Annotated in this window: 60 protein-coding genes and 1 riboswitch (1 of these 61 only partly in view); of the genes, 18 read left to right on the plus strand and 42 right to left on the minus strand. The window is 42.9% G+C overall.

What is annotated here, in order from left to right:
• Positions 1-262: 262 nt before the first annotated feature.
• The 3 genes from mgtE to ACFVAD_RS05705 form a co-directional block, all read right to left on the minus strand.
• Positions 263-1,621: a magnesium transporter gene (gene mgtE / locus ACFVAD_RS05695; protein WP_386636996.1), complete on the minus strand. Its 1,359-nt coding sequence runs from the start codon at positions 1,619-1,621 to the stop codon at positions 263-265.
• 222 nt (positions 1,622-1,843) lie between these two features.
• Positions 1,844-2,008, minus strand: a riboswitch (M-box (ykoK) riboswitch).
• Positions 2,009-2,065: 57 nt separating this feature from the next.
• On the minus strand, positions 2,066-2,383 hold the full coding sequence (locus ACFVAD_RS05700; RefSeq protein ID WP_386636998.1) for a DUF3889 domain-containing protein: 318 nt from the start codon (positions 2,381-2,383) through the stop codon (positions 2,066-2,068).
• A gap of 31 nt (positions 2,384-2,414) precedes the next feature.
• Complete coding sequence (locus ACFVAD_RS05705; RefSeq protein ID WP_386637000.1) at positions 2,415-3,437, minus strand: M14 family zinc carboxypeptidase; 1,023 nt, start codon at positions 3,435-3,437, stop codon at positions 2,415-2,417.
• Positions 3,438-3,573: 136 nt separating this feature from the next.
• On the opposite strand from ACFVAD_RS05705, the gene ACFVAD_RS05710 reads away from it, so the two are divergent.
• Entirely contained in the window at positions 3,574-3,837 is a 264-nt protein-coding gene (locus ACFVAD_RS05710) for a YhdB family protein (protein ID WP_386637002.1), read from the plus strand.
• A gap of 270 nt (positions 3,838-4,107) precedes the next feature.
• Here ACFVAD_RS05710 and ACFVAD_RS05715 read toward each other — a convergent pair whose 3' ends face one another.
• The 8 genes from ACFVAD_RS05715 to ACFVAD_RS05750 all read right to left on the minus strand — a co-directional run bounded on the left by ACFVAD_RS05715 (position 4,108) and on the right by ACFVAD_RS05750 (position 13,967).
• On the minus strand, positions 4,108-4,647 hold the full coding sequence (locus ACFVAD_RS05715; RefSeq protein ID WP_386637004.1) for an NADPH-dependent FMN reductase: 540 nt from the start codon (positions 4,645-4,647) through the stop codon (positions 4,108-4,110).
• A 140-nt stretch (positions 4,648-4,787) separates the two neighbouring features.
• A complete protein-coding gene (locus ACFVAD_RS05720; protein WP_386637006.1) occupies positions 4,788-5,423 on the minus strand; it encodes a response regulator in 636 nt (211 codons plus the stop codon).
• Positions 5,420-6,556 (minus strand): GAF domain-containing sensor histidine kinase, encoded by a 1,137-nt coding sequence (locus ACFVAD_RS05725; RefSeq protein WP_386637008.1) that lies wholly within the window; start codon positions 6,554-6,556, stop codon positions 5,420-5,422. Before ACFVAD_RS05725 ends, ACFVAD_RS05720 begins: the two co-directional genes overlap by 4 nt.
• Before the next feature lie 180 nt (positions 6,557-6,736).
• Positions 6,737-7,459, minus strand: coding sequence for an SDR family oxidoreductase (locus ACFVAD_RS05730; protein ID WP_386637010.1), 723 nt, complete (start codon positions 7,457-7,459; stop codon positions 6,737-6,739).
• 78 nt (positions 7,460-7,537) lie between these two features.
• Positions 7,538-9,301, minus strand: coding sequence for a phospho-sugar mutase (locus ACFVAD_RS05735; protein ID WP_386637012.1), 1,764 nt, complete (start codon positions 9,299-9,301; stop codon positions 7,538-7,540).
• A 180-nt stretch (positions 9,302-9,481) separates the two neighbouring features.
• Entirely contained in the window at positions 9,482-11,155 is a 1,674-nt protein-coding gene (locus ACFVAD_RS05740) for a glycerol-3-phosphate dehydrogenase/oxidase (RefSeq protein ID WP_386637014.1), read from the minus strand.
• A gap of 316 nt (positions 11,156-11,471) precedes the next feature.
• Positions 11,472-12,962, minus strand: coding sequence for a glycerol kinase GlpK (gene glpK / locus ACFVAD_RS05745; RefSeq protein ID WP_386637016.1), 1,491 nt, complete (start codon positions 12,960-12,962; stop codon positions 11,472-11,474).
• A 102-nt stretch (positions 12,963-13,064) separates the two neighbouring features.
• Positions 13,065-13,967 (minus strand): AEC family transporter, encoded by a 903-nt coding sequence (locus tag ACFVAD_RS05750; protein WP_386637018.1) that lies wholly within the window; start codon positions 13,965-13,967, stop codon positions 13,065-13,067.
• Positions 13,968-14,153: 186 nt separating this feature from the next.
• Here ACFVAD_RS05750 and ACFVAD_RS05755 point away from each other — a divergent pair, with 186 nt between their 5' ends.
• On the plus strand, positions 14,154-14,582 hold the full coding sequence (locus ACFVAD_RS05755; protein WP_386637020.1) for a DUF4395 domain-containing protein: 429 nt from the start codon (positions 14,154-14,156) through the stop codon (positions 14,580-14,582).
• A 39-nt stretch (positions 14,583-14,621) separates the two neighbouring features.
• On the opposite strand, the gene ACFVAD_RS05760 is transcribed toward ACFVAD_RS05755, so the two are convergent.
• Complete coding sequence (locus ACFVAD_RS05760; protein ID WP_386637147.1) at positions 14,622-16,121, minus strand: GNAT family N-acetyltransferase; 1,500 nt, start codon at positions 16,119-16,121, stop codon at positions 14,622-14,624.
• Positions 16,122-16,557: 436 nt separating this feature from the next.
• Here ACFVAD_RS05760 and ACFVAD_RS05765 point away from each other — a divergent pair, with 436 nt between their 5' ends.
• Both ACFVAD_RS05765 and ACFVAD_RS05770 read left to right on the plus strand, forming a co-directional pair.
• The gene (locus ACFVAD_RS05765) at positions 16,558-16,992 is read left to right on the plus strand and encodes a disulfide oxidoreductase (protein ID WP_386637022.1); all 435 of its coding nucleotides are present in this window, start codon (positions 16,558-16,560) and stop codon (positions 16,990-16,992) included.
• Between the two features lie 2 nt (positions 16,993-16,994).
• Entirely contained in the window at positions 16,995-17,477 is a 483-nt protein-coding gene (locus ACFVAD_RS05770) for a thioredoxin family protein (protein WP_386637024.1), read from the plus strand.
• 202 nt (positions 17,478-17,679) lie between these two features.
• Here the strand turns inward: ACFVAD_RS05770 and ACFVAD_RS05775 are convergent, their stop codons facing one another.
• Positions 17,680-18,093 carry a DUF5365 family protein gene (locus ACFVAD_RS05775; protein WP_386637026.1) on the minus strand — a complete coding sequence of 138 codons (414 nt, stop codon included), beginning with the start codon at positions 18,091-18,093 and terminating at the stop codon, positions 17,680-17,682.
• Positions 18,094-18,238: 145 nt separating this feature from the next.
• Here ACFVAD_RS05775 and ACFVAD_RS05780 point away from each other — a divergent pair, with 145 nt between their 5' ends.
• Entirely contained in the window at positions 18,239-19,117 is an 879-nt protein-coding gene (locus ACFVAD_RS05780) for an RluA family pseudouridine synthase (protein WP_386637028.1), read from the plus strand.
• A gap of 298 nt (positions 19,118-19,415) precedes the next feature.
• Here ACFVAD_RS05780 and ACFVAD_RS05785 read toward each other — a convergent pair whose 3' ends face one another.
• On the minus strand, positions 19,416-19,835 hold the full coding sequence (locus tag ACFVAD_RS05785) for a GNAT family N-acetyltransferase (RefSeq protein ID WP_386637030.1): 420 nt from the start codon (positions 19,833-19,835) through the stop codon (positions 19,416-19,418).
• Between the two features lie 150 nt (positions 19,836-19,985).
• Between ACFVAD_RS05785 and ACFVAD_RS05790 the strand changes: the two genes are divergently transcribed.
• Entirely contained in the window at positions 19,986-20,804 is an 819-nt protein-coding gene (locus tag ACFVAD_RS05790; RefSeq protein ID WP_386637032.1) for a FixH family protein, read from the plus strand.
• A gap of 231 nt (positions 20,805-21,035) precedes the next feature.
• On the opposite strand, the gene ACFVAD_RS05795 is transcribed toward ACFVAD_RS05790, so the two are convergent.
• A complete protein-coding gene (locus ACFVAD_RS05795; protein WP_386637149.1) occupies positions 21,036-21,818 on the minus strand; it encodes an aldo/keto reductase in 783 nt (260 codons plus the stop codon).
• A gap of 170 nt (positions 21,819-21,988) precedes the next feature.
• On the opposite strand from ACFVAD_RS05795, the gene ACFVAD_RS05800 reads away from it, so the two are divergent.
• Positions 21,989-22,315, plus strand: coding sequence for a hypothetical protein (locus tag ACFVAD_RS05800; RefSeq protein WP_386637034.1), 327 nt, complete (start codon positions 21,989-21,991; stop codon positions 22,313-22,315).
• Between the two features lie 51 nt (positions 22,316-22,366).
• Here ACFVAD_RS05800 and wrbA read toward each other — a convergent pair whose 3' ends face one another.
• The 4 genes from wrbA to ACFVAD_RS05820 form a co-directional block, all read right to left on the minus strand.
• On the minus strand, positions 22,367-22,981 hold the full coding sequence (gene wrbA / locus ACFVAD_RS05805; RefSeq protein WP_386637036.1) for an NAD(P)H:quinone oxidoreductase: 615 nt from the start codon (positions 22,979-22,981) through the stop codon (positions 22,367-22,369).
• 132 nt (positions 22,982-23,113) lie between these two features.
• Positions 23,114-25,036, minus strand: coding sequence for a S8 family serine peptidase (locus ACFVAD_RS05810; protein ID WP_386637038.1), 1,923 nt, complete (start codon positions 25,034-25,036; stop codon positions 23,114-23,116).
• 200 nt (positions 25,037-25,236) lie between these two features.
• On the minus strand, positions 25,237-25,401 hold the full coding sequence (locus ACFVAD_RS05815) for a hypothetical protein (RefSeq protein WP_386637040.1): 165 nt from the start codon (positions 25,399-25,401) through the stop codon (positions 25,237-25,239).
• Between the two features lie 12 nt (positions 25,402-25,413).
• Positions 25,414-26,715, minus strand: coding sequence for a helix-turn-helix domain-containing protein (locus ACFVAD_RS05820; protein WP_386637042.1), 1,302 nt, complete (start codon positions 26,713-26,715; stop codon positions 25,414-25,416).
• A 289-nt stretch (positions 26,716-27,004) separates the two neighbouring features.
• Between ACFVAD_RS05820 and ACFVAD_RS05825 the strand changes: the two genes are divergently transcribed.
• Positions 27,005-27,517: a MerR family transcriptional regulator gene (locus ACFVAD_RS05825; protein WP_386637044.1), complete on the plus strand. Its 513-nt coding sequence runs from the start codon at positions 27,005-27,007 to the stop codon at positions 27,515-27,517.
• A 22-nt stretch (positions 27,518-27,539) separates the two neighbouring features.
• On the opposite strand, the gene ACFVAD_RS05830 is transcribed toward ACFVAD_RS05825, so the two are convergent.
• On the minus strand, positions 27,540-27,827 hold the full coding sequence (locus ACFVAD_RS05830; protein ID WP_386637046.1) for a hypothetical protein: 288 nt from the start codon (positions 27,825-27,827) through the stop codon (positions 27,540-27,542).
• Positions 27,828-27,943: 116 nt separating this feature from the next.
• On the opposite strand from ACFVAD_RS05830, the gene ACFVAD_RS05835 reads away from it, so the two are divergent.
• Complete coding sequence (locus ACFVAD_RS05835; protein ID WP_386637048.1) at positions 27,944-29,248, plus strand: LytS/YhcK type 5TM receptor domain-containing protein; 1,305 nt, start codon at positions 27,944-27,946, stop codon at positions 29,246-29,248.
• Between the two features lie 79 nt (positions 29,249-29,327).
• Here ACFVAD_RS05835 and crcB read toward each other — a convergent pair whose 3' ends face one another.
• The gene (gene crcB, locus ACFVAD_RS05840; RefSeq protein WP_386637050.1) at positions 29,328-29,717 is read right to left on the minus strand and encodes a fluoride efflux transporter CrcB; all 390 of its coding nucleotides are present in this window, start codon (positions 29,715-29,717) and stop codon (positions 29,328-29,330) included.
• The gene (locus tag ACFVAD_RS05845) at positions 29,714-30,121 is read right to left on the minus strand and encodes a fluoride efflux transporter FluC (RefSeq protein WP_386637052.1); all 408 of its coding nucleotides are present in this window, start codon (positions 30,119-30,121) and stop codon (positions 29,714-29,716) included. The genes crcB and ACFVAD_RS05845 overlap by 4 nt, the downstream gene beginning before the upstream one ends.
• 211 nt (positions 30,122-30,332) lie before the next feature.
• Here ACFVAD_RS05845 and ACFVAD_RS05850 point away from each other — a divergent pair, with 211 nt between their 5' ends.
• Positions 30,333-30,581: a hypothetical protein gene (locus ACFVAD_RS05850; protein WP_386637054.1), complete on the plus strand. Its 249-nt coding sequence runs from the start codon at positions 30,333-30,335 to the stop codon at positions 30,579-30,581.
• A gap of 94 nt (positions 30,582-30,675) precedes the next feature.
• Here ACFVAD_RS05850 and ACFVAD_RS05855 read toward each other — a convergent pair whose 3' ends face one another.
• Positions 30,676-31,740 carry an SDR family oxidoreductase gene (locus ACFVAD_RS05855; RefSeq protein WP_386637056.1) on the minus strand — a complete coding sequence of 355 codons (1,065 nt, stop codon included), beginning with the start codon at positions 31,738-31,740 and terminating at the stop codon, positions 30,676-30,678.
• 354 nt (positions 31,741-32,094) lie between these two features.
• Here ACFVAD_RS05855 and msrB point away from each other — a divergent pair, with 354 nt between their 5' ends.
• Positions 32,095-33,048 (plus strand): peptide-methionine (R)-S-oxide reductase MsrB, encoded by a 954-nt coding sequence (gene msrB, locus ACFVAD_RS05860; RefSeq protein WP_386637151.1) that lies wholly within the window; start codon positions 32,095-32,097, stop codon positions 33,046-33,048.
• A gap of 57 nt (positions 33,049-33,105) precedes the next feature.
• Here msrB and proC read toward each other — a convergent pair whose 3' ends face one another.
• Positions 33,106-33,918, minus strand: a complete 813-nt coding sequence (proC, locus tag ACFVAD_RS05865; RefSeq protein WP_386637153.1) for a pyrroline-5-carboxylate reductase — start codon at positions 33,916-33,918, stop codon at positions 33,106-33,108.
• 125 nt (positions 33,919-34,043) lie between these two features.
• Positions 34,044-35,312 (minus strand): hemolysin family protein, encoded by a 1,269-nt coding sequence (locus ACFVAD_RS05870; protein WP_386637057.1) that lies wholly within the window; start codon positions 35,310-35,312, stop codon positions 34,044-34,046.
• Positions 35,313-35,510: 198 nt separating this feature from the next.
• Here ACFVAD_RS05870 and ACFVAD_RS05875 point away from each other — a divergent pair, with 198 nt between their 5' ends.
• Positions 35,511-36,479, plus strand: a complete 969-nt coding sequence (locus ACFVAD_RS05875) for a ring-cleaving dioxygenase (RefSeq protein ID WP_386637059.1) — start codon at positions 35,511-35,513, stop codon at positions 36,477-36,479.
• A gap of 57 nt (positions 36,480-36,536) precedes the next feature.
• Here ACFVAD_RS05875 and ACFVAD_RS05880 read toward each other — a convergent pair whose 3' ends face one another.
• On the minus strand, positions 36,537-37,262 hold the full coding sequence (locus tag ACFVAD_RS05880) for a DUF1538 domain-containing protein (RefSeq protein WP_386637061.1): 726 nt from the start codon (positions 37,260-37,262) through the stop codon (positions 36,537-36,539).
• Positions 37,259-37,951, minus strand: a complete 693-nt coding sequence (locus ACFVAD_RS05885) for a DUF1538 domain-containing protein (RefSeq protein ID WP_386637063.1) — start codon at positions 37,949-37,951, stop codon at positions 37,259-37,261. The genes ACFVAD_RS05880 and ACFVAD_RS05885 overlap by 4 nt, the downstream gene beginning before the upstream one ends.
• 169 nt (positions 37,952-38,120) lie before the next feature.
• On the opposite strand from ACFVAD_RS05885, the gene ACFVAD_RS05890 reads away from it, so the two are divergent.
• Both ACFVAD_RS05890 and ACFVAD_RS05895 read left to right on the plus strand, forming a co-directional pair.
• Positions 38,121-38,300, plus strand: coding sequence for a hypothetical protein (locus tag ACFVAD_RS05890; RefSeq protein ID WP_386637065.1), 180 nt, complete (start codon positions 38,121-38,123; stop codon positions 38,298-38,300).
• Positions 38,301-38,407: 107 nt separating this feature from the next.
• On the plus strand, positions 38,408-39,289 hold the full coding sequence (locus ACFVAD_RS05895; RefSeq protein ID WP_386637067.1) for a GNAT family N-acetyltransferase: 882 nt from the start codon (positions 38,408-38,410) through the stop codon (positions 39,287-39,289).
• Between the two features lie 69 nt (positions 39,290-39,358).
• On the opposite strand, the gene ACFVAD_RS05900 is transcribed toward ACFVAD_RS05895, so the two are convergent.
• The 3 genes from ACFVAD_RS05900 to ACFVAD_RS05910 all read right to left on the minus strand — a co-directional run bounded on the left by ACFVAD_RS05900 (position 39,359) and on the right by ACFVAD_RS05910 (position 41,659).
• Positions 39,359-39,568, minus strand: coding sequence for a hypothetical protein (locus tag ACFVAD_RS05900; RefSeq protein WP_386637069.1), 210 nt, complete (start codon positions 39,566-39,568; stop codon positions 39,359-39,361).
• Between the two features lie 132 nt (positions 39,569-39,700).
• Positions 39,701-40,702 carry a DUF3231 family protein gene (locus ACFVAD_RS05905; protein ID WP_386637071.1) on the minus strand — a complete coding sequence of 334 codons (1,002 nt, stop codon included), beginning with the start codon at positions 40,700-40,702 and terminating at the stop codon, positions 39,701-39,703.
• Between the two features lie 99 nt (positions 40,703-40,801).
• A complete protein-coding gene (locus ACFVAD_RS05910) occupies positions 40,802-41,659 on the minus strand; it encodes a VOC family protein (RefSeq protein ID WP_386637073.1) in 858 nt (285 codons plus the stop codon).
• A gap of 210 nt (positions 41,660-41,869) precedes the next feature.
• Here ACFVAD_RS05910 and ACFVAD_RS05915 point away from each other — a divergent pair, with 210 nt between their 5' ends.
• Positions 41,870-42,193, plus strand: a complete 324-nt coding sequence (locus ACFVAD_RS05915; protein WP_386637075.1) for a winged helix-turn-helix transcriptional regulator — start codon at positions 41,870-41,872, stop codon at positions 42,191-42,193.
• A 70-nt stretch (positions 42,194-42,263) separates the two neighbouring features.
• On the opposite strand, the gene ACFVAD_RS05920 is transcribed toward ACFVAD_RS05915, so the two are convergent.
• From ACFVAD_RS05920 to ACFVAD_RS05935, 4 genes are all read right to left on the minus strand, one after another.
• Positions 42,264-42,755: a DinB family protein gene (locus tag ACFVAD_RS05920; RefSeq protein WP_386637077.1), complete on the minus strand. Its 492-nt coding sequence runs from the start codon at positions 42,753-42,755 to the stop codon at positions 42,264-42,266.
• A 31-nt stretch (positions 42,756-42,786) separates the two neighbouring features.
• Entirely contained in the window at positions 42,787-43,197 is a 411-nt protein-coding gene (locus ACFVAD_RS05925; RefSeq protein WP_386637079.1) for a DUF1761 domain-containing protein, read from the minus strand.
• Positions 43,198-43,279: 82 nt separating this feature from the next.
• Positions 43,280-44,143, minus strand: a complete 864-nt coding sequence (locus tag ACFVAD_RS05930) for an AraC family transcriptional regulator (protein WP_386637081.1) — start codon at positions 44,141-44,143, stop codon at positions 43,280-43,282.
• Between the two features lie 55 nt (positions 44,144-44,198).
• Positions 44,199-45,632, minus strand: a complete 1,434-nt coding sequence (locus ACFVAD_RS05935) for an alanine/glycine:cation symporter family protein (protein WP_386637083.1) — start codon at positions 45,630-45,632, stop codon at positions 44,199-44,201.
• A gap of 361 nt (positions 45,633-45,993) precedes the next feature.
• Here ACFVAD_RS05935 and ACFVAD_RS05940 point away from each other — a divergent pair, with 361 nt between their 5' ends.
• Together ACFVAD_RS05940 and ACFVAD_RS05945 are read left to right on the plus strand one after the other, a co-directional pair.
• A complete protein-coding gene (locus ACFVAD_RS05940; RefSeq protein ID WP_386637085.1) occupies positions 45,994-46,197 on the plus strand; it encodes a hypothetical protein in 204 nt (67 codons plus the stop codon).
• A 329-nt stretch (positions 46,198-46,526) separates the two neighbouring features.
• The gene (locus ACFVAD_RS05945) at positions 46,527-47,165 is read left to right on the plus strand and encodes a phosphatase PAP2 family protein (protein WP_386637087.1); all 639 of its coding nucleotides are present in this window, start codon (positions 46,527-46,529) and stop codon (positions 47,163-47,165) included.
• Positions 47,166-47,295: 130 nt separating this feature from the next.
• Here the strand turns inward: ACFVAD_RS05945 and ACFVAD_RS05950 are convergent, their stop codons facing one another.
• The 4 genes from ACFVAD_RS05950 to nikC are packed head-to-tail and all read right to left on the minus strand — an operon-like array spanning position 47,296 to position 51,192.
• The gene (locus ACFVAD_RS05950; RefSeq protein WP_386637089.1) at positions 47,296-48,309 is read right to left on the minus strand and encodes an ABC transporter ATP-binding protein; all 1,014 of its coding nucleotides are present in this window, start codon (positions 48,307-48,309) and stop codon (positions 47,296-47,298) included.
• Positions 48,302-49,327 carry an ABC transporter ATP-binding protein gene (locus ACFVAD_RS05955; RefSeq protein WP_386637091.1) on the minus strand — a complete coding sequence of 342 codons (1,026 nt, stop codon included), beginning with the start codon at positions 49,325-49,327 and terminating at the stop codon, positions 48,302-48,304. Before ACFVAD_RS05955 ends, ACFVAD_RS05950 begins: the two co-directional genes overlap by 8 nt.
• 15 nt (positions 49,328-49,342) lie before the next feature.
• Entirely contained in the window at positions 49,343-50,269 is a 927-nt protein-coding gene (locus ACFVAD_RS05960) for an ABC transporter permease (protein WP_386637092.1), read from the minus strand.
• A 17-nt stretch (positions 50,270-50,286) separates the two neighbouring features.
• Entirely contained in the window at positions 50,287-51,192 is a 906-nt protein-coding gene (nikC, locus tag ACFVAD_RS05965; RefSeq protein ID WP_386637094.1) for a nickel transporter permease, read from the minus strand.
• A gap of 364 nt (positions 51,193-51,556) precedes the next feature.
• On the opposite strand from nikC, the gene ACFVAD_RS05970 reads away from it, so the two are divergent.
• Positions 51,557-53,134, plus strand: a complete 1,578-nt coding sequence (locus tag ACFVAD_RS05970) for a glutathione ABC transporter substrate-binding protein (RefSeq protein ID WP_386637096.1) — start codon at positions 51,557-51,559, stop codon at positions 53,132-53,134.
• A 59-nt stretch (positions 53,135-53,193) separates the two neighbouring features.
• Here the strand turns inward: ACFVAD_RS05970 and ACFVAD_RS05975 are convergent, their stop codons facing one another.
• The 4 genes from ACFVAD_RS05975 to yhbH form a co-directional block, all read right to left on the minus strand.
• The gene (locus tag ACFVAD_RS05975; protein ID WP_386637098.1) at positions 53,194-53,793 is read right to left on the minus strand and encodes an SdpI family protein; all 600 of its coding nucleotides are present in this window, start codon (positions 53,791-53,793) and stop codon (positions 53,194-53,196) included.
• A complete protein-coding gene (locus ACFVAD_RS05980) occupies positions 53,790-54,068 on the minus strand; it encodes an autorepressor SdpR family transcription factor (RefSeq protein WP_386637156.1) in 279 nt (92 codons plus the stop codon). Before ACFVAD_RS05980 ends, ACFVAD_RS05975 begins: the two co-directional genes overlap by 4 nt.
• A gap of 147 nt (positions 54,069-54,215) precedes the next feature.
• Complete coding sequence (locus tag ACFVAD_RS05985) at positions 54,216-55,463, minus strand: ATP-binding protein (protein ID WP_386637100.1); 1,248 nt, start codon at positions 55,461-55,463, stop codon at positions 54,216-54,218.
• 124 nt (positions 55,464-55,587) lie between these two features.
• On the minus strand, positions 55,588-56,441 hold the 3' portion of the coding sequence (gene yhbH / locus ACFVAD_RS05990) for a sporulation protein YhbH (RefSeq protein ID WP_386637102.1). Its footprint extends 316 nt past the window's final position; the window shows 854 of its 1,170 coding nt (coding positions 317-1,170); the start codon falls outside the window, past its right edge; it ends in the stop codon at positions 55,588-55,590.

Here is a 56,441-nt window from a genome sequence, read left to right on the forward strand (position 1 = left end):
GTAAAAAAGCCCTTCATTCCTCTTATGATGAGCTTTTCTATCCTCTTTCCTTGGCAAAAAGCCCTTCATTCCTCTTATGATGAGCTTTTCTATCCTCTGTCCTTGGCAAAAAGCCCTTCATTCCTCTTATGATGAGCTTTTCTACAAGCTTTTCATGGCAAAAAGCCCTTCATCCCATTGTTTTCCCACCAACTATCCATTAATAGAAAAAAGGGCAGCCCCAAAGTGGTCTTCATTCACTTCGGAGCTGCCCTTTAATTTATCATGTAATATAAGACAAAAACGCAGTCGCAATCCCAAAGTAGATCAACAACGACAAAATGTCATTAACCGTTGTAATCAGCGGCCCTGAAGCGATGGCAGGGTCGATGTTCAATTTATAAAGGATAAGCGGAATAATGGTTCCGGCCATTGTCCCTATGATTAAAGTAATAAAGAGGGAAGCACCCACAACCATCCCCAATATCAAGTCCCCTTGCCAAACATAGGCAATGATTGAAATAAGGATCGCACATGTCACTCCAATAGTAATACCAACACCCAACTCACGTAAAACAACCTTTGTGACCACTTTTTTGTCCAAATCACGGGAAATGAGTCCACGTACGATTACTGCCAACGACTGAGTTCCGGTGTTACCGGTCATCCCAGCAATCATCGGCATAAAGAATGCCAAAGCCACGACGTCATCCAATGTACCTTCAAAACCACTAATAATACTTCCAGATATAAGTCCAATAAATAATAATAAGATCAACCACGGTAATCTTCTCGCGGACGCTACAAGCGCCGGTGTATCGAAATCGATGTCTTTACCTGATGCGGAAAGCTTTTCAATATCCTCGTTCGCTTCTTGGATCACGACGTCAATGACATCATCGACGGTAATGATCCCGATCAATGTCTTTTCATCATCCACTACAGGTACAGCTAAAAAATCATATCGTTCAATGATATGGGCCACTTCCTCTTGATCCGTATCCACATGAACGGAAATGACACGGGAGAACATGATGTCCATTATTTTTTCATGTGCATCCGCCAAAATTAGGTCTCTGTAAGAAACTACTCCCACCAACCGATTTGCTTCATCAATGACGTATAAGTAGTTGATTGTTTCCGCCAATTCCGCAAACGATTTCAGCTTATCCACAACCTCGCGAACGGTATATTCCTGAGGAATCCATACATATCGATTCGTCATCAATCGACCGGCAGTTTCGGACTCATACTTCATCAAGTCCTGTACTGCAGTGGATTCTGCTTTGTTCATTTTTGATAAAAAGGCTTCCTTAATCTCAGGTTCCATTTCATCAAACAAGGAAGCAAGATCGTCGTTATCCATGCGATCCATTACTTTTGCCGATTTGTCTACACCGATTTTCTGAAGCACCTCAAGCTGTTGCTCCTGATTCAACTCCTGAATAAGAGCTGTCAGCTGGTCGATTGTCAGGTACGTCAAAAAGCGGACACGGTGCTTTTCAGGCAGCTGCTGATAAATGATTGCTGTATCATATGGCTGTAATTCTTCAATAATTTCCTGGAAACCTTTACGCTTCCCGTCTTTTAAAAAGGTAATGATATTTAATATGATTTGATCCTCTGTCATGTTATGCACCATGCGCGCTACCTCCTCTGCCTGCTAGGAAGTACAAGGATTCATTCTATTTTTCCACCAAAGGAGTGGTAAGCAAAAATATATATGTATCCTGTACTGCCTTTGTGTTTGTCCTCGGACTCGGACTACTATCCATTTTCACTACCAGCTCCTTTTCATTTTCTCCATTAAAAAAGCACCTTTCATCCACTGAATGAAGGCGCATAAAGGCATAGTTACCCTTATAGATTCCCTCATTCGTAGAGCTTTAGCACTGTGTGGCATAGGAATGATCCAGCTGCATTAAAAACCACCTTATATCGATGGTTCCTGTTGACCCATTGGCGTCTTTGGACGTTTCTGGGCAGCAGCGTATCTCCAGCACAGGAGCCTCACCTAACGAAGGTTAGAGTGTTTTCACAACTACTACTCTACAAGGGAAAAACCGGCTATGTCAACCTTTTTCGGTTACTGTTTTTTCTCATCGATATTTACTGATTTAAGCTGCTTTGTTTTCGGATTGAATGTAAGCGCTACATAGATATCAATGCTCTTGTTATCTTGTTTGGCAGTGAAGTGAAAGGTATCCTTCGCTTCCGTTTCAGAGATCTCTTCACGTCCCTGATACTGGTAATCGGAAATTTCCGCTTCCGGATAATTCTCTTTGGCCAGCTGGATTGCGATTTTTCCCCATTTCTCATAATCGGTATTTTCTGCCTGTGCCACGCTGATTGCAGTGGTTAGCACTAATAAAACGCTTAACAAACCTAATACCCATTTTTTCATGCAAAATAACCTCCATTACATTTTTTCTTGGTTATTCTTCCTCAATCTGTACAGAATCATTACCTGATAAGAACAATTTATTTGATTCTGTGGCCAAAAACAGTCCCACCCTTTTATTACGCTGCCATTCCTCGCGAAAAACGGACAATGGAGGGTTTGTTTCTTCTACAGGATAGGAAATTTCCGGGGTGAAGGATGGCCTTTGAAACTCCGAAACAAACCAGTCAGAAAACCCGCCTCCCACAGCATGCTCCTCTGGATAATCCAATTTGTAGCCGGTTATATTGGATAGCTTTTTTGCAACAGCCAGATCTCGCTTTAAAATGGCTTGATCACTGGTAAAGTTCCAATATAGAACCCTTCCGGATGAATGATATGTAACAGCCATCAATGGAGCTATGCTGCGTGAAAAATTTACGATAGCCCTTGTCTCTTTTGCCTGCAGTGGAAAATCCCCCTTATAGAACTGATAATAGGGAACACGGATACTTTCTTTGATCGCGTTCCATCCTGCCGGATACTGCCTATTCAGATCCAACCCTTGTCCGTTCGCCTTCCATCTCTCAAAATTTCTGCTGTCCCCGTTCATCCTAATCAGCTTTTCCTGAAGATGTGTCGGCAAAAAATGAACCCCTTCCTGCTGAATCCTTATGCCGTCAGGATTTACCATTGGCACAAACCAAATAGCTACTTCATCCAGGATGGAAGTATCATATCCGTACCGGTGCTGTTCATCAGAATAAGCATGCACATATTGCTCGAGCATAGTCATCACCAGACTGCACGTCAACCATTCTCTTCCATGGTGACCAGCCAAAATAATGATGGTCTCGTTCCCCTTTCCCACCTTGACGGCCCAGATATCCTTTCCAAATTCGGTCCTCCCGATCGAATCAATGTCGAGGTCACTACCATAGAGGCGCTTAAGCGCTTTAAGATCCGCCACCATTTTTTCATACGTGTACCACTCCTTACTGTTAACAACGTCAGCATGGAAAAGGGCCGGATTCAAATGGATCAAGAGGAATAACAGGAGGATTGCTTTTTTTGCCAAATTCATCACTCCAACATTTCATTTTCGCTTATTATTCCTTAGTATACGTATGGAGATACGACCAACATTTACAATGAGGATTCCGGGGCAAAAAGACACAAAATAATATCACTCCTTACCAAGAGGAGGAAGGGAAATGAACTCAGTCGACTATGATCGGGCATTGTATTATACGCACCGTTCGGAGTGGGATAATCTGCTCATCTTAATGGTAAGAACGAAAGACGATTTTTTATCAAAAAACATTGAACATTTTCTGCACTCCTACAATTTCTCCAAGGACTACCGGGAAATTGAGAAGCACCTGTATCAATTGCTGCGCTATATCGATCACGCTGTCGACAGAAGCGCAAATGATCACGAGGAACATGCTGAAGTCAGCCATGGGTATATGGTGTAGGGAGCTTGAGTTATTATTGTAAGCAGCAAAATCGGGTTTATTCGACCCTGATTTGCTGCTTTTTGGTTGTTCTGTTGCTTGGCACAGTACCTTTCATGATTTTTTGACCATGTAACAAAGGAAACTTTGCTGTTACGCCCGATAATTCAGATTTGCGCCCGATTCTGAAGGATTTTCGCCCGTTTTTGAAAGCTTTCCGCCCATTAATAACTACTTTTCGCCCGAATGCCAAATTTCGACAATTTTCATTCTTAAAAAAGAGACCCCTTTTCAGGCCTCTTCCTTCGCTAACATATACTGGCGCATTTCCGCGTACATCATTAATTCTTTATAAAGGCCATCCAAAAGCTTGGCGCTTTCTTCATTGACTGCATCGTTTTCGTAGTCAAAGCAATGCGGGTCCAGTACCAATTGTTTTGGGATGACATTGGCATATATACCACGGCCGACTGTGCGCATGCTGTTCAGTGCGTTAATGCCGCCTTTTCCGCCACCGGCAACCGCCAATAGTCCAACCGGCTTCAGGTGGAACTGCTCGCTTCCCAGATAGTCCAACGCGTTTTTCAGTGCACCACTCATGGAGCTGTGGTATTCCGGTGAAAGCAGTAGAACGGCATCTGCCTCCTTCACCTTTTTACGTAATGATGCCACATTCTCCAGTTCAGCCTGGTACGCTTCTCCATTATATAAAGGAATATCTCCTTCACTCAAATCAATCAGATCCGCATTATAGGTGCGTTGGATATATCTTGCACAAATACCTGTTCTGCCGCTTTTACGCGGACTTCCATTAATTATCACGATGTTCATTTTAAAAGCTCCCTTCCAACTTGTTGATATTCTTAGTATATCTGTATACCCGATAATTGAAATCGGAAAATATGGCTAAGTTTACCTACAAAAATGGGAGGAGCTTTCTGATTAAAACCTGCGACTAAAGTTGTAGATTTTCACCCGATTCCATGCTTTACGGCGTACAGGGCAGCTTGTGTGCGGTCTGCAAGCTCCAATTTTGCCAGGAGGTTGGACACATGGGTCTTGACCGTTTTTTCCGTAATAAAAAGGGAGGCCGCAATTTCCTTGTTGCTTTTTCCTTTTGAAATCTCCCCTAGCACTTCCAGCTCCCTTTTTGTCAAATCTTCGTGCAGGGAACGATTGCTGCCCACTCCTTTTGTTAAATGGGACATCACGTGAGAGGTCACCTTCGGATGCAGCTGACTTTCCCCTCGATGGACTGCATGTATGGCTGCTATCAACTGATCCGGCTCCACATCTTTCAGCTGATATCCTGCCGCTCCCGCGCGGATGGCAGGAATGACGTGGTCCTGATCGGAAAAGCTTGTCAGTATCAATACCCTGCATGGCAGGCCCAGTTCCATGATCCTTCTTGTGGCCTCGATCCCATCCACTTCAGGCATAACGAGATCCATCAATATCACATCAGGCTTTAATGATGAGGCAAGCACAACCGCCTCTTCCCCATTTTTGGCCTCGCCAACTATTTCAATATCCTTTTGTGTCTTCAAAAAGAACAATAACCCACGGCGTACAACGTGATGGTCATCTGCGATCAGGATGCGTATCATCGGTTTTCCTCCCTTTTTACCGGCATTTCTATTCGTACTTTCGTTCCATGGCCAAGTTTGCTCCAAACAGAAAAGCATCCGCCTAAAGCTTCTGAGCGTTCCTTCATGCTTCTTAACCCCAAAGATGGTATCTCATTGCTGTCATGAACGGAGAATCCCGCCCCGGCATCCTCGATTTCAAAAATGACCTGTTTATTTTCTATAAGAATCCTAAGCATCGCCTCGCGAATTCCTGCATGCTTTTTACAATTATTGAATGCCTCCTGGCCTATGCGCCATAGGCATTCTTCAATATGAGTCGGCAGATCTATGACACCTTTCACTTCACAATCAATTTCCATGCCAAGCACCTTTCCATAATTCATCAGTGCACTCACCAGGCCATTTTCCAGACCTTCAGGCCGAAGCTGCCATATAAGGGCTCTCATTTCACTTAGTGCCTCCTGCGAAAGTTCCTGCATATAGGTCAGCATTTCTTTTATTTGTGGATTCTCTGTAAGTTCCTTGGTTCCACGTGCTGTCAGCATAAGCGAAAACAACAGCTGGTTCACGGAATCATGAAGATCTCTGGCCAGTCTGTTCCGTTCAGCGATCACAAGCAGTTGCTGTTCATTCTCAGAAAGCCTGATTCTCTTTATCGCAGTTCCTATTTGATAGGCCACCGATTCCAGTAAAGCAAGCTCTGAATCAGAAAAACGAGCTTTTTTCGGAGATGCTACATTCAACAGGCCAAACTTTTCATCACCTGCCCTGAGAGGGACTGTAGCGTGATGAGTAATATCACCCGTATCTCCCGTTTCATATTTAACTGCATCCTCAAGCCTTTTGCATTCTATGATATTCGATGCACGCTTCAGCCGGCCATCTTTATATTGATCCAGACACCAGCATCCTCCCTGGCACATCGGCTTTTTATTGTCCTTGATCAGCGCTTCGGGCAGATTATAGGCGGCCGTTAATGAATAGGAGCCTTTTTCATCAATCAAATAGATCCAGCCTGTCTGAAGGCCAGTTACCCTTAATAGTTCTTCCAAAACGCCACTTAGCATCGATTGCAGATCATTGGCTTGATTCAAAGACTCTGCAATAATCTTCAGGGCACGTAATTCCTGTATCCTCTGTACCTCACTCACAAAGCCACTCCCCCTCAAACCCTTAAACTTCTTCATCATATCTTTCTATTCTAACAAGCCTTTCCCCTTTTCACCTTGGAAAAAAGTCTACAATCCACTACAACTTTAGTCTCAGATGAGTAGCACAAAAAAAGGGCCAGACCCCTAATTAGGTTCGACCACTCTTTCCAACATCCTCATTTATGCAATTGGATAGTTCTGCACCAATGGATGGATCACCATCTCATCGATCATCATGTGCTTAGGTGCGCTTGCCATATAGGCAACTGCCTCTGCGATGTCTTTTCCTTTTAGCCAGTCCTTTTTCTCCTCGACGCCTTCTTCGGAGTTGTTGAAATAGCTGTCTACCATTCCAGGGTTAACCGTTCCGACACGGATGCCATACTCGCGAACCTCTTGGGCGAGTGACCCGCTGAAGCCCTGAACCGCATATTTCGTTGCCGTATAAGCGGAACCGTTGGCAATCGTATAACGCCCTACATCCGAGGAAATCGTAATGATCGTTCCAGCCTTCTTTTCCTTCATTTGTGGCAGAACCGCCTTCGAGCAGACGAAAACCCCTTGGACATTGACTTCAAAAACCTTTTTCCATTCGTCAATAGTCGTTTCCTCCACAAGCTTGAAGAAGCCAACTCCTGCATTGTTCACCAGAAGATCAAGGCCTCCGAACTTTTCAATCGTGGAAGCAACCATCGCCTCCACCGCTGCTTCGTTGGCAACATCTACTTGAAAGCCTGCAACATGCTCATAGCCTTTTTCTTTTAATTCCTTTTCCACCGTATGTATTTCATGGGAGCTCCCAATCAGTGCGAGCTTCATCCCCTTTTCCGCCAGCTCATAGGCAATCGCTTTTCCAATACCTCTTGAAGCACCTGTTACAATTGCAACTTGATTTGATAACATGTCTATCTGTCCCTTCTCGATGCAAAATTGATATTTACTTAACAAAAAGAAAGGCGCGAAGCCTTTCCTTTAAACTTTTTAAGCTTTTCCTGCTGAGTTCAGTTCTGATAAAAGATTTTCCACCTTCACCATGAAGGCTTTTGAAATTTCTTCGAGCTTTTCCTTACTTTGCTCCAAAGTTTCCGACTGGATTCCGAAATAGAATTTCACTTTCGGCTCTGTACCTGAAGGGCGTACACATACCCATGAACCATCCTCCAAGAAATACTTCAGCACATTGGACTTCGGCAATTCGATCTTTTCCTGTATACCGGAAGCGGTCACGGTTCTTTCCTGTACCGCGTAATCCTCAACAACTTCTACTTTATAGCCATTGACTTCAGCAGGTGCTGCGTTTCTGAACGCTGTCAGAAGGCTTGCGATCTGCTCTGCACCCTCTTTTCCTTTTAGCGTCAAGGACTTCATGCCTTCGAGATAATAGCCATACTGTTCATACAGCTCCATCAGACCCTGGTACATCGTCTTGCCCTGCTTTTTGTAGAATGCACAGATTTCTACAGCCATGACTGCTGCCTGTACTGCATCCTTATCACGGGCAAAGTCCCTGATCAAGGAGCCATAGCTTTCCTCATAGCCGAATAGGAAGGAATATTGACCTGTAGCCTCATACTCTTTCATTTTTTCGCCGATGAACTTGAAACCTGTCAGTGTGTCGATTGTAGCAACATGATAACTGTCTGCAATCGTACGGCCAAACTCCGAGGTAACAATCGTTTTCAGCATGACACCATTATCCGGCAACGTTCCTGTTGCTTTCTTCTCCGCTAACAGATAGTGAAGGAATAAGGCTCCGGTCTGGTTTCCTGTTAAGATAACATACTCCCCTGCTTCATTCTTTACTGCAACACCCAGGCGGTCCGCATCAGGGTCTGTTGCAATAAGAATGTCTGCATCCATCTCTTTTCCATCACGGATGGCAAGCTCAAACGCCGCATGCTCTTCAGGATTGGGAGAAGAGACGGTAGAGAAATTAGGATCTGGCAATTCTTGTTCCGCAACAATCTTCACATTGGTATAACCCAGTGCTTCCAAGCCTTCACGAACTGGAAGGTTGGCTGTACCGTGAAGCGGCGTGAATACCACCTTCACCTTTTCACCCATTTCCTGACCTAGCTCCGGGTGTACAGAAATGGTTTTCAGCTTCTCCTGGTATGCATGGTCAATCTCTTCGCCGATAATTTTGATAAGCCCTTTTTCTTTTAGTGTCTCTTCGGACTCCACCTGGATCTCCAGTTCATTTTCCACTTCCTGCACTTTGGCAATCACTTGATCCGCTTCAAGTAAAGGCAACTGCCCTCCATCGGGACCGTATACCTTGTAGCCGTTGTATTCAGGCGGGTTATGGCTTGCCGTCACCACAATCCCTGAAAATGCTTTTAACTTGCGGACAGCAAAAGACAATACCGGGGTTGGTCGCAGGCTTTCAAACACATACGTCTGAATGCCATGGCTTGCCAGTGTCTTAGCAGCCTCCATCGCAAATTCAGGTGATTTATGACGGCAATCATAGGCAATCGCCACTCCGCCCTTTTTCGCTTCTTCCCCAAAAGATTCTATGTATCGTGCCAGTCCCTCGGACGCTTTTCGAACGGTATATACGTTCATTCGATTCGTGCCTGCTCCAATTTCACCGCGCATGCCACCAGTTCCAAATTCCAACTCTTTATAAAAGCTATCTTCTTTAGCCTTTTTATCATTTTTCATTTCTTCCAAAAGCTTGACCATTTCCTCGTCAAGGTTCGAGTTACTTTCCCAAAGTTCGTATTTATCCATCCAGTTCATGTTTCTCTTCCTCCTTGCAATTATCAGGATACTGTAGATTTCTCTTAAGTTGGTACGACATCCTGCAAATATTTTGCGTCAGTTTGCGACAAATTGTGCACCGTGAACGCTTCCATTATTATTATACTAGAAAAGAAAAGGAATCGCATCGGCAATTCCTGATATAGACGTTATCCGTTTTCATCGATCATCTTCCATTACCGTTACCGCATCCTTGATATGCTTTTCCAATTGAGTTCTATGCTGCTCTGTCATTTCTTTCGTCCAGAACAGCTCCCTTGCCATTACGTCCAATACCTTTCCCTTCCACTTTTGCACCCAGTGGATGTTGAAAAAAAGGGCACCAGTGCGCCTGATGAAAAAATCCAGTGGTGTCACGGCCATCTCCTCATGAATGGCATATAGTAGCCGTACATGGATATCCAATGGCAATGCAGTTCCCTTCCCCTTTGCATTTTCCTTCTCTGCAATCCTGTATAGCTTATCGACATTCGATCCATACCGGGAAACAAGGAATAGCGCCTCTTCTTGTGAAAACCCAAGCTTTTGTCCTTCTTGCGTCTTTCTTTCTATAAACGCCGGCATACTCTTGGACCCACCGATGTTTCCCCCTGAAATGGGGAGTCTTTTCGTTTTGCATGAATCAAACTTTACCTGATTATCTTTGGTCAGCTGCTTTCCAATCAGGTCCACTACCATTTCCGCCATTTTCCGGTATCCGGTCAGCTTGCCGCCAGCGATCGTAATCATCCCCGAATCGGAAATCCACACCTCATCCTTTCGAGAGATTTCCGAAGCGGACTTACCCTCTTCAAAAATGAGCGGTCGAACTCCTGTCCAGCCTGATTCGATGTCCATTTCCTTGATGTTCAGTGAAGGGAACATGAATTTGATTGCCGCGAGTATATAGTCCTTATCCTCTCTGACCATCCGTGGATGAAGCATATCCTCTTTATAGACTGTATCCGTTGTCCCAACATAGGTTTTTCCGTCACGTGGAATGGCAAAAATCATCCTCTTGTCTTCTGTGTCAAAATAGATCGCCTGTTTTAATGGGAATTTGCTTTGATCAAAAACGAGGTGGATTCCTTTTGTTAATTGTAGATGCTTCTCTTTTTTGGAGCCATCCATATCACGCAGGGAATCCACCCATGGGCCGGCTGCATTGATCACTTTTTTCGCACGGATCTGATAGCTTTTCCTGCTGATCTGATCCACCACGATTGCCCCGGATATACTGCCATTTTCATAAAGCAGCTTATCCACCTTTGCATAGTTCACCGCATCTGCTCCATGCTTCACAGCTTCCTTCAGCACCTCGATTGTTAGTCTGGCATCGTCTGTACGATACTCTACGTAAATGCCTCCGCCTTTTAACCCTTCTTTATTCAACAAAGGCTCTCTTAATAACGTTTCAGATGCCGTGAGCATTTTCCTTCGCTCCGACTTTTTGACACCAGCCAAATAGTCATAAAAACGAAGTCCGATAGATGTGGAAAGCTTGCCGAATGTCCCTCCCTTGTAAATAGGCAACAACATCCATTCCGGTGTTGTGACATGTGGTCCATTCTCATATACGATCGCCCGCTCTTTCCCCACTTCGGCTACCATCTTTACTTCCAACTGCTTTAAATATCGCAGACCGCCATGCACAAGCTTTGTGGAGCGGCTTGACGTTCCTCCTGCAAAGTCCTGCATGTCCACAAGTGCCACCTTCATCCCGCGGGACGCTGCATCCAAAGCAATGCCGCTTCCTGTTATCCCGCCACCTATTATTAGGATATCGTAAAAGGTTTCCTTCATTTTATCTAAGATCATGGTACGGTTCGTGCTGGAGAAGGATAGTTTTTTCATAAGATAAGTGCCTCCAAAAGTTTTTTCTTCTAGTTATTACTACACAAAAAAAGACCACAGCAAACATAGACAAAGCCCTTGCTCTGATTATGTTCTGTGATCTTATCCCGACTATGCCCGATAAATTGACTTACACCGATTATACCATATTCTTCTATTTACTTGAAAGCTGTTTTCGCATCCATTGTTGCTTTTGACGTATCCAACGTGAACATGTAATAAACCTTGCCTTCGTGCTCTTTTCCAGTGAAAAACAATATATTTTCTCTATGAATAATGGGGGACGGACAAAAAAAACAAACTTTAAGAAAAGAGCTTACTTGAAAGCCATAGTTGCCCTGATAGCTTTTTTCCACCCATCATAAAGCTCCATTTGCTGACCTTCTGACATCTTTGGCTCAAAGCTTCTTTCCACTTGCCACTGTGAAGCGATTTCTTCTTCGCTTTTCCAAAAGCCTACCGCAAGACCTGCAAGATAGGCTGCACCAAGCGCGGTCGTTTCATTGATTGTGGTACGCTCCACATCCACTCCCAGCATGTCACTCTGGAACTGCAGAAGGAAATTGTTCTTAACTGCTCCCCCATCCACACGAAGCGCCTTCAGCGAGATACCTGAATCCTGTTCCATCGCAGTCAGGACATCCTTCGTCTGATAGGCAAGTGATTCAAGTGTGGCCCGGACAAAATGCTCCTTGGAGGTGCCGCGTGTCAAGCCGAATACCGCACCTCTCACCTCGCTGTCCCAATACGGAGTTCCAAGACCTACAAAGGCCGGCACCACATAGACACCTTCACTGGATTCCACTCTTGTTGCATATTCCTCGCTTTTGCTCGCATCCTTGAACATACGAAGTCCATCCCGCAGCCATTGAATTGCAGAGCCTGCCACAAAGATGCTACCCTCCAGCGCATACGTAACCTTCCCATTCAAGCCCCATGCAATGGTGGTCAATAGGCCATTATCTGACTTGATTGCCTTATCTCCTGTATTCATCAGCATGAAACAGCCGGTCCCGTATGTATTTTTGGCCATGCCCTTTTCATAGCAGGCCTGACCGAACAATGCCGCCTGCTGGTCACCAGCTGCCCCGGCAATCGGGATCTCCTGACCGAAGAAGTGGAAATCAACCGTTTTTGCATAAATCTCCGAAGAGCCCTTCACCTCTGGCAGCATGGACTTGGGAACCTGCAGGATTTCTAAAAGTTCCTCATCCCACTTGAGTTCGTGTATATTGTACATTAATGTCCTTGATGCGTTGCTGTAGTCCGTTACATGTGCCTTCCCACCTGATAGCTTCCATATCAGCCAAGTATCGATCGTTCCAAAAAGCAGATTTCCATTTTCCGCTTTCTCTCTCGCACCTTCCACATTATCCAGAAGCCACCTCACTTTTGTACCGGAAAAGTAGGCATCGATTAAGAGACCTGTTTTATCACGGAAAAGATCTTCATGTCCCTGCTCCTTCAGCTCCTCGCAAATGGAAGCAGTCTGTCTGGATTGCCATACGACGGCATGATGGATCGGCTCTCCCGTTTCCTTATCCCAGACAACCGTTGTTTCACGCTGATTCGTGATGCCGATCCCCGCAACCTGTGACGGCTTGATTCCAGACTCTGAAATGCACGAGGCAATCACCGCAAGGATGGAGCTCCAGATTTCGTTGGCATTATGCTCAACCCACCCCGATTGAGGAAAATATTGCTTAAATTCCTTTTGCGCCGTGTAGACTACTTCCCCTTTGTTATTGAAGAGCATAGCGCGAGAGCTTGTCGTTCCTTGATCAAGGGATAAAATGTATGACTCCATGAGTGGTTCGCTCCTTTCTGTAATCCTTTTGTAGATTTTCGCCTGATGTGGGGGAAATCCTTCTTTACATGGTGCGTTCCTTGATTTTAGGTTGAATACCCTCTACAACACCACCCAAAACAGCACCGGTAGCGTAACCAAGGTCAATACCGTACTTACGAGGGTTGCGCTTGAGACAAACTCAGGCTCGGTATTGAATTCCACCGCATACATCGTCGTATTTGCTGCTGCCGGCATCGCAGCCATCACAATCATCAGCTGCTTGATCAAATCATCAACGGGCAAGACAAGGGTGATGAGAAAAGCAATAACAGGTGATACAATCAGCTTGATTCCCACGGCATAAAACAGCTTCTCTTTTTTGGCCGCTTTAATGGAGATCTTCGCAAGCTGCATTCCGAGAATCACCATGATAACAGGAATGGTTGCATCTGCCACTAGATTTACCGCCTCCATAATAGGGGAGGATACTGGTACAGAAAGGTATTGAAAGCTCAGGCCAATCAAGGCCCCGTACATGATGGGCATCTTTACGACAGCCCTTGCAGCCGAACGGAAACCATCACTTTCCGGACTCCCTTTGGCTGCATAGTACACTCCGACAGTCGCCATCAATATCTGCTGGGCGACCATCAGGACAACCGCGTATTCAAATCCCACCACACCAAACAATAGAAGGGCAAGCGGCGTTCCATAGTTTCCGTTATTCATGAAGCTTGCTGACAGAATCAACCCGCATGTCTCAGCCCTTGAGTACTTTTTAACCCATGATAACAGGTAGACAAATAGAATAAGAGAAAAACACAGCAAGATCGTATATAGCACGATATAAAGATGCTCGCTCGTAAACTCATTCGTATAGAAAGTACGAAATACAAGTACTGGGGACAGCAAATACAATGCCATCTTCGATAAGGCTTTCGTATCGAATCCCAGTGTTTTTTGACCGATGAAACCTATCGCAAATATAAGAAAAACTGGTAAAAGTACGTCTAGAAAAATCATGAATATCCTCGCAATCTGCTACTATTTCAATGTTGTAGTTTTTTTCTATCTTAACAAATTCCCTGAAAAATGACAGGAATTTATTTCGACTCTCTTAATAATTTTCCAGTTTTATTTCCTTGCACGAATTACGGGTAATGGAGTAAACTGAATATATTCCGATTATACAGGTGGGATTAATAAGTTATGGAAATTCAAAAATCAACAATACCTAAACCGCTCGTCACTTTTAACCAATGGTTCATTTTACTTTCTGTCGTGATTTCTTTGATCACTGGATTTTATTTTATATTGCTTCTGCCTTTATTGGCTGGCACAATCGGCCTGCTAACAGGTTTTAACCCAGCCTTGAAACTGGCGGGCAAGTTTCTTTCAAAGCCGTACTCTTCCTACATCCAGGAAGATAAAGCACAATTGCAGTTCAATCAGACAATCGCTGTCAGCTGTCTTGCTCTTTCACTAATTGGTTTCTACTCTGGAATCACAGCTCTCGGCTACATTTTCTCCATCATGGTGGCGGTGGCCTCTGGGGTTGCACTTTTAGGATTCTGCGTTGGTTGCTTCATCCGTTTCCAATGGCAGCAATTTCAATATCGTAGACGCACGGCAAAATAAAAAAGAAGTCGACTTCATCATGAGCGAAGTCGACTTTTTTTATTTCTTATATTTAATTTCATACACATCACGTCTTCTATCCTTCAGCTGACGCACTGTTCCTGACTGACGCTGGCGTCGCAGGATTTCGAGGTCCACATCCCCGATGATCACCATCTCGATATTCGGGTTACACTCTCCGACAATTCCGTCACGCGCAAATTCAAAATCGGATGGGGCAAAAATGGCGGACTGGGAATATTGGATGTCCATGTTTTCCACCTGTGGCAGGTTTCCGCAAGTTCCGGCAATGACTGTATAGATCTGATTTTCAACGGCACGTGCCTGTGCACAGTATCGAACGCGAAGATAGCCTTGTCTGTCCTCTGTGTTGAATGGACAGAAAATGATATTCGCCCCTTTTTCAGTAGCAATACGTGCAAGCTCCGGAAATTCGATGTCATAGCAAATCTGAATCGCAATCTTACCGCAATCCGTATCGAATACCTTCACCGTGTCACCGCGGCTGATCCCCCACCATTTCCGTTCATTTGGTGTGATATGGATTTTATACTGTTTCTCAATCGTCCCATCACGGCGGAAAAGATAGGCAATATTGAATACTTTATCATCCTCCTCGACGAAATGGGAACCGCCGATGATATTGACATTGTATTTGACAGCCAAATCGGTGAAAAGCTGGATATAGTCCTCTGTATATTCCGTGAGGCGCTGTACAGCTTTACTCGGAGATCTTTCATTCAGAAAGCTCATCAGCTGGGTTGTGAATATTTCCGGGAAGACAGCAAAATCCGCTCCTGCATCAGAGGCAACATCCGTATAGTATTCCACTTGGGTGGCGAACTCTTCAAATGAACTGATCGGCTTCATCATATATTGGACCACACAGACCCGGACAGGGAAGGAAGTTTTAAAATGACGCTTCGTTTGCGGGATATACTCCACATTGTTCCATTCCATCAGTGTTGCATATTTATTGGATGCGAGATCATCCGGGAGATAGCCTGGATTGATCCTCATCAATGTAAATTCATTCAAAAGCTGGAACGAAAGCACCGGATCATAGATTTTGTGGCGCATCACCTGTCTGACGTATTCGCGAGGCGACATTTCGTCTGCATGCTTATGATAGTTTGGAATTCTTCCTCCGATAATGATACTCTTCAGGTTCAGTCTTCTCGCCAAATCTTTTCTTGCTTCATAAAGGCGATGTCCGACCTTCATTCTCCGGAAGCCCGGATGCACCATCACTTCAATTCCATAGAGGTTGTAGCCATCTGGATTATGATTCGTTATGTATCCCTCGTCTGTAATATCATCCCATGTATGTCGATCATCATATTCATCAAAGTTGATAAGCAGGCTTGAGCAGGAACCGATGATTTCCCCATCATACTCCGCACATAGCTGCCCTTCCGGAAACATGATCAAATGACTTTCAAGCTGTTCTCTTTTCCAAGGATCCATGCCTGGGAAACATAAATGCTGCAGTGCGATAATATCATCTATGTCTTTCATTTCTATATTTCTAATAATCATTTTTTTCTCGAATTTAGACAAGTCGATTTTAGACAAAAACACCATCTCCTCATAATTGTGCTAAATAAATGGATTTTATGCTGGGCTCTTTCTGTAAAAAAGGAGAATTACCCAATATTACTTATTCCCCAATTTCATAAATCCAAAACACTTCCGAGTCCAGATATGCATTCTTTTAAAAATAATTGCTGATAAGTGGTCAACTCGACTCTTAATATGTTGGTTATGCCCATGTAGAACGGTGAATATTTCCTGAGAAATTTGTCACCTCCAATAAGGTTTCGTCGATACATGTTCATACTCCTCCCTCCCTGTCATGAAATGTTCACAGGTAAAATGTTTGATTAGCTTTGCAAAGCTGATGTACAAGTAATATAATTTTAAACAAGAAATAATCCAAGATATATGAAACCAAGATAAATGAGGCGAAGAAAAAGTGGATCACTCCAAAAAAATTGAAAATCTTTTATTGTCTGCTTCCGTTGTCGCTTTAGTTGCAACATTGGGAAGCTTATATTTTTCAGAAATTCTATTGTACGTTCCTTGTGAGCTTTGTTGGTACCAGCGTATTCTCATGTACCCGCTTGTCGTGATTCTAGGAATAGCGGCAGTGAAAAAAGATGCAGGCATCGCAACATATGTACTTCCGTTATCCATTCTTGGCGGAGCGATCTCCTTCTACCACTACCTTGTTCAAAAAGTGGATTTTATCGGGGAAAACTCAGTGTCTTGTGGCGTCGTGCCTTGTACAGGACAGTATATCAATTGGTTAAACTTCATCACCATCCCATTTTTAGCACTTATCGGTTTTACTCTTATCACAATCATCCTATTCATGGTTAAAAAATTGAACGTAAAGGAAGGAAAATAATCTTGAAGAAAATTGTAATTATCGTATCTATTATTGTTGCTATCTTTATTGCATTAGCCGTCATTACGAATATCCAGCAGAAACAGCAGTCTGAAGGCAATCCGTTTGGGAAAGCCAAAATATACCCAGCTACTCAAGAACAATTGGATGACCCTTTGTATCAAAATATTATTCTTCCTGAAGAATTGGAGGAAAAGCTGGATAATGAAGAATCAGCAACTGTCTATTTCTATAAATCAGATTGTCCTGCGTGTATGAAAACCAGTCCAGTAGTCGTTCCGATGGCGGAAGAGATGGAAATAGACCTAGAAATGTACAACCTGCTTGAATTCGAACAAGGCTGGGATGACTATAATATCCACTCTACACCGACGCTTATCCACTTTGAAGACGGCAAAGAAGTAAGCCGACTTGAAAACTATCACCAAGATGAGACTGTGTTCTCCGATTGGCTGGAAGAAGTAAAAGAAACTACGGGCGAATAATACGCCCGTAGTTTCTTTTTGACTGTTTTCGCATTCATTGTTGTTATTAAGATTAAATTGTACACATCAAATTCAGCCCGTTGTTCGCTGCAGACACAAGATTCCCCGGGGACGGATGGGAGCCCTGGATAAGCGAACGCCTGAACGGAGACCAGTCCTATTCTTAAAGCAACAATTTTTACGAAAAGAGCCTTCTTTTTTGCTACACTAGGAATTGGTTGGATGCCCGGATGAACTTGCTGAGCATCGTAGGATTTTTTGATTGTTGTGTAAACTGTTCAATGGCAAATGGAAAAGAAAATCCGAAATCCCTTAACATGTTAACATTCCTCTTATATAGTTCACGGTGTTTCAGCTTGATGCCCTCATCCTGGATTGTCTCGATTACAGCAATGATTGCCTGTAGACAGGAAATGATATGAAATGCTTCTTTCAGTGTTCCATTATAAACGGTAAATGTGTCATGGACGGCACCTGTATGGAGGGATAACTGACTCTCAAGGTTTTCAATCTCTTTATCTGTGAAATAATATGGAAGAATGTTCGTTAAGAGGTGCTGGACCAGTTCCCCAATATGGTCCTCCTGCTCTGGGGTAGATGCATAAACTACTTTCACGAATTAAAACCCACCTTTGTAACTTCTCTATAACAAAAGAGTAACATAATTACACGTTTTTTTGCGTAGGTAGTTAATGGAATCACAAGACTTGAAACGATAAAAAGAAGGACATCCCTTCTATCTATTTAAAGGAGTTTAACCCATGAAAATACAGTTAAGTGTCCATATCGAGAATCCTCCTTCCATACAGGACTATCTAAAGGATATAGTAGGGGTGCCAAAGGGGCTGCTACATGAATTGCGCATGTCGAAAAAGGTACTGGTAAATGGGGGAATTCCCAATTGGACACACCCGCTTCAGACCGGAGATACGATCATACTTCCTGTGTTTTCCGAAGAAGTAAGTCCTGAGCCGAACATCATGGACATTTCCGTTCTGTATGAGGACGAACATATGTTGATTGTAAATAAGACAGCGGATATGGAAACACATCCCTCCTCTGAAACCGATCAGAAGTCGCTTTCCAATGGCGTTGCCCACTATTTCGTAGAAAACGGGATCCAGGCAAAAGCCCGTCATATCCATCGTCTGGACAAGGATACTAGTGGAGCCATTCTTTTTGCGAAGCATAGCTTAAGTGGAGCCATTTTGGACAGGGAGCTTGCGGCAAGGAAAATAAAAAGAACCTATGTCGCCCTTGTTGAGGGTCTTTTGTCCAGTTCTGCCGGCACCATTGATAAAGCAATCGGCAAAGACCGACACCATGCTTCCCGCCGGAGGATTTCACCAAACGGCCAAAAAGCGATCACTCATTTTAAAGTGTTAAAGAAATTCGCGAAAGAAAAACTTACACTGGTGCAACTCACACTTGATACCGGCAGGACACACCAGATACGCGTTCATATGAGCAGCCTCGGCCACCCGCTCTTCGGGGACACCTTGTACGGAGCGAAGAGCAAACATACCCGTCACAGTTTGCATGCCTGGAAGCTAACTGTGACGCATCCGTTTGAAAACGGGTCCGTCACAGTTGAGGCGCCAATCCCGACAGACTTTGCCCCATTCTCACTTTTAATTTAATGGAATCTTTTTTACAAATGGACTCTATCCTTTATCGAAGAACCAGCAAAAGTAAAATAAGCGGAGATTTTCCGGTTATATGCAGAATGTAGCTAGTTTCAGGGGAAATAAGGGGAGATTTTCCCCTTATGCAATCAAAATCACCTATTTTCGAATTTTTCGAGTCAATAGGCGGAATTTCTCCGTTTATTTCAGTCCTATTTATTATTAATTACTAATTAAACGGAATTTCTCCGTCTATTTCTCAGCCCTAGTGCATTAGAGTGCACCTCTAAATTGAACCCTTTACATACTTGTGCTACAGCTCTTTTTTAAATACATAGCTCGTTTTATCATATTCCATTTTTTCTTCATAAAAACGATGGGCATCCTTGCGTTGCAGTCCGGAAGATAGCGTAACCGTCTGGCAGCCTTTTTCTACTGCCAGCGTTTCGATATGTGACAACAGCTTTTCACCGTACCCCTTGGATCTGGCATGACTTGCTGTCACCAGATCATACACATAAATATGATAGCCGTCATAATAGTTTGTCAGAGGGATGATACCGGTGACAGCCTTTACTTCCTCCCCCTCATAACAGGCATGGATTTCATATCCCTCCTGTTTCATCTTTTCGTACATATCAAAGAAGGTTTCTTCTGTTAGATGTGTTCGGAGTTCCTTTAACACATGATACCCCTGAAGTAATTCTTCTTTTTTTTGAAGATGCTTGATCATTCTACTCCCACACTCCCTATGTATAAATAATCTTTCGTTTGGCAATTAACACTATAGTACCTTAAAAATTCACAAGATTGATCTTTTTTTCGAATCTGTGCGTTATTTTTATAGATATAATGAATGCATAAAGATAAAGGAGAGTTAACGATGAAAAAAATATCATTATTCCTAAGCATATTTGCTGTTCTTCTTTTAACAGCTTGCGGAAACAATAATTCAGACAGCTCCAAAGGAAATGAAGACAAACTTCCGGAAATGGTGGAAGTGGAAGTACTTCTTCCTGAAAAGGTGGAGCCGAATGAAGAAGTGAAAATTGAAGCGCTCGTTACCCAAGGCGAGGAAAAAGTCGAGGACGCAAACGAGGTAACCTTTGAAGTCTGGAAACAGGGACAGGAAAAAGACCACGAAATGATTGAAGGGAAAAATGATGGTTCCGGCATCTATTCCTTTACGAAGACTTTTGAAGAAGACGGCTTCTACTTTATCGTGGCACATACAACTGCAAGAGACATGCATGTCATGCCGCGAGTAGAGATGACCGTGGGAAACCCTGACCCTGCCACTAAAGAGGACGAGGAATCAGGTCATGACCATGATTCCGGGCATTCCGATCACGAAGGCGGCCATGAAGGGGAAACCCATTCAGACCATGAAAATCATGAGCACGAACACGAAGCAACGTTAATGATGACACTTAATAATAAAGAAGCGGTAAAGGTAAACGAAGAGGTGACTTTGTCCACGGAATTGAAAAAAGACAATGCAGCTCTAAAGGATGCTACCGTTCGCTTTGAGGTGTGGCATGCGGATGCCGAAAAGCATGAATATATCGATGCCACTGAAGTCAGCGAAGGTGTATATGAAGCGAAAACCATCTTCAAGGAAAAGGGCATGCATCATGTCCAGATCCATGTAGAAAAAGAAGAGCTTCATGAGCATCAGTTGGAAGAGCTCGAAGTGGAATAACAAAAAGGATGACCTCGAGGGGTCATCCTTTTTTTGGCTGTTTTCGCATAAATTGTTGCTTTTTACGTACTCAAAGTAACCACGTTATATTACTAGTCCTCGTGCTCTTTTCTGTGTAGTGGATTCTTTTTCACTTTGAATAATATGGGGAGAAAAGCTGTAAAAAAATCCAAGTGCCGATTTTTTACGGGCGTAAAGCAACAACCTTTAAGAAAAGAGCCTTTTTGTAAATTAAAAATCAAAATTATCCGGATCTGGACCAACACGTTTGTTTTCATTTAACGCATGGATCTTCTGCATATCCTCATCCGTGATTTCAAAGTCGAAGATATCGGCATTTTCCTTGATACGGTGCTCTTTTACAGACTTAGGAATGGTAACCACACCATTCTGCAGGTCCCAGCGAAGGATGATTTGTGCAACAGACTTGTTGTATTTCTCTGAAAGCTCCATCAGCACTTCGTTTTGAAGCAGCTCACCCTGCATAAGCGGAGACCACGCTTCCATTTGGATGCCATTCTCTTTACAGAAGTTAAGCAATTCAACTTGAGATAGTTTAGGGTGATATTCCACCTGGTTCACCATCGGCTTCACTTCTGCCACATCCAGAATGTCCTGAAGATGATGGATGTGGAAGTTGCTTACCCCGATTGCTCTAACCTTACCATCCGCATATAGCTTCTCCAATGCTTTCCAAGTGTCGACGTACTTGCCTTTTACCGGCCAGTGAACGAGATATAAATCCAGGTACTCCAAGCCAAGCTTCTCCATGCTTGCCTCAAATGCAGCAAGAGTGGATTCATACCCTTGATCGGCATTCCATACCTTTGTCGTGATGAATAATTCTTCACGGGGAACGCCAGCTTCTTTGATCGCCTTGCCCACACCATCTTCATTTTTATAGATGGCAGCCGTATCGATGCTGCGATAACCGGCTTGAATTGCCATTTTCACAGAGCTTTCCACTTCCTGCCCCTCTTCCACCTTGTATACACCTAATCCAAACCAGGGCATTTCTACCCCATTATGTAAAGTCGTCGTTGAAGTTAAACCATTTAACAAAGGAATCAGCCTCCTATTCATCAATAAACTCATTATGACCGATTTCAGGCAAGTTGCAAATAAAATGCTCGGATTCACACTTCTTTTTGTCCCAGGATATACATAGAAAAAAGGAGTTTTCGATGGAGATGTTCGACTATTTGATGCTCTTGAATGTGTTGGTGATTGTCTCTTCCACAATGATCAGTTACCTTTATGTCTCACAGATGGTTCTGAGAAAGGGAGCATTCCTGTTCCACACTGTAATAAGCCTCTCCTTTGTTGTTGCTGCCTGGTTTGTGACCACCAGTATATGGTACTACCTGACCATAAGAGTAGATGGACTCCTTTACCTCGGCGGGATGCTGTTCAACCTGATAGTCATGATGTTCTGTGTAACAGTCCTTATCTCGTATCTTATTGTAAGGCGAAATTATCTGATCAGACAATTTCAAGCGAAAAATAAATAAAACTCATCACCCAGCGACTCTAAAACTGGGTGATGAGTTTTTTGTATTTGTTTATTGCATACCTTTTTTCACTGCGTTTGCAACCTGGATCGTGCGTTTGGCCTGATGCTTTACTGCTGCTGTCACGTCTTCCTTCCAGTTTCCTTCCTGATCTGCCGTTACACTTGTCCCGTAAGGATTTCCCCCTGAAGCAAAAATCGAGTCGTCCGTATAGCCAGGTGCCGCTACAATTGCTCCCCAATGGAACATGGTGGTATAGAGATTAAGGATCGTCTGCTCCTGGCCACCGTGGGGATTGCTCGCAGATGTCATCGCGCTGACCACCTTATTTGCAAGCTTGCCTTCCGACCATAGCCCACCTGTTGTATCCAGGAACTGCTTCATCTGGGAAGGAACAGTTCCATACCTCGTAGGTACACTGAAAATGTACGCATCCGCCCACACAAGATCATCCAGGCTCGCAGTAGGAACATCCTTCGTCTCCTCCAAATGCGCCTTCCAAGCCGGGTTTCCATTTATCGCTTCTTCCGGTGCCAGCTCAGGAACTTTTACAAGCTTAACTTCCGCCCCTGTTTCCTTCGCCGCTTCTTCCGCTGTTTTGGCCAATTTGTAGTTTGTCCCTGTTGAACTGTAATAGATGATTGCCAATTTCACATTGTTACTCATAAAAATATCCTCTCCTTTTCGTTTAAGGATTCAACAAAAAAATCGATTACCATATAGTCCCTCTACCCTTTTATCTTGATTTCAAACAAAAAAACCCTGGCATACGCCAGCGGTTTTTTGTCTGTTATTCTATTAATTCACAATTGCCAACGAGAAGGTCTGTGGTCCAACCGGTACGTTATAAGCCTGTACCTCAACTGTATACGTCCCGCTTTGTGGCGCATTAATAAATACATTTTCTACGTTATTGCGGCCATCCCAGTTATTATTGTATGGCGAAGTAAAGTCATTTCCTACATACTGTGTGCCATTTGGAGCTGTAATGACCAGATCCAGGTCATTGACAAGCGTTACGGAAGCAGTTGTGCTCGCAGGTGCATCAGACCATACCAGGGAGATCTTCAAAGGCTTGCCGGCAGTAGCAGTAAACGAGTACGTCGCTTTTTGGCTAGTGGATAGAGAACTGGACTCGTTCACATAGGCAACGTTCAGGGATTTATCCAATGTCACTCGTCCCCATCCTTGGTTACCGTTCGGGTAGCCAAGGCCGATGTCAGCTGCACCGGCAATCAGTGCCGCTTTTAATAGAGAAGGCTTTGGTGTGATGCCTCTGTTCTTCACAAAATGCTCACGAAGCTGTGCCACGTTTCCAGCAACGATCGGTGTAGCCATGGACGTTCCACCCATGTATGCATATTTGCTGTCATGGTTCGCCCAGAAGGAGGAATCCGGTGCAAGAGAAGATCTTGCTGATAGTATGAACGTTCCCGGTGCCATGACATCCGGTTTGATCCGTCCATCCTTTGTCGGTCCACGGGAAGAGAACTGTGCCACATGGTTGATATTGTCCGCATAAGACCCGAAGCTTGGGCGGAGGTTTTCCGTAGCTCCGACTGTTATTGCATTTTTAGCTGTACCTGGTGCACTGATGGTTCCGCCGTTCGGTCCTTCATTCCCGGCAGCGAAAAGGATTGTCATATCATTTTTGCGCACATAGTCATCCACATTCCTTGAATCTGTTGTGTAAGCCCCATTCACAGCTGCTCCCCAGGAGTTTGTATGAATTCTGGCACCAGCACTGTATGCTTGGCTGAATAAGGTTTGCAGATTCGAAGGCAGGCCTCCAAGTCCCCCACCGCTATCCATGATAGATTGGAAGACTAGATTCGCCTGCGGTGCCATTCCTTTATTAGTGGAGCCGTTACCTAATACGGATCCAGCCACATGCGTACCATGACCATTCGTATCATTGGCATTATTCGTCCGTCCCAATGCATATAATGCAGTAATTTTCCCGCGGAAGGCTTCATGCATCGAACTGTCATTGCGACCTGTATCAAGCCCTGTATCGGCAACCGCTACGATCTGTCCTTGTCCATACAACCCGTAGTTGCTCTGAGCCACATCCGCTTTGACAATTCCACGCGCAACATCATTCATCACCTTATACTCAGGCTTTGCCGTAATATATAGCACATCATTGCTTGTTGCGAATTGCGCGATTTGCTCGATGCCTCTTAATTGCACCTCTTTATTATTCTGCTTTGTATCAAGCGCCACTGCTTTTACAAGCTCTGATGCCCCTTTTGTAAAAAGCTGGGGATCTATTCGGTATATCGGCAAGTAAGGCTCCACGGATTCCACGTGCTCAATGGTGCTTGTTGCTGACTTAACATCGCCCTCATACTCGACAATGTAAGCATAATCGGGTATGTAGTCGAGAATCTTTGCCCCTGTTTTTTCTAGCTGCTGTTTTGTTTCTTCTAAAATTGGTCCATTGAATTGGACAATATGGAGTTTATTATTTGCCGGGACTGTTTCAAGCTTCTTCTGCAAACCTTTTGGGAGTTTCACATTTTCAGATTCCACCAGAAATGCAGCAGCACCAGTCTGCCCCTGCTTGGAGAAACCTTTAGCATCAGTTGTTGTCTGAATTCCTTTGAAATCCAGATCAAAATTCCTTGCACCGCCTGCAGATGGATTACTTAACGCAACAGTCGACAAAATCGCTGCAGCTGATAAAACAGATAAAAACACCTTTTTCTTCCTTCTCATCCTCAACCCCACTCCTCTCAATTCGTAGCTCCCCTTTAATTTAGCACACAAAAGGAATACTTTATATTGGGAAAATTCAGACATAAAAAGCATACTGCTGTGCTTTTTTCCGCCCTACTTTCCCAATGGAAAAGCACTGCCAAAAAAATAAAAAACACACGCAAGATCCCATAAGGGACTTACGTGTGCTCTGGAATGAATCAACCGTTCGGAAGCGGATCCGGATGCTCATCCTTCAATGGGGAAACCAAATCCGGAGCTCCCACAACTACCACAGCTTTCTGGGTATTCTGTGAGGCAATATCATCTTGACCATTAGAGAAAATGAAACCAACCATCAGGAAAACGAGTAATAATTTTTTCATTTGACCCTCTCCTTAGTATAAAAATGATTGCTTCTTTAACTCCTGATAACACAAAGAATAGTAGTAGCTCGCTTTTTTGTACTTATAGCAGGACTCAAAGTAGTTAGCGAGTTTTTCCGCATATTTTATAATAGGCTCCTTGAAGTCATGCTGCTGGAAAAAAGGGAGCGCCACTTCCAAGAAAAATGTGTCCAAATCATCATAATTCCCCTCTAGGATAAATTCGAAAATGGTGAAATAATAATGATGCTCGATGTGCTCCTCTGGATCTTCCATCAGGGATTTCCCCAGATGAAGCCATTTTCTGCACTGTTTGGCATCTCCCAGATGGTCGTACTCTATCAGAAGGCAATAGATGGAATCCAGCTTACTTTCCAGGTTTCTGCCCTCTTTCAGATAATAGCTCTTCTCAAACTCTTCTATTGCTTGCGGATGAAGCTTCCTAATGGAGTACAATTTCCCTAGATTGTGATAGATAAGTGCCTGTAGATACGTATTATTTAATGATTCGGAAAGCTTCTGTGCCAGTAGGTAGCTCTCCTCGGACCGGTCGTATTCCCCGATCCTGCGATAACAGATCCCGAGTAGCACTTGACACTCCGCACTTCTTTTCAAATCATAGATTGCCTGGAAGATATGCAGCGCCTTCGTTGTATGTGTGATGCTCAATGGGACTTTTGTCGTCTGGCTGTATGTGAGGCCGAAAAGATAATAGAGGTCAGCCTCCTCCGCGCTTTCAAAATTGGTGCTCCGCTGCAGCAGTTTTTCGGCTGCTTTCAGATGCTCCAGTGCATCAGAATAATTGTTCTGCCTGTAGCTGAAAATCGCATAAAACTTTTTAAAGTAATAATGCATCTGCAAGTCGAAAATATCATGGAATTGTACTAGCTTATCAATAAGTAGCTTGGCCTGTTCCAAGTCCCGCAGATAGAGATAGTAGCGGAGTTCAAATAGGATGAAATACATGTATGTTTTCGTATTGACAGACTGAATTTTCAAGGAGAGCTGCTCGTACCGAAGCTTTATTTCGTCACTGTTGCTTGTGACCATCAACTTGTACCAGGACATCAGCTCCCCAAGGATGGTCTCGTCCTGCTGTTCGATCAGACTGACTCCAAGCCTCTCACATAAAAGCTGTAATACTTCCTCACTTGGGGAGGTCAAATTGTTTTCTATTTTGGAAAGATAGGAAACCGAAATGATTCCCCTGGCTAAATCCTCTTGCTTTAAATTGCGCTGGATTCGAAAAAACTTAAGCTTACTACCGATATCCATTTTAGTTGTTTTGGCAGATTGTTGATCGATCTTTATCATATGGACCATTCCTCCGCAATGTCTATATTCTTAATATTCAGATTAATGAGCGTGAGTCTATGTAACTAAAAACTGTCTCTTCTTTATTATAAAAGGCTTAATTCCATTTAGTAACCATTATTTATAGTTTTCTAGGCATATTTTTAATGGGAATATTTCCCCATTCTCCCACATATACTTAATCCTTGTTATTTTTCCACTATTTTTGACGAACAGTAACTAGTTTTGTCTATCATAAAGGATTTCTTCATTGAATGTTTAATAGTGTTGTGTAAGGGAGGGATGTTACATGGAATTAAAAACACATGAAGTTGCAAAAGAGTTGGGGATGGCCCCAAGAACCATCCGAAAATGGGTGCAAAAATACAAAATCCCTTGCAGCAAAAATGATTATGGTCACTATGTTTATGATCAGAAAGCTATTCTCTTGTTGGAAACCTTGAAAGCCAGTTCAGAAGTTGCAGGGTCACTGGATGAATATGAGTCTCCCCCTCCAATTACAGAACCTACATCCATCATCCAACAGCCCAACGAGCCAAAGGAGCAGAAAATGGACCTTTTAAATGACAGAATAAATAGAGTAGAACGATTGTTGGACCAAAAAGCGGATGAGGTGGTATCCTACCAGCTGCTCCAACAGAGAAAAGAAATTGAAGATCTAACAAAAAGAGTCGGGGAATTGGAGGAGATCATCCTTGCCCTGCAGACTCCGAGTGTAAAGAAATACGAACCGCCCCTTATTTTTGACCAACCGGTTAAAACCAAACGGCGCGGTATGTTCCGCTCCATTTTTGGCCTTTAGGGAAGCTGACCTTTATTTTTGGTCAACTTCTTTTTTTGTCTTCCACAAGCAGTTGGTCCATTACAAGATTGAACTGATGTATTAATCCTAGTTTCTCTGTTTCCTTCAGGCGGGATCCACTTATCCGCTTGATCGCAAGGAAATATTTTGCCAAAGAGGATTTTCTCGTCCGGGGATGAGTCAATTCATCCTTCAGCTCTATCTTTATCGCCTCTTCAAGCTGCTCTGTCACGGGTTTTGCAGACTGGGATAATGATCTGTTACTCCAAAGCTCCTTATAGGCCTCTAATAGTCTATCCGGGTTCTCCATACAGTTTCTGCCCACTTTCTTACAAAATTCGTCAAACATATAGAATTTTCTTTCAATTTATGGTACTTTGTTAATGAATAATAGTACTTATCGCATCTTGGTTAAGGGGACTCGCAATGAATCTACTGAAAGATATTCTACTACAATTATTCTTTTTATTTCTACCTGTATTTCTATATTACCACTTCGACAATAAATACCAACCTAACATATCGGAATTAAAAAGGCAATGGACATTCTTTTTGTATTGTGCTTTTTCTGTACTCATATGCATGCATTTTCCTATTGAATTTCAGAATGGCTACGTTTTTAATCTGGCACTTATCCCTATCATCTTATCCATTTTATACGGTGGTTATCTTTCCGGAATTTTGACGATTCTCCTTATATTTGTCTATCCGTTGTTTTCAACAGGATCAACCAGCTTTCTTTCCATTTTTTTGACGGTACCATTTATCGTGCTCTTACCCGCTTTTTTACAACCTCGATGGATGGGTTATCATAAAAATAAAAAATATCTGCTTTCCTTTTTAATTGTAACTGTCAAGCTTCCCATTTACTTTGTTTTCATTTTATACAAGGGAATTTCTGGTGACTCACTTGGACCAGACAGCTATCTGTCCGGACTATTGTGTTGGCTGATTCTATGCTTGTCTTTATTTCTCCTTATTTACTTTATTGAATATTGTCTAGACCTAGGTAACCTTAGAAAACAGTTGAAACGTATGAGAAGGCTGCAACATGTAACCAGCATAGCTACAGATGTATCAGATGAGGTCCATAAACCTCTGACAATGGTAAAGGGCTTCACTCAATTGCTTGGGGCGGAGCAGAACAAAACAAACAGGGAATATGTTCCTATCATCCTTTCGGAATTGGACCGTGCAGAGTCCATCATTCATTCCTACATCAATCTGGCAAAATCATCAGACACATTTCCTGCCAAATCCCTTTCTTCCAAAGAACTGATGGAAGAGGTAATGGATCGATTGCACACCTATGCCGCAAATAATCACATCCAGCTTAATAGGGGACCATTGCGTAAGCTTCGTCTTCGAGGGAATATGGAACTTCTGTCAGAATCCTTCACAAGTATCCTCAAAATCTGCATGGATGCAATGCCGGCTTCTGGAGGAAAGATCAGTGTGAAAAACTTCCGAAGAGGAAACGATGTCATTTTTGAAATTGTGGATGTGGAAGGAAAAATGAAAGAAGCCACCCTTCATATACTTGAAAATTATCAGTATCCTTCTGAAAATATACAAAACAACCAAGTCAATGCTGCTTTTTCCGTACTTTTCGCTCATTATGGTGATATTGAAGTGAAACGCGGCTTTTTCCGGAGTAACGTGGTCCAGTTAACACTTCCTGCTTATATCAAGAAAAAAAGCCAGCTTAATCATAGAGCTGTATCTCCTTAAGATGAAAAAAGTCCTTATCCAAGTTCATGGATGAAGGACTTTTTTGTATGTTGAGCATGAGAAAATGACCTGCATGGTTTTAATGGGCCATTAAGGCATAACCGGACATAAACCCTATAATTGCACCAAATACACTTATCAGGATATAAAGCGCCGCTTTCTTGAAATAGCCTGCCCGCAGCAGCTGCAAGGCCTCCATACTGAAAGTGGAAAAAGTAGTAAAAGACCCGAAGAAACCAATGCCTACTAAAAGAAAAAGAAGATTGCTGTAAAGTTCAGGTTCTTCATGCAGATGGCCCATCAACATCCCCAATCCAAATGACCCGGCTAAATTGACCATGAGCATGGCAACTGGAATATGCGGGGAAGGATAGCGCTTCATTATTACTACTCCGGTTAAATATCTGCCAACAGCCCCAGTGCCACCGCCAAGGATAACCATCAGCTGTAGAATACCTTCATTCATCATTCCGCCCCAACCTTTCCGGACTTACCGTGAAGCGCTCCAGCTTTCATACCCAAGTGGATTCCCAGGAAAGCCAAAGCTATCCCAAAGATAACGGAAACGGATACATAACTCGCAGCCTCCAGCATCTGTCCATCCATCCATAAGTGGAAAGCATCGCCCCCAAACGTTGACATCGTAGTAAAGCCACCACACAGACCAACACCAAGACCAAGCTTCATCCATTCCCTGCTCTGCACCACCAAAAACACCCCGCTCAGTACACCCAGCACAAAACTCCCAAGCAGATTCTCCACCACCGTCCCAAGCGGAAAACCATAACCAAAACCAAGCAACCCCACATTAATCAAATACCGCACATAAGCACCTGCTGCGCCACCAACGAAAATCGCCACCACATTCGCCATAAATCTTCATTCACCTTCCGGGGTCTGGCCCCTAACAATAATTTAATTCTATTGTAATACAATTGAAGTGAAAGTTCACCGGGGTGTGGTGCTTGGAGGGGAGCACACAACGATTTATGGAGGGAGATTTTTTTCTTTAGGGGGCTGTATTGGTTATTATTTGCTGGGAATAATATAGAATAGATCAACTCTACCTTAGGAGGAGTATTTTGTGGATCAGCAGGAAAGAAACCAAGCCGCAAAAGTCAAAGGAGTAAAGAGTGCCGAAAATAGAATGAACGTGAGGAACCTCTTAGTTCAGGAGAAATTGCAGCAGCATCTATCCTATGTCCGAAAAGAGCTTGCAGAAGATTACCCGCTTTCTTTGAAAAAGGCGATATCCGAGCGCGTCATTTCCTTGAACAGAAAAAAGCTTACGCAGATATTGAAGGAAGATGAACAGTCAGAAGAAGCAAGATAATGATCTATCTCTTCATCACGGGAGGTGCAGCTCCAAAATCTGCACCTCAGCAGCAAAAAGAAGCTGGCCCATTATTATGGCCAGCTTCCTCTTTTTAGAGCTCCACCTTTTCCAATTCTGGTTCAAAGTAGGCCCTTACGATTATATTCAGGATCTCATCAGTCATATTCAGATGAGCAATAGGGCTATCAGCAATCAGCTTCTGCGTATTGCGATCCTTAAAGGAAATACTGCGGTCAAGATAAGGATCAAACACTTGCAGCATGCCATTTAGCTGTTCTTCAACAGGTGACAGCCTAAAGCCTGTCCCTTTTTCATAGATGCCCAGACTATCGAATTGAAGGTGATTTTTGATGGTGTTTAATATATCCCTGTTTTTAGGAGGGGTTGGATTCGTAATATTATAGATTGTATTCTTCTGGGCCTTGGTAGCGGCAATTGTTAAGATATCAGCTACATAATCGACTGGCACCAAATTGGATGTGCCATTCTTCGAACCGACAAGATGCACCTTCTCCACACTGTCTTTGCGGTCCAGACGGCGTTTGAAAAGCTCGAGGCCTCTCATGAAGCCATAAAGGGTAAAAGTGGAATCCGCTTCTCCCGTTTTGGAATCGCCGACAATAATGGCAGGCCTGAAGATGGAAACCTCCATTCTTTCCCGATAACGGAATACCTCGTGCTCCGCCAGAGCCTTACTCTCTTCATATGGATTATTGAAAGGTTGAGTCAGTTCATACAATTCCTCTACACCTTCATTGGACTTTCCTACCGTATAGGCCGTACTCACATGTATGAACTTCGCTGCGCCAAGTTTATCTGCAACCTTAAGCGCCTCTTTCGTTCCTGTGTAGTTCATTTTCATTAAAGTATCATGCAGGTCATGATCGAACTTCACAAGTGCAGCCAGATGATAGAAAATATCGACTGTATTCGATAAAGACTCCAGTACAGCCTTTGATATTCCGAAATTCGGCAACACAATATCCCCTTGAAGGATATGCATCCTCCCCTGTAAGGAATTAGGGAGATTTCCCTTCAAAGTGTTGGCCTTTTCCAGGTTTCGAGCCAATATATGAACAGTGTGACCTTCTTCCAAAAGGTTGCGAATAAGCCTGCCCCCAAGAAATCCAGTAGCACCGGTTAAAAATATATTCATAGAAGTTCCTCCATTGTTGAAACATGATTATCAATCAACACTACTACAATCTTAATATAGAATCCTTGTTAAATCAAAACTTGGAAAATATTGAAGATTCTAAACAAGCATATCTTTGTTGGTAGATGGTTTGTCCACTAATGTATAATGCAAGAAAAGGTATCGGAAAGGAAGTCTGTGATGAAAAAAATTGGGGGAATCATCTTTCTTGTGGCTATTGGATTGGCAGCCTATTTTTTTATACCCAAGATTTTCGCTTCTGTAACCCAAAAGTCACTAGGCAGTGTTCCATTTGAATATAAGGAAAATGCAAATATCGCCTACGCTACATTTGCAGGTGGATGCTTTTGGTGCATGGAGCCTCCTTTTGAAAAACTGCCAGGAGTTTATGAAGTGGTATCCGGCTATACAGGAGGAGAAGTTGAAAACCCCTCCTATAATGAAGTGACTACCGGTACGACCGGCCATATGGAGGCTGTGGTTGTCACCTATAACCCCAACATTATCGAGTACTCCACACTGTTGGATGTATTCTGGCGCCAGGTCGATCCCACCGATGCTGAAGGGCAATTTGTCGATAGAGGCTCACCCTATCAATCCGCCATTTTCATACACAATGAGGAACAGCGGCTGGAAGCTGAAAAATCCAGGAAAGAATTAATTGCCTCTGGTCGTTTCGAAAAGCCGATAGTCACCAAGATCTTTGAGGCTCAGAACTTCTATATTGCAGAAGATTACCACCAGGACTACTATTTGAAAAATCCTGTCCGTTATGATTACTATCGGGGCAATTCGGGTCGTGACGACTTTTTGGAAAAAAATTGGGGAGAAGAACGTTTCATTACACCTGTTGTCAAGGCTGTTGACAACTCCCTGCTTCACCTTTCAAAGGAGGAACTGAAATCCGTGCTGACCGAGGAACAGTATTTTGTCACCCAGGAGGAAGGCACCGAGGAACCCTTCAACAATGAATACTGGGATTTCGAAGGGGAGGGGATCTATGTGGATATCGTTTCAGGCGAAGCCCTATTCAGCTCCTTGGACAAATATGATTCCGGTACTGGCTGGCCCAGCTTTACGAAGCCGTTGGTGGAGGAAAACATTGTCGAGCTCGAGGACCGCACCCTGTTCACCGTCCGTACAGAGGTCCGCAGCAAACTTGGAAATTCCCACCTCGGTCATGTTTTTGATGATGGCCCCGAACCGACAGGCCTCCGCTACTGCATGAACTCGGCTGCCCTCCGTTTTATCGCAAAAGAAGATTTAAAGGAGGAGGGCTACGGAGAGTTTGTGGAACTATTCGATTAAGCTGAACAATTTAAAAGCACTTTCCCAATAACCGGAAAAGTGCTTTTTACTTTTTTTCTACTTATCACCTGCGAGCAACTTGGACTTTTTCGTGCAGGCATCCATGGCTGAAACGATTGCGGCACGGAAGCCCTGTTTTTCCAGTGTGGTGACCGCTTCAATGGTTGCTCCGCCTGGTGTACAGACATTATCCTTCAGCTCGCCCGGATGCTTGCCTGTCTCCAGCACCATTTTTGCTGCTCCCAATACCGCTTGGGCTGCGAGCTTGTAGGCTTGATCACGCGGGATTCCTTGCTGCACCGCGCCATCCGCTAATGCTTCGATGAACATATAAACATATGCAGGCGAAGATCCGCTGACAGCAGGAACGGCATCCATGAGTTGTTCCGTCAACACCTCAGCTTGACCGAAGCTTTCAAATAACCGGATTACCTCCTGAAGCTCGTCACTCTCCACCAGGTCATTCGCACATATGGCGCTCATCCCTTCGCCAACCAGTGAAGGGGTATTAGGCATCACACGGACCGCCTTGATTCTTTTTTTGAAGGCACTCTCCAAGAAGTTCAAGCTGATCCCGGCAGCAATGGTAATAATCACTGTGTTTTCTTTTACATATCCCTTGATTTCCTCAATCACCGGTCCATGTAAATCAGGCTTTACCGCTAAAATCAGGATATCGGCCTGCTTTGCCACTTCACCATTATGGAATCCAGCTTTTATGTTAAACTTTTCAGTTACCTGCTCCACTGTCTTTTCTGTTCTAGCACTGGCAACTATTTGGTCAGGCTGATAGAGCTTAGACTTCAGCAGCCCGCCAATGATTGCCTGCGCCATTTTTCCGCTTCCGATAAAACCTATTGTTTTTGTCATGTTCATTACGTTCACTCCTATACTGTATGAATCGTATTATATAAGAATGGTCGATATCTGTACAATGGGACGCTGAACCTGTCCCCATAAAAAAACTCACCGCATCTTCAAGCGGTGAGCGTTTATTATGCTGAAAAGACAATTTCGAGATTTCTTTCCACTACTACCTTTTGGATGCGGTGTTTTTTCACTTCTTCAATGTGGATGGTAAAGCTTTCGCATTCCACTTTATCACCTTTTTTCGGCAAATAGCCGAGGGTGTCGGATATCCAGCCGCTTAATGTGTTGGCTGAGGATTCCTCCACTTCCAATTGCAAGAGTTCGGAAAACTCTTCAACCGGAAGTCGGCCGTCCATTCGGAACATTCGATCATCGATGACTTCGATAAAATCTTCGTTCTCATCATGCTCATCCCAGATTTCCCCGACAATTTCTTCAATAATGTCTTCAATCGAAATGATTCCTGCCGTTCCTCCATACTCATCCAGTACAATAGCCAAATGATTCTGGGAGCTTTGCAGCTCTTTCAAGAGGTTGGATATTTTTGCGGATCCAATCACGAAGAATGGTGCCCGACTGATATCCATTAAGGTGAAATTAGGATTTTGGACATATTGAGCAAAAAAATCCCGGTGTGAGATAACGCCGATAATATTGTCGACCGAGCCATCATATAGAGGTAAACGGGAATACTTTTCATGTATGAATATTTCCTTGATCTCTTCAATAGATGTCTCGATGGAAATTGCTACTACATCCGGTCTTGGCGTCAGGATATCTTTTACGATGATATCATCAAACGCAATGGCATTGTGCAGCAATTCTCGTTCCTGAGTGAGAAAAGTCCCTTCTTCTTCACCGATTTCCACCATTGCTTTTACATCTTCCTCTGTTACAGTAGGTTCATCCTTACCAACCCCGATAAGCTTGTTGACACCTACCTTTAATTGGACAAACAACCATGTGATCGGGAAAAAGAGTTTCATGACTGTCAATAAAGAAGCTGATATTAATAGTAGATACTTTTCCGCAAATTGTTTAGCTAAAGATTTTGGCAAAATCTCACCGAATATCAGGACCAGAATGGTGATCACCGTGGTGGAGATAAGCAGGGTACTGCCTTCCCTACCATAGACCTGGGTGGCAATATTCGTTGCAATCGCAGCCAGTGCAATGTTCACGATATTGTTACCGATCAAGATGGTAGAAATGCTTTGATCAAAATTATCGGCCATCTTCAATGAGCGTTTTGCTTTTGCATTGTTGTTTTCCGCCTGATTACGGAGCCTCACCTTATTGACACTCGTAATGGCAGTTTCTGATGCTGAAAAATATCCTGATAATAATAACAATGCCCCTAATAAAATTATCGAGTCATAGGGTATACTATCCAAGTTTCCATCACTCTCCTACATATTGATACTATAAATATATTTACAAATACCACTTTTAGCAATAAATATGCGATATTTATTTTAAATTTTTTCAATTTTCCTTAAAATCCACTCAAAATTCTTTAGAAGTTTTCAATCAAACTTAGAATATGTTATAATTATCTCGAATTCAAGATAAATTACAGAAGGAGAATGACGATGAAACTTTTAGGACTCCACCATGTCTCTATTCTTACAGGTAAAGCCGAAAAAAACTTTCAATTTTTTACCGATATATTAGGTATGCGTTTGGTCAAAAAGACTGTGAACCAGGATAACACTTCCTCCTACCACTTATTTTACGGGGATGCAAAAGGAAATCCAGGAACGGAAATAACCTTTTTTGATATCCCAAATTTGGGTCGCACATATGAAGGGGTGTCAAGCATCTCCTCCACTTCCTTGCGAGTCGCAACTACAGAGTCGCTACACTTCTGGAAGGACCGGTTCCAGACATTCAATGTGAAGCACGGAGAAATTGTAAAAAGGGCGGAGCGTGACACCCTCGATTTTGAAGACTTTGAGGGCACCAAATTGATTCTGGTTGCCGACAACGGTGAAGCTGGTGTTGCAGCAGGCGTACCATGGAAAAAATCAGGAATTCCTAGTGAGCATGCCATCGTCGGACTTGGACCGGTAACGTTAACCGTCAAGTCTGCCCCTCCCACTTCCAGTATCCTGAAAAATATCATGGGTTTCAGGTATGTAGGTTCCTATCCTTCTCTGAAAGGGGATTTTCCTGATGTGGAGGTGTATGCAACCGGAGAAGGCGGGCCGGGAGCAGAGGTCCATATTGAAACAAGAACTGACCTTCCTCCAGAGAAGCTTGGCCGTGGCGGCGTCCACCATGTTGCCTTCCGCATTCCTGATGACGAAGAGTTCAACAAATGGGTACAACGCATTCGGGAAACACGCCTACCCAACTCGGGAGAAGTGGAGCGCTACTATTTCAAGGCTCTTTATTTCAGAGAACCAAATGGCATATTGTTCGAGCTATCCACAGACACGCCAGGCTTTACTGCCGATGAACCTCTCGAGTCCATGGGTGAAATGCTTGCATTGCCACCTTTCCTTGAACAGAAAAGAACGGAGATCGAAGCAAGTCTCCGTCCGCTTGAAATAAACTGATTCAATTATGCAAGGACAGCCGACAGTAACAAATCTTCCGGCTGTCCTTTTTCTAGGCTAATTTTCTTCCACTTCCTTTTTATAAATGATCCCCAAGATAAGTACGGAAATGATAGGGGCAAGCGCTACGAGCGCAATCATACCGAATCCATCTGTCAAAGGGTCGCTCCCTTCCGTAACAGAGGCCGCTCCCACTGCAAGGGATAATATAAAAGTGACCGTCATTGGTCCGGTTGCCACTCCTCCTGAATCAAAAGCTATGTTGATAAATTTTTTCTTCGTGAAGAACATCAACGCAAAAACGATAAGGTAACCTGGAATCAGATAATACCATATGGAGAAGTTATACTGGATACGAAGCATAGACAGGGCAACGGCAACACCAACACCTGTAGAGAGTGTTATCAGCATCGCTTTTTGGGATATGTAGCCATCAGTTACATCAGCAACCTCCTTATTCAGGACTCTTACTGCCGGCTCTGCTATCGTGGCAACAAGCCCAAGAACAAATCCGATTGGAATGATAATCCAATCATGGGTCATTTCCCCCAGATCCTCTCCCATTTTCTCGCCCACCGGCATGAATCCGATATGGACTCCTTGCAGGAAAAGAACAAGCCCTATGTAGGAAAAGCCGAAGCCAAGAAGAATCTTTTTAAGTTTCTCCTTATCCATTTTTAGAAATATCATTTGAAAGATGAGAAAGAAAAGCAGTAATGGCAGCAATGCATAAGTAACCTCTAACATCAGGGAGCCGAAGCCCTCAAAAATGTCCTGAATCATTGATAGATCACCCCTAACAGCAGAACAGCCAATATCGGACCGATTGACGCCAGGGCGACAAGGCCGAAGCCTTCATCCGATGAATCTTTTTCTCTCAGGACGGATGCAACCCCTACACCCAAAGCCAAAATAAAAGGAACGGCCAATGGACCTGTCGTAACCCCTCCTGCATCAAAGGAAATGGGAACAAATGCATCGGGTGTCAAATACGCAATGATAAATACCAGAAGATAACCAAGGAGCAGCAAGTATTGGAGCGGGATTTTATATATGGTTCTTACCATAGCAAGAGCTACGAAAATTCCAACTCCGAGTGCGACGGAAGATATCAGGATGAGAGAGGTGATCCCCCCTTCTGAAACCTCCTCTATTTGAGTCGCCAATACTCTTACATCAGGCTCCGCAACTGTAACGGCAATCCCTAAAAGCAAACCTGCAGATATAATCAGCCAAGTCTTTTGGGATTTAGGCAAGGCCTTCCCAATCATCTCGCCAACAGGAAGAAGTCCGATGTTGACTCCCATCAGAAAAAACATCAACCCGAATGTCACCATCACCAATCCGACCAAGAATAGCATGAATTTTTCCCACTGCAAATCGATCAACAGAACTTGAAGTAAAATAACGACAGCCGAAACCGGCAAAATCGCCAAGAATGATTCTTTGATGGAATCCTTTATTTCTTCCATGTCTTCCCTCCTTCGACTGATCTCTTTAATTACTTATTACCCTATTATTTTCCTGACATAACTTAAAAAGTACGATGGAATTAGGTCAAAAACCCATTCTCGAATGAAAGCGCTACCATTTTATAGCATGCTGCATATAGTAATAGGGAAAGGAAAGGAGGGTGTTCTCATGGAAAGAATCATTTTATTTTTTGCAAGTATGCTAGCTGGATTCGCATTAATCAAAGTACCACTTACTGGTACATTTGCTGCGCTTGATCCTATTGCAACAATTGTCGGCGTCATTACCATCTTAGTATTCGCACTTGCCTTAATCTATCACGGTGTTCGAACCTTAATCAACAGGTAACACAAGGCTTTTTATTTGCTATAATAATAATTAATGAAGCAATGTAAGGATAAGCGGTTGAAGTGCACCTTCCGCTTACCTTTTTTTTGCAGAAAGGTGGACAGGCATTGACACAACTGAAAATCATTAAGGCTCCCCTGTCAAAAAGGGAAGCCGCCGCAGCATTCATTGCAAAAATGAACGCCAAAGAAGAACAGCATATCGGTTATTGCGGAACAGACAGGAAAGAAATATTGCATACTTTAAAAGAAAATCTTTCAGACATTCCTTTTACGGAAAGCTTTATTATCGCTACCCATAAAGAGGAGATTAGGGGATTAATCGGATTTGATGCCGATTCCGGCAACCATTCCGCAGAAATCTGGGGACCATTCATCCAAGACCCGTACACACACCAACTTCCCAAGCTTTGGGAACATCTTTTAGCACTGCTACCATCGCTCTCATACAGCCTTTCTCTGTTTTCAAACAAAAAGAATACCCTGGTGAACCGTTTTGCCGAGCAACAGGGATTTGTCCTGCAAAGTGAACAGACCATTCTAAAAATGGATTGTCGTACACCTTTGAATGTTATGAATTTATCGGACTATGAAATTACGCCTGAATTCTTTATGGACATGGAAAAACTGCATGACGAGATATTTCCTTCCACCTATTATTCAGGATCCCAAATCATCGAAAGGGTCAATGCACATCGAAAAGTCTTCATACATACAGAAGACAACAAATTGGCAGGGTATATCTTTGTAGAGGTGGAACCTGAATTCGGAGAGGCAAGCATCGAGTTCTTCGCTGTAAAAGACTCTGAGCGACGAAAAGGTATTGGTGCAATGTTACTGCAAAAAGGGGTGTCCTGGATCTTCACCTTCCAAGGCATCGAAGCAATCAATCTATGTGTCGATTCCGCAAATAGAAAAGCTATCTCGCTTTACCAAAAGGTAGGTTTTTACATACAGCACGAATTGAACTATTATGTGAAAAAATCTTAAAGCTTGAAAAAATAAAATAATGCCAACTTCTCTTAAATAGAAATCGGCACTTCGTTTATTCACTATATGTTATCGGGATGCTTTGGGCGGTTGGCATACGTCACATTTACGTTGGTTATTATTTTTAAATTTCGAAAACGTTTTTTCAAAGTTGCTGCCACATGCACATTTAAATAATAACTTTTGTGAAAAACCGTGATATTCCGTCGTTAGCAACTTACTTTCGGAATTTTTCTCAACAAATTCTTGAATTTTTCCAATTGTCCATCGTTTATTCATTCTATTACACCTCCATACTTTATCTTTGCGGAGGCTTTTCTTGGCATCCGTTCAATTAAAATATCCTGAGCTATTCATTATAGCATGTGCTGCCACTCAATTAAACAGGGTAAATTATGAATAGACTCAGCATTACTGATATAGATTACTCCGGTCTATCGATTGCGGCATCTGTTCCATCCACCCTCTCTTGATCATCAGCTCGAGTCCCTCTCCTCCGTACTTGGCTATCTCAGCAATCAGAAGAGCATAATGCATCGATAAGTCCCTCCTGATCGAGGTGGACATTGAATAGGCCAACAACTGGATGCCCGCTGAAGAGGTAGCGGTAATCAGAAACAAGACAAGCCTATCAGAGAAAGGAGAAATCATGGAATCCGTCACTTCCATACTTACAGGTATATTTCCCAGATGTTCCTCTTTCTTTAAAATCTTATTGAAAAGCTCCACCTGCTTTTCGGCAAGTTTCTTTCCTTTTATCAAATAATCTTTTACTTCTTTGTCCTTGGTCACTTGTATCAAACCCATCAGCATGACCAGCCCAATGTAGTTCCTTTCGATGGCATAGAATATTTCTCCCAATTCCATCACATTTAATGGTCTTTTATCCCCAAACATGGAGCCCAAAAGAGTAGGCTCCTCCTTCATGTACTCCACATCATTTGGATAAGGGATTTTTGGTGGACGATCATAGATCCCCTTGCTTAACATCAAATCCAGGGACTTCTTATATAGCTTGGTAGATGTTTTTAAGCATCCCTCGAAAAACTCGACAATATCCTTCCTGGCCACCTTGGTGAGTGTAGTCGAGTAGAACGGCAGCACCATCTGCCCTACACGATAAACATAGCTAAGCGCAAACAGGTCGGTATATAAGGGAGGGGAAGACAGATTAATATCCTTATCGGAGAATCCATCCGGAACCGGAAATCCTTCTTTTTGAAAAATCTTTTCAATTTCCTTGTTATATAATTCCTCCAAATATAAAGCACTTTTTACTATTTCCATCACTTCCGAATCCTCTAACTGTTGCAAAAAATGCTTATAAAAACACATTGTCGCACTATGCTGTATGTAAGAAGTCCATAACGCAGCAATCTCGGGAGTAGTCAGCTGAATATTATGTTCTTTCATGTCGGTCTCCTAACCTGTATTAAATAGTTTGTGCCTATCTTTTGATAACTTTGGAACCTTTATTCATAAAAAAAAACAGACCCCAAGAGGAATCTGTCTTTAGCCAACCAAAAGCTTTATGCGATTCCCAGAAGGGTCCACAGTATACACTCCTGCTACATTTTTTGAAACTTCCGCACCCACGTTGTTTAACTGCTCCACTATCTTCTCCATTACCATTTCACTTGGCAGCACAAGTGTAAAATGCTGAAGGCCGACGCTATTCCTTCCGGGTATCGGTGCTCCTACCCCATTCCACGTGTTCAGGCCAATATGGTGGTGATACTGCCCTGTAGATAGAAACAGCGCCTGCCCACCATAACGGTTCACGATGTCAAATCCAAGTCCTTTCGTATAAAATTTTTCACTCGTTGCGAGGTTTGCAACATGTAAATGGATGTGCCCCATCAATGTACCACTTGGAAGACCATTCCATCTGACGCCTTCCGACTCTGCAAGAATGCTTTGGATATCCAGCGCTTCTGAAGTCATCGCGACTTCCTTGTCTTTCCAATTCCATGATGCTGATGGCCGGTCGGAATATACTTCTATCCCATTGCCGTCCGGATCAGCCATGTATAGAGCCTCACTAACCAGATGATCGGACGCACCTTGTACGGAGTGATTTTTTTGAATCAAGTGCTGGATGAAACTCCCCAGGTCCCTTCTTTCAGGTAACAGAATAGCAAAATGGTAGAGTCCGGTTGTACGCCGCTCTTTCGGTCTAACCCCTTCAGGCTGCTCAATCGTTAACAGGGCAGTTACACCATCTGCCGTGAAGGTTGCCTTTTTTTCAGACTGTTCCAAAACCCTAAAGCCGATGATTTCTTGATAAAATGCCAAGGAACGCTTTATGTCTTCCACGTTAATAACGACTTCCCCGACAAATGTGTTTGGCGCTTCGTGAAATCCTGTCATGTAATTTTCCTCCTTCAATTCATTCTTTATCTATTTTTACTGCTTCTGAAATTTTTTTATATATATTAACTGCTTCTGAAATATTATACTTACTTTATGTAACTAATTATATTTTTATAAGCTTAATATGTCAAGTAACTAAATTACTTAACTATATTAGCTTATTTTTCACAAAAATGTGATATAATATAGCCTATAGGAGTGATGTAGATGAACCAATCACAAATTTGTCCTAGATTTGAAAAAGCCATAGGTCTATTAAGTCAACGCTGGACCGGTTTGATCATATACAGACTACTTGCAGGACCTCAACGCTTCTGCACCTTGGAATCCGGCATCAAAGGAATAAGCGGCAGAGTCCTTTCAGAACGGTTAAAGGAGCTCGAAGGTAAAGGAATTGTGAAAAGGGAAGTATACCCGGAGACCCCTGTCCGCATAGAGTATTCCCTATCAGAAAAAGGTCATTCCCTGGAGCCTATTTTAAGAGAAACGGAAAAGTGGGCTCAAACCTGGCTGGAAGCAGAAGCTGAATAAATAGATAAAAGCAGCATCCCGAATTATGGAATGCTGCTTTTGTTGTCTTGTAATAACTGGATGAAGGTTTTTACTTATCCCAAAGATTTTCCACCCCACATGCTCGCTTCAAACTATTCATGACACCCTGATGCAAGCCCTCATGCCAATTAGCAAAAGCCAACACTTCCGCCAAATTCTCCAAGCGGTATTCCCCGATCTGGAATGGCATGATAATGTTCTCCTCAAGCCTTCCTGAAAAATCCCTTCTGATCCGATCGTTCTGTGCAGAGAGCCTTTCTTTCAATTCGGTCAGGCTAGGCGGCTCCCCCTTCCATTCATGAGGACTTGTGTTCATCTGGAACAATGGGAAAAAGTGTTCCGGAACTTGATGGTCTCCTCCCGCAAACGAGTACATCAGCGTATCCTGGGACAGAAAAATATGCCCTGCATTCCACCTGATGGAATTGCGGAAGCCTGAAGGCATTTGATCTGCCAGCTCCTCGGTAGTGGACTCCAGCATCTTCACAGTGCGATTTCTAACAAAATCCATTTGTTTAAATAACAGCTCTTCATTTGTCATTCGATTCCCCATCCCCTCTTTTTACATCCTATTAAGACCAAACCCCAAGTATGAAGCCCATCACGGAAAACGTGACAATGTGGTATCCTCCATCGAGTAAAAACAGCACAAGTGGGCGGCGTTCAAATAGATAGGTTATCCCTAAAGCTGCCGCCACAAAAAAGGCACCAGCCATAAAACCTGCAATCAACCCAAATACCCCAGTTGAATTAGGACCAATAAACATAGCTAGAAAGAATGAAATAATGAATGCTAACACAAATGATCCGCCAAAAACTTTGCCTGCCGTCTTCTTCAGTTGTTCCTCAGTGAAGCCATGCAGTTTCATCCACTGCTTTCCAAACAACAGTGAATACCAGATGCCCCCAATAAAAAAAGCGGATAAGGCAGCTACAAGTATTGCAATAAAATTTAAATTCTCAAATGCTTCCTGAAATCCCATATCGTATCCCCTTCCAATATTTTCATGACATTTTTTATTATAAAGGATGTTTTGCCACACATATTGTAAAAATCGGACAAACCTAAAAAAAATTGTTCGAGACAATAGCTTTCTTTTTAAATTCTCCGGGTGTCATGCCGGAGAACCGCTTGAACTCCCGTATAAAATGAGATTGGTCATAATAGCCCCATTCTAGAACAACAGCCGCATTACCGCTATCAGTACACTTAAATAGCTGTTCACTTGCCTTCTCAAATCGAAAAATCTGAGCCATCAGCTTTGGCGAAATTCCTGTCATGTCCTTGAACAAACGATTCAGATGGCGCTCTGAATACCCCACCTCTTCTGCGATCAATGAAAATGAATGGGCTTGTCTTAAGCAGATATCATCAATGACTTTCTTGATTACTGAATGCTGATTTTCCTTGGCAGGAGTTATTTTACGAAAAAGAAAAAAATCCAATTTACAGAAAATATCCTCGATTGTGCCCGTCTCGCAAAGAGTCTCAAACATCTCATCTGCAAAGCTCCCCCAAATCAATTCCAGTGGCTCCACCTCATTAGCCGTTTCACTGATTGGAATCTGTAGAAATGGAAAGAGGCCGCTTGGGTGAAATCGAATCCCGATCAAGTTGGAAGCACCACTGTATTCAATATGCAAAGGCTCCTTCTGCAAACCGGAAAGCCAAGCATGCTTCATACTGTAGGTCCTCCGGTTTCCAACCCTGTAATCTCCTTCAAGGGCAAAAATCATCTCGACTTTTCCGTTCGGCAGTATGGTTTCCCGCTTCCCTTCCATACCTGTATGTAATTGAACATGCCAGTAACAATCCACCCATGGTTGCAATCGCTTGTCTGGCCTTTTCATCTGATAGATCATCCGCATCGCCTCGCTTACAATATAATCTTCTTTTCTTAGTATAAGTTTTCGGAGAACTTGTTGCACTACCCCCATAAATAAAAAATGGAGCCACCAGTCTAAACTGATAGCTCCATCAATTTTATGCTTCTTTTCTTAACTTCACTTTTTTCTCAAAATCTTTTTCATACTGCCAGCACTCGACATTCTCTAGTCCTTCAATACTACTCGCATAGAAAACCGGATCTTTTCCTTCTTTCCTCTGCCTCAAATAATCCTTCAGGACAGCTATTGCAATTTTCCCAAGGAATGCAAGGGCGATCAGGTTCGTGATGGCCATTAGTGCCATAAACAGATCTGCCATGTCCCACACCACGCTTAGGCTTGCCACTGAACCAAAAACAGTCATTCCAAGTACAGCCAGACGGAAAATAAAGATCGCAGTTTTACTTTCTTTGATGAACTCGATATTGGATTCGCCATAATAATAGTTACCGATAATGGAACTGAAACAGAACAAGAGAATCGCGATTGCGATAAAGATGCTTGCCCATGACCCTACATGTTCGGCCAATGCTATTTGTGTCAATTGAATCCCTTCCATCTCTTCCCCTGTCGGAATTCCGGCAAGCAGGATGATGAAAGCTGTTGCACTACAGATAAGAATAGTATCAACGAAAACTCCAAGCGTCTGAATGAACCCCTGTTTTGCAGGGTGGCTTACCTCAGCGGTTGCCGCTGCTACAGGTGCACTACCCATTCCCGCTTCATTGGAGAATAATCCACGTTTAACACCATTCATGATCGCTGCACCAATTCCTCCAGCCACAGCCTCATTGAAGCCGAATGCACTTGAAATAATCACACCAATCAAGCCTGGAATCTCTGTGATGCTCAGCACAATCACATATGCAGCCAGTAATAGATAGGAAACAGCCATAATTGGCACAACCACCTGTGATACCTTGGCGATTCTCTTCACACCGCCAAAGATGATCACTGCCACAATTGCTGTAAGCACTAACCCAAGCACAAGGCGGTTTGTCCCAAATGCTTCATGGAAAGCGACCGTAATCGTATTTGCCTGAACGGATGTAAAAGCGAGCCCGAAACAGAACGTAATCAGGATGGCAAATAAAACACCCATCCATCTTGCCCCTAAAGCTTTTTGCATGTAATATGCCGGTCCACCTTTATACCCATTGGCATCCTTCACTTTATACACCTGAGCAAGCGTACTCTCGATAAAGCTTAAGCTTGCACCAAACAATGCCACGACCCACATCCAGAATACGGCACCAGGTCCACCAAGCGAAATCGCAATGGCAACACCTGCGAGGTTCCCAGTTCCTATTCTTGTTGCCGCACTAATACAGAATGCACCAAAAGATGAAACTTTCTTCTTTGCCTCTTCGGTAGAAGGACTTTCCTTCAAGAGCCTCAACATCTCACCAATCTGACTAAATTGCACAAACCTTGCTTTAACCGTATAATAAATCCCTAAACCAACCAATAATGCAATTAGTACGTAAGACCAAAGAAAATTATTCGTCCAGTCTAAAATAGTATACATCATGCTGTTCACCTCAAGTTGTTTGTAAGTGTAACCTCATTGGCAGCACTACCAATAGCTAGGAGGAATAAAAATATTTAATAGAAAAGCTTTGAAGTTTTCCTATTAAATACTTCTATACTCTTAAAGAAGCGATAGATATCGTTTTATAACACAATACAACTCAAATGACGGTGTGTTATATAATACCTGTATAACTTTATCATTATACTAAAATAGATTCAATAATTATCCCTGAATTAAATATATTCTTTATTTTCTGACAAAAATAATTTCCAAGAAAATTCTTGTCCATCAGTTATCTTTCCTCATGAAAATAGTATATACTGTATGTACCATTACATCTGCTTAGGAGGCAGTATTTATGACTGAATCAAATCAACAGAACCAAACATCAGAACCAAAGAAGAAAATCAGCTTACAGGATGCAATTAAAAAGCAGCTTGAGCAAAAGAAAAACCAGGCGGCTGGCGGAAAAGGAAACCTGAATGGTCCTAAATCCCAGCAAAAGATGAAAAGCCAGCAAACAAAGAAGCCAAGTAATACAAGAAGAAAAATGGGCGTCTAATCCGGGACATATCGGTACCGAACTGACCTCATCACAAGAATGCTCCCCCTTTGAATGGGAGGAGTACACTCTGCTGCATACGAATCTTCGTATGCTTTTTTTATTGTCAAATTTTATGAAAGAAACATAATATAGGGATGCAATGCACTTTTGACCATTTTTTGAAAATTCTCCCGACTCAAGCAGAACCATATTTATGGAAGTTTCGTCTTATACATTGTGAGTGTTATATTTTAGTAGAATATTTTATAATAACTGGGGTATTTCTTATAGATAGAAGATTATTAGGTTGTCTGGACGGTCCCCTTATATTGTGGAGAGTGAAGTTTATGAGTGTTAAAAAGAAATTTCCATATTTACTTTTATTGCTTGTCATGCCATTACTTGGATTTATTTATACGATCTTAAATGAAAGACCGAGAAAAGCGACGCAGATTCCATTGCCTATCGACCACGATATCCCTTTCATTGTAGCATTTGTAGTGCCATATATTATTTGGTATGTGTTTGTATTCGGTTATTTGGTATACTTTTGCTTTAAAGATACAGATGTCTATGTAAAAACGCTTCTTACCATTGTTATCGGAGAATTGATCTGCTTTATTATTTATTTCTTTTTTCAGACAACAGTCCCAAGGCCAACAGTCGAAGGGAACGGCTTATTCGTCATGTTGGTGAAGTACATCTATGCGCATGATCGCCCGGTTAATTGCTTCCCGAGTATCCATGTACTGACAACTTACGCGATTATGCTTGCTAGCTTCCATATAAAAAATAAACATAATTTAAACAAATACTTCATTCATATAATGGGGAGCCTTATTATCCTTTCAACGATTTTTATTAAACAGCATGTGGTGCTGGACATGGTGGCATCCATGTTCATGGTCGCTTTTATATACGGAACGGTTTTTGCGATATATAGAATGAGATCGGCAGCAAAAGAGAAGATTGGTGCAATCCAGTAAATCAGGGATTGCCTGTACAATAGCAAATTAAATAAGCGCGCATCGATAAATAACGATGCGCGCCAGTTGTTTACATGATGAGCGGACCAACCTATTAACTTGGTCCGCTCATTTTTTTCATTCAATCAGTTTAATAGTTCGTTTTCAACTGTGAGAAATCTACCGATCCATCCTCTACAAGATGGCAAGCAGACTGTTGTTCTCTGCCTGTAACCGAGTGCAGGATCGGCTCTTCTGTTCTACAGCGATCGAACGCATATGGACAGCGTGTATGGAAACGGCAGCCGGCCGGTGGATCGATTGGGGAAGGGACATCCCCTTTTAAAATGATCCTCTCTCTCTTCTGCCCCAGATTTGTACTAGGAATCGCAGATAGCAAAGCCTTTGTATAAGGATGCTGCGGATTTTCAAAGAGAGATTTCTTATCCGCAATTTCTACAATCTTCCCAAGGTACATGACGATGATACGGTCAGAAATGTGACGGACCACACCTAGGTCATGGGAGATGAAAAGATAAGTCAGCTTGAATTCTCTTTGAAGCTCTTTCAGCAAGTTCAATACCTGAGCCTGAATGGAAACATCCAGTGCGGAGACTGCCTCGTCACAGATGATCAACTTCGGATTAACCGATAGCGCGCGGGCAATACCTACACGCTGGCGCTGCCCTCCACTGAACTCATGGGGATGACGATCTACCTGATGGGCCCCAATGCCAACCGTCTCCAGCAACTCGATAATCTTTTTGCGACGGTCCTTTTTTGGAACTACATTTTGGATTTCCAATGCTTCCTCCAAAATTTGACTGACCGTTTGACGAGGATTCAGAGAAGCATAAGGGTCCTGGAAGATAATCTGCAGATCCTTCCGCTTCTTTCTCATTTGAGCCTTGTTTAATGCTAGAAGATCTTCCCCCTGAAAGTTGACCTCACCTGCATAAGGATTATCAAGGCGAAGAATGGCACGGCCTGTTGTGGACTTTCCGCAGCCGGACTCCCCAACAATACTGACCGTCTCCCCTTCTTTAACCGTAAAGCTGATATCATCAACGGCTTTTACATGGTTGACCGTACGTCCGAAGATGCCGCCTTTAATAGGAAAATATTGTTTCAGGTTTTTCACTTCTAATAACGTCTGATTACTCATGGCCAGCGGCAACCTCCTCTTGGTTCTCCCATTTATCCGTATAGATCCAGCATCGCACCTGATCTCCATCCTCAGCTGTTTCAAGCGCCGGCAATTCGGTCAGGCAGATTGCTTTCGCATGAGGGCAGCGTGGAGCGAAACGACAGCCCTTCGGCAAGTCGAACGGACTAGGAACAGAACCCTGGATCACCGATAAGTCTCCTTCCACATCCTCATCATGCTTTGGCACTGAATTTAAAAGTCCTACGGTATATGGATGTTTCGGACTTGTGAAAATGGTCTGTACATCAGCATATTCCACCACTTTACCACAGTACATGACGGCCACCTTGTCACACATTTCCGCTACAACACCCAAGTCATGTGTGATCAGCATCAGAGAGGTTCCAAGCTCCCCCTGCAGCTTTTTCATCAAATCAAGAATCTGTGCCTGTATCGTCACATCGAGAGCTGTTGTCGGCTCATCGGCAATCAGGAGTTCTGGATTACAGGCAAGGGCAATCGCGATCATGACACGCTGACGCATCCCGCCCGAAAGTTCAAACGGATACTGCTTTGCACGTTTTTCCGGAGAGGGAATACCAACGAGACGCAGCATATCCACCGCCTTCATCCAGGCTTCTTTACGTCCGAGCTTTTGATGTATACGGATGGACTCCGCAATCTGCTCCCCACAGGTCAACGTTGGGTTGAGGGACGTCATCGGCTCCTGGAAAATCATCGACACATTGTTCCCGCGGATCTGCATCATTTCTTTTTTCGTTTTATTCAATAGATTTTCACCTTTGAAATTGATTTCGCCGCCCACTACTCTACCGGCTGGCTCCTGTAATAATCGCAGAATGGATAGGGAGGTGATACTTTTCCCTGAACCTGATTCCCCGACTATTCCTAGCGTCTTTCCTTTTTCAATAGAAAAATCAACACCATCAACCGCCTTCACTTCCCCATCGTCCGTAAAAAAGGAAGTACGCAGTTCTTTCACTTCTAATATCTTATCGTTCTTTGCTAACGTCATCTCTTTTCACCGTCCTTAGTTCAAGTCAATACGTTTGTTAATTAAACGGTATGTGATATCCACCAAAAAGTTAACTGCCACGAATAGTATCGCACATACTAGAATGGTTCCCTGTACCATCGGGAAATCGCGTCGGCTGATGGATTCGATGATAAGCCTTCCTAATCCATTCACCGCAAAAACAGTTTCTGTAATGATCGCTCCACCAAGTAATCCCCCAAACTGTAAACCTACTACAGTTACTACGGGAATAAGGGCATTTCGCAGCGCGTGCTTATAAATTACTAATCTATCACTTACTCCTTTTGCATATGCTGTTCGGATATAATCCTGATTAATGACCTCAAGCATACTCGAACGTGTCATTCTGGCAATAATGGCAGCTCCTCCGGTCCCAATCGTAATGACAGGCATGATCATCTGTTTCCAATCACTTCCCCATCCAGCTACTGGCAGGATTCCAAGGTTAACTGAGAAGAAATAAATCAACATGATACCAAGCCAGAAGTTTGGCATGGAAAGTCCGAATAAAGCAACAATCATGATGGATGTATCTGCAAACGTATACTTTCTTGTTGCAGAAATAATTCCGGCTACAAGCCCAAGAATAACCGATAGCAATGTACCCCAAAGCGCCAGTTCCAAAGTGATCCAAAATCTTGTATCGAAAATTTCGCTGGTAACCGAGCGGTTTGTTCGGATGGAGTTACCTAAGTCACCCTGTACAGCATTCGCCACATAACGGAAATATTGCTCGTGATAGGGGTCATTCAGCCCCAATTTATCGCGCATCGCTTCAACCTGCTCTGGGCTTGCCTGCTCTCCTGACATAATTTGTGCCGGGTCACCAGGGATAAGATGCATCATTAAGAATACCGCTAAGGTTACACCTATCATTACGGGTATGGTCTGAAAAAGTCTACGAATGATATAGATTAGCATGCTGTTTCACCTTCTCACTAATTATTTTTCGTTTTTGGATCTAATGCATCACGCAGTCCATCGCCAAACAAGTTAAAACCGATTACCACCAACAAAATGGTCAATCCAGGGAATAGCGTAATATGCGGAGCCTGTGAAATATAATGGCGACCGGCACTAAGCATTGCTCCCCACTCAGCAGTTGGTGGTTTTGTACCTAATCCCAAAAACGATAAGGCGCTAGCCGTGATAATCGCTGAAGCTATGTAAAGAGTGGCCTGAACGATAATCGGTGAGAGGATGTTAGGCAAAATATGCTTGAATATAATACGGAAGTCGCTTGACCCCATTGCTCGGATTGCATCGATGAATTCTAGCTTCTTAACGGAAAGGGTTGACCCCCTTACAATACGAGCAAAGGTTGGAACGGCAAAGAACGCGACAGCGTAGATTACGTTGATGGTGCTTGCTCCCAAAACACTCACAATGGCAAGAGCCAATAAAATACCTGGGAAAGCAAGGAGGACATCACAAATCCGCATGATGACGGTATCTATCCATCTGCCGTAATAACCTGCTACAATTCCAAGGGCTACCCCAACAATCGCTCCTAAAATAGTAGAAAGAAATCCAACCGTCAAGGAAACTCGCGCTCCATACAGCAAACGGCTGAAAATATCACGGCCTACATCATCTGTTCCCAGCCAATGCTCAGAGGATGGTGACTGCAATTTATTGGTTACTACCATTTCATTAGGGTCATGGGTTGCCAGTAACGGTGCCAAGATTGCCATTAGTATAAAAAACAATACGATGATAGCTCCGGCCATTGCAGCTTTGTTTTTGGCCAGTTTCTTATAAAGAGCTTTCCAGCGTAAAGCTTTGCTGCTCTGGCCATTAACAGGAACTCCTGGTGGTGATGTTTGAAGTTGTGGTTGATCCATATCCTTTTTCTCCCCTTCATAGGTTTGTAACATTAAAATTTTTCTAACAATTTTAATAACTAGATTCTATAATAGCTAGAAAGTCACAATATTACAATAGTTTTTAATCAATGTTCCTACATAATAATTACTTTTGTTTGTGAAATAAAAGTAATAATTCTTCTTTCTAAATATCCCATTTTTTACACAAATGTAATATAAAAATTCGGAATACGAAATTATTATTACGAAAATATTAAAAATTCTACAAATTAGGCTCTTGTGAATTTCTAATTTTTAGATTATTATAAAATTCAGTCAGGCTAATCCATGTATTTCACGGATTTGCTTTGTAACAAACATAATTCAGGGGGGTAAACAGAAAATGAAGTCAAAAAAGAATGTATTCTTGATGCTTCTTCTTTCACTGATGCTGGTCCTATCAGCATGTAGCGGTGGAAACAGCAGCAACAAAACAGATGGGGATACTACCGGTGAAGATGCCGGTAAAGAAGGCGGAGAGCTAGTATTCGTAATCTCTCAAGATGCGCCGACACTTGATCCTCACGGAATGAACGACACTGCGACTACAAATGCAACAACTCAGCTATTTGACCGTTTAACGGAATATGCTGCTGACGGAAGCGTAGTACCTGCACTTGCTGAATCTTTCGAAGCGGTGGATGACACTACTTGGGAATTCAAATTAAAAGAAGGCGTTAAATTCCATGATGGCACTGATTTCAATGCAGATGCTGTTAAAATGACAATCGAACGCATCATCGATCCTGAATTCGCATCTCCACGTGCTGTAGTATTGAACATGATCAAAGAAGTAGTAGTAGTGGATGATTACACTGTTCAATTCAAAACAGAAAAACCATTTGCGCCGCTACCAGCTCACTTAGCGCATAATGCTGGTTCTATCATCGCTCCTTCTGCAATTGAAGAAGAAAACAGCGGCGGTAAAACAGTTTCCGAAAATCCAGTTGGAACTGGACCTTTCAAATTCGTTTCCTGGTCTACTGGATCTGAAATGATTTTTGAAAAGAACGCTGACTACTGGGGAGAAAAGAAGGCAGCTGTTGATACATTGAAATTCGTAGTAGTACCAGAGCAAGCTACTCGTATGGCAATGCTTGAAACTGGTGATGCTCATGTAGCACAAGTTGGTGCATCTGATGTAGAGCGTGCTAAAGGAATGGCTGATGTAACAATCACTTCCGAAAAAAGTACTCGTATGGACTACTTAGGATTCAACATGAACAAGGCTCCTTACGACAACCTGAAAGTGCGTCAAGCAATCTCCATGGCGATCAACAAATCCGACGTTGTTGACGGAATCCTGGATGGCCAAGGTGTACCTGCTGTAGGACCACTTGCTCCTACAGTTGTAGGAAACTTCCAAGACCTTAAACCACTGGAGTATGACGTAGAAGCTGCGAAGAAATTGATGGAAGAAGCTGGATTCGCTGACGGCTTTGAAACTACTCTATTCGTAAACGAAGGTAACAAAGAGCGTTCTGATATTGCCCTTCTTGTACAAGATCAATTAGCTGATATCGGAATCACTGTAAACATCGAAACTATCGAGTGGGGTGCATTCCTTGAGAAGACTGCTGCTGGTGAGCATGAGCTATTCATCCTTGGATGGACTACTGTAACAGCTGATGCGGACTACGGTCTATATGCATTGTTCCATTCATCCGCTTTCGGAGCGCCTGGTAACCGTTCTTTCTACAAAAACGAAAGAGTTGACGAACTACTTGACCTTGGACGTTCTGAAACTGACCAAGCTAAGCGTGACGAAGCATACAAAGAAATCTCTGAAATCCTGGTAGAAGAAGCTCCAATGGTTTACTTGCAACATCCGGACTTCATCTACGGAACTAATGGTGTCGCTTCTGGTTTATTCGTAAACTTCAGTGGTACTCCATTCTTCAAAGATGTAAGACTAAAATAATCGTTTCATAAAGAGATCCTCCGCTTCTTGGAAGTGGAGGATCTTTTGTTTGTTCCATTCTATGCCGACTGGAGGTTTTTATAAGATACAAAGAGGATACTAATCAGAGTAAGTGACAGTAAAATGAAAAAGGCTGGCAATGTCATGGCTTCTGGCAATAGTATGCTTGCAACCATCAACAGTCCACCGATAACCATAGGATAGGAAGCAGGTCTAATAATTTTATTCCATGCATGATTCATGGAAGGGCCTTTCACATGATGGGATGATTGTTCTGGAAGCTTGAATCTTGGAAGAGTATTGGCAGTAGCAATAAGGGAAAAACCAACAATAAGCGGCACCATCATCAGCAGGTTGAAGCTGTTGCCTGAAACTGTATAAAGAAGCGCGATATGAAACAGGAAAAACATAAATGTAAAGGAAAGGAATATGCTTTCAAGACCGTTTTTATATCTTGTATAGTAGTTTTGCAATGCCTTTTGCCTGGAAATCAATAGCAAATTGCTATTCAGAAGAATAAGAGTCAAGGGAAGCACCCAAACGATTACCTCCTCCTTTCCGTACTTTTCTTCCACTACCTCCATATCCGAACCTAAAAAAAAGATGCTTGCTCCAAAAGCAACAAGTATAAGCAATGTGATCAGACTTTTTTTCATCATAGTGTTTTTCCTTCCCCCTTGTTTTGATTAAATTGAATAATCCACTTCATGACATCCTGAAACACACTCGAATTTAAAGAATAATAAACATACTGCCCTTTTTTCTCGGCAAAAACGAGATTCGCATTTTTCAATACGGACAAATGCTGTGAAATACCCGGCTTGCTCATTTCGAAATGATCCGCAATCTCCCCCACAGTCAGATCCCTGTCACGAAGCAGATCCAATATCTTTCTGCGGTTTTCATCAGATAGCGCTTTAAATAATTCATTAATTGACAATGGCGAACCTCCTTTTAAGCATTTAAGTAATTACTTATTTAATTACATGATAACTGTTTTGGGATTATAATGCAATTCTTTTCCCGAAAAAGGAATTCCCAAAGAGAGAATTCCTTTAAATTCACTATTTTGATATATATATCACTCAGCTAGCGGTATTCTTATCCTAAAAGCCGTTCCTTTGCCATACTCACTCGAAGCATCGATCCTTCCTTTCAGCAGTTGAACAATTTGAAAGGAAATGGTCAATCCTATACCTGTTCCCATATCTTTGGTCGAATAGAAAGGAGTCCCGATTCTGCTCAGTTGGGCAGAGGTCATTCCAATTCCGTCATCCGCTATTTCGATAACCGCATTTTCCTTTTCGCGGAAAGCATGGACAGATATGGTACCCCCTTCGCCAATGGCCTCTATTCCGTTCTTGATGATGTTTATCAGAACCTGTTTCACTTCATCCTTATTTGCTTTAATGTATAATTCCCCTTCAATCGAATGCTGGAAGGTAATGCTCTGGATATTCGTATAAGTGGACATCAGCTGCACCACATTTTCAATTTCCTTTGTGAGATTCATTCTACTGAATTCCTGTTTATTGGGTTTAGCAAGTGAAAGATAATCCTGAATGATGGCCTGTGCCCGATCGAGCTCTCCTATCGATATTTCAATATATTTTTTCTGTGCATCATTTAAATTTCCATCCTTGCTCATCAGCTGCAGGAATCCGCGTGTGGAGGTCATCGGATTTCTCACTTCATGTGCTACAGAGGCTGCAAGCTCACTAACGACCTTCAGCTTTTCAGATCGCTGCAGTTCACGCTGTAAATTCATCTGCATATTCAAATTTTCAATGATTAGCATCACAGTTACCAATGTCACCCATGTAACAAAGGACACAAGAAAGGTGACGAATATCTCGTCATGTTCATTTATCAGGATTAGACGTACGGTCCTTGTCAGTGTAATGAAGAAGAATAGAATGCTGACAACCAGAATCTTAATCTTTTTTTCCAACCCCTGAAACCACATAGAAAAGATGGATAACAGCACCGCCACGATAGCATAGTTCACCACCATGATCAGAAAGCCAGGTTCATCCAAAATAAACAAATATCCCAGCATCGCAAGCAACAAGGTAATTCCAAGGATCCAACCCCCATACATAAATGCAAGGATGATTGGAATGATTTTCTGGTCATAGGTATCTCCATTGGTCACTTCAATCGGGAAGGACATCGTAAAAATGAGCATAATCAGCAATACCATAAGAAATTCATAATTGATTCTTTTCGTAAAATCCGTTATGCCTTTGCTTAAAAATTGATGATAAAAAAGAATAGGAAATAATATGATTAAGACATGATATAAAACGTGCCCGATATTTTCAAACATACCAACGCTCCTACAGGCCTAGACTCGACGTTAATTTATGTATTACTTCTAATACTTCGCCTTTCGCATCATTTTCTCCTTCTGACAGGCAAAAGAAAAACCAGCTCAATAGGCTGGTTTTTCGTTATGCATATTTCATTTCCTGTTCTTTCTTAAAAAACTCCTTCATCGCATGAAATACATCCGGCTTCTGCTTCAGAATGTAGTGACGGAATTTTTCATCGTTGACATTTTTATAGGCTGACATGAGAGTGGAGTGCCTATTATACTGATTTACCTCTCCATAGCCGAACATATTGGATACCTTCATCAGCTCCCCTACCAGCTTCACACAGCGTTGATTATCAGAGGTCAGGTTATCCCCATCTGAAAAATGGAACGGATAAATATTAAATCGAGTTGGATTGTATTTCGTATCAATCAGTTCCAAAGCTTTTCGATACGCCGACGAGCAGATCGTACCACCGCTCTCACCCTTGGAGAAAAAGTCCTCTTCACTTACGACCTTCGCTTCCGTATGATGGGCGATAAATTCAATTTCCACTGTTTCGTACTTCGTGCGCAGAAAGCGTGTCATCCAGAAGAAGAAGCTTCTGGCCATGTACTTCTCCCACATGCCCATGGACCCGCTCGTATCCATCATCATTAGCACCACTGCCTTGGATTCCGGTTTCACCACTTCATTCCATGTCTTGAATTTCAGGTCCTCCTGAAAGATGGGATGAAAGCTGGCAGTTCCTTTCATGGCATTCCGTTTATATGCCGACATCATGGTACGCTTCTTATCGATATTCCCCATTAATCCGGTGCGTCTTATATCATTGAATTCATAGTGTTCTATGATATTTTCATCTCGTTCCTTCTGCTGCAGATTCGGAAGCTCCAACTGGTTGAATAATGCGGCCTCTAAATCCATCATCGATACTTCCGCCTCATAATAGTCCTCACCAGCCTGATCTCCTGCTCCCTGCCCTTTTC

The organism is Sutcliffiella sp. NPDC057660 (assembly GCF_042800035.1).
GTDB lineage: Bacteria > Bacillota > Bacilli > Bacillales > Bacillaceae_I > Sutcliffiella_A.

What these genes read in the sequence shown, in the direction of transcription:
- mgtE (WP_386636996.1), bottom strand. Translation starts at nt 1,621, where the DNA reads ATGGTGCATAACATGACAGAGGATCAAATCATATTAAATATCATTACC.
- ACFVAD_RS05700 (WP_386636998.1), bottom strand. Translation starts at nt 2,383, where the DNA reads ATGAAAAAATGGGTATTAGGTTTGTTAAGCGTTTTATTAGTGCTAACC.
- ACFVAD_RS05710 (WP_386637002.1), top strand. Translation starts at nt 3,574, where the DNA reads ATGAACTCAGTCGACTATGATCGGGCATTGTATTATACGCACCGTTCG.
- ACFVAD_RS05715 (WP_386637004.1), bottom strand. Translation starts at nt 4,647, where the DNA reads ATGAACATCGTGATAATTAATGGAAGTCCGCGTAAAAGCGGCAGAACA.
- ACFVAD_RS05720 (WP_386637006.1), bottom strand. Translation starts at nt 5,423, where the DNA reads ATGATACGCATCCTGATCGCAGATGACCATCACGTTGTACGCCGTGGG.
- ACFVAD_RS05730 (WP_386637010.1), bottom strand. Translation starts at nt 7,459, where the DNA reads ATGTTATCAAATCAAGTTGCAATTGTAACAGGTGCTTCAAGAGGTATT.
- ACFVAD_RS05735 (WP_386637012.1), bottom strand. Translation starts at nt 9,301, where the DNA reads ATGAACTGGATGGATAAATACGAACTTTGGGAAAGTAACTCGAACCTT.
- ACFVAD_RS05740 (WP_386637014.1), bottom strand. Translation starts at nt 11,155, where the DNA reads ATGAAAAAACTATCCTTCTCCAGCACGAACCGTACCATGATCTTAGAT.
- glpK (WP_386637016.1), bottom strand. Translation starts at nt 12,962, where the DNA reads ATGGAGTCATACATTTTATCCCTTGATCAAGGAACGACAAGCTCTCGC.
- ACFVAD_RS05750 (WP_386637018.1), bottom strand. Translation starts at nt 13,967, where the DNA reads ATGATTTTTCTAGACGTACTTTTACCAGTTTTTCTTATATTTGCGATA.
- ACFVAD_RS05755 (WP_386637020.1), top strand. Translation starts at nt 14,154, where the DNA reads ATGGAAATTCAAAAATCAACAATACCTAAACCGCTCGTCACTTTTAAC.
- ACFVAD_RS05760 (WP_386637147.1), bottom strand. Translation starts at nt 16,121, where the DNA reads ATGATTATTAGAAATATAGAAATGAAAGACATAGATGATATTATCGCA.
- ACFVAD_RS05780 (WP_386637028.1), top strand. Translation starts at nt 18,239, where the DNA reads ATGAAAATACAGTTAAGTGTCCATATCGAGAATCCTCCTTCCATACAG.
- ACFVAD_RS05785 (WP_386637030.1), bottom strand. Translation starts at nt 19,835, where the DNA reads ATGATCAAGCATCTTCAAAAAAAAGAAGAATTACTTCAGGGGTATCAT.
- ACFVAD_RS05790 (WP_386637032.1), top strand. Translation starts at nt 19,986, where the DNA reads ATGAAAAAAATATCATTATTCCTAAGCATATTTGCTGTTCTTCTTTTA.
- ACFVAD_RS05795 (WP_386637149.1), bottom strand. Translation starts at nt 21,818, where the DNA reads ATGCCCTGGTTTGGATTAGGTGTATACAAGGTGGAAGAGGGGCAGGAA.
- ACFVAD_RS05800 (WP_386637034.1), top strand. Translation starts at nt 21,989, where the DNA reads ATGGAGATGTTCGACTATTTGATGCTCTTGAATGTGTTGGTGATTGTC.
- wrbA (WP_386637036.1), bottom strand. Translation starts at nt 22,981, where the DNA reads ATGAGTAACAATGTGAAATTGGCAATCATCTATTACAGTTCAACAGGG.
- ACFVAD_RS05810 (WP_386637038.1), bottom strand. Translation starts at nt 25,036, where the DNA reads ATGAGAAGGAAGAAAAAGGTGTTTTTATCTGTTTTATCAGCTGCAGCG.
- ACFVAD_RS05815 (WP_386637040.1), bottom strand. Translation starts at nt 25,401, where the DNA reads ATGAAAAAATTATTACTCGTTTTCCTGATGGTTGGTTTCATTTTCTCT.
- ACFVAD_RS05820 (WP_386637042.1), bottom strand. Translation starts at nt 26,715, where the DNA reads ATGATAAAGATCGATCAACAATCTGCCAAAACAACTAAAATGGATATC.
- ACFVAD_RS05825 (WP_386637044.1), top strand. Translation starts at nt 27,005, where the DNA reads ATGGAATTAAAAACACATGAAGTTGCAAAAGAGTTGGGGATGGCCCCA.
- ACFVAD_RS05830 (WP_386637046.1), bottom strand. Translation starts at nt 27,827, where the DNA reads ATGGAGAACCCGGATAGACTATTAGAGGCCTATAAGGAGCTTTGGAGT.
- ACFVAD_RS05835 (WP_386637048.1), top strand. Translation starts at nt 27,944, where the DNA reads ATGAATCTACTGAAAGATATTCTACTACAATTATTCTTTTTATTTCTA.
- crcB (WP_386637050.1), bottom strand. Translation starts at nt 29,717, where the DNA reads ATGATGAATGAAGGTATTCTACAGCTGATGGTTATCCTTGGCGGTGGC.
- ACFVAD_RS05845 (WP_386637052.1), bottom strand. Translation starts at nt 30,121, where the DNA reads ATGGCGAATGTGGTGGCGATTTTCGTTGGTGGCGCAGCAGGTGCTTAT.
- ACFVAD_RS05855 (WP_386637056.1), bottom strand. Translation starts at nt 31,740, where the DNA reads ATGAATATATTTTTAACCGGTGCTACTGGATTTCTTGGGGGCAGGCTT.
- msrB (WP_386637151.1), top strand. Translation starts at nt 32,095, where the DNA reads ATGGAGCCTCCTTTTGAAAAACTGCCAGGAGTTTATGAAGTGGTATCC.
- proC (WP_386637153.1), bottom strand. Translation starts at nt 33,918, where the DNA reads ATGACAAAAACAATAGGTTTTATCGGAAGCGGAAAAATGGCGCAGGCA.
- ACFVAD_RS05875 (WP_386637059.1), top strand. Translation starts at nt 35,511, where the DNA reads ATGAAACTTTTAGGACTCCACCATGTCTCTATTCTTACAGGTAAAGCC.
- ACFVAD_RS05880 (WP_386637061.1), bottom strand. Translation starts at nt 37,262, where the DNA reads ATGATTCAGGACATTTTTGAGGGCTTCGGCTCCCTGATGTTAGAGGTT.
- ACFVAD_RS05885 (WP_386637063.1), bottom strand. Translation starts at nt 37,951, where the DNA reads ATGGAAGAAATAAAGGATTCCATCAAAGAATCATTCTTGGCGATTTTG.
- ACFVAD_RS05890 (WP_386637065.1), top strand. Translation starts at nt 38,121, where the DNA reads ATGGAAAGAATCATTTTATTTTTTGCAAGTATGCTAGCTGGATTCGCA.
- ACFVAD_RS05900 (WP_386637069.1), bottom strand. Translation starts at nt 39,568, where the DNA reads ATGAATAAACGATGGACAATTGGAAAAATTCAAGAATTTGTTGAGAAA.
- ACFVAD_RS05905 (WP_386637071.1), bottom strand. Translation starts at nt 40,702, where the DNA reads ATGAAAGAACATAATATTCAGCTGACTACTCCCGAGATTGCTGCGTTA.
- ACFVAD_RS05910 (WP_386637073.1), bottom strand. Translation starts at nt 41,659, where the DNA reads ATGACAGGATTTCACGAAGCGCCAAACACATTTGTCGGGGAAGTCGTT.
- ACFVAD_RS05915 (WP_386637075.1), top strand. Translation starts at nt 41,870, where the DNA reads ATGAACCAATCACAAATTTGTCCTAGATTTGAAAAAGCCATAGGTCTA.
- ACFVAD_RS05920 (WP_386637077.1), bottom strand. Translation starts at nt 42,755, where the DNA reads ATGACAAATGAAGAGCTGTTATTTAAACAAATGGATTTTGTTAGAAAT.
- ACFVAD_RS05925 (WP_386637079.1), bottom strand. Translation starts at nt 43,197, where the DNA reads ATGGGATTTCAGGAAGCATTTGAGAATTTAAATTTTATTGCAATACTT.
- ACFVAD_RS05935 (WP_386637083.1), bottom strand. Translation starts at nt 45,632, where the DNA reads ATGATGTATACTATTTTAGACTGGACGAATAATTTTCTTTGGTCTTAC.
- ACFVAD_RS05940 (WP_386637085.1), top strand. Translation starts at nt 45,994, where the DNA reads ATGACTGAATCAAATCAACAGAACCAAACATCAGAACCAAAGAAGAAA.
- ACFVAD_RS05945 (WP_386637087.1), top strand. Translation starts at nt 46,527, where the DNA reads ATGAGTGTTAAAAAGAAATTTCCATATTTACTTTTATTGCTTGTCATG.
- ACFVAD_RS05950 (WP_386637089.1), bottom strand. Translation starts at nt 48,309, where the DNA reads ATGAGTAATCAGACGTTATTAGAAGTGAAAAACCTGAAACAATATTTT.
- ACFVAD_RS05955 (WP_386637091.1), bottom strand. Translation starts at nt 49,327, where the DNA reads ATGACGTTAGCAAAGAACGATAAGATATTAGAAGTGAAAGAACTGCGT.
- ACFVAD_RS05960 (WP_386637092.1), bottom strand. Translation starts at nt 50,269, where the DNA reads ATGCTAATCTATATCATTCGTAGACTTTTTCAGACCATACCCGTAATG.
- nikC (WP_386637094.1), bottom strand. Translation starts at nt 51,192, where the DNA reads ATGGATCAACCACAACTTCAAACATCACCACCAGGAGTTCCTGTTAAT.
- ACFVAD_RS05970 (WP_386637096.1), top strand. Translation starts at nt 51,557, where the DNA reads ATGAAGTCAAAAAAGAATGTATTCTTGATGCTTCTTCTTTCACTGATG.
- ACFVAD_RS05975 (WP_386637098.1), bottom strand. Translation starts at nt 53,793, where the DNA reads ATGATGAAAAAAAGTCTGATCACATTGCTTATACTTGTTGCTTTTGGA.
- ACFVAD_RS05985 (WP_386637100.1), bottom strand. Translation starts at nt 55,463, where the DNA reads ATGTTTGAAAATATCGGGCACGTTTTATATCATGTCTTAATCATATTA.